General features: G+C 51.1%; 54 protein-coding genes and 1 tRNA gene (2 of these 55 only partly in view). 34 read left to right on the top strand and 21 right to left on the bottom strand.

What is annotated here, in order from left to right; all coding sequences use genetic code 11:
* The 7 genes in view from L379_RS19820 to L379_RS19850 are tightly spaced (at most 6 nt apart) and all read left to right on the top strand, a layout consistent with a single transcriptional unit that may run on beyond the window.
* Window positions 1–563, top strand: the 3' portion of a protein-coding gene (locus L379_RS19820; RefSeq protein ID WP_032652425.1) for a hypothetical protein. It extends 46 nt beyond the left edge of the window; the window shows 563 of its 609 coding nt (coding positions 47–609); the start codon falls outside the window, past its left edge; its stop codon occupies window positions 561–563.
* Between the two features lie 6 nt (window positions 564–569).
* Window positions 570–1,220, top strand: a complete 651-nt coding sequence (locus L379_RS19825; protein WP_032652424.1) for a TIGR03759 family integrating conjugative element protein — start codon at window positions 570–572, stop codon at window positions 1,218–1,220.
* On the top strand, window positions 1,196–1,729 hold the full coding sequence (locus tag L379_RS19830) for a lysozyme family protein (protein WP_032652422.1): 534 nt from the start codon (window positions 1,196–1,198) through the stop codon (window positions 1,727–1,729). The genes L379_RS19825 and L379_RS19830 overlap by 25 nt, the downstream gene beginning before the upstream one ends.
* Window positions 1,726–2,133: an integrating conjugative element protein gene (locus L379_RS19835; protein ID WP_050597026.1), complete on the top strand. Its 408-nt coding sequence runs from the start codon at window positions 1,726–1,728 to the stop codon at window positions 2,131–2,133. The genes L379_RS19830 and L379_RS19835 overlap by 4 nt, the downstream gene beginning before the upstream one ends.
* Window positions 2,130–4,163 (top strand): type IV conjugative transfer system coupling protein TraD, encoded by a 2,034-nt coding sequence (gene traD / locus L379_RS19840; protein WP_032652421.1) that lies wholly within the window; start codon window positions 2,130–2,132, stop codon window positions 4,161–4,163. The genes L379_RS19835 and traD overlap by 4 nt, the downstream gene beginning before the upstream one ends.
* Window positions 4,126–4,392 (top strand): hypothetical protein, encoded by a 267-nt coding sequence (locus tag L379_RS19845; RefSeq protein ID WP_032652420.1) that lies wholly within the window; start codon window positions 4,126–4,128, stop codon window positions 4,390–4,392. The genes traD and L379_RS19845 overlap by 38 nt, the downstream gene beginning before the upstream one ends.
* A complete protein-coding gene (locus tag L379_RS19850; RefSeq protein WP_032652419.1) occupies window positions 4,392–5,072 on the top strand; it encodes a TIGR03747 family integrating conjugative element membrane protein in 681 nt (226 codons plus the stop codon). The genes L379_RS19845 and L379_RS19850 overlap by 1 nt, the downstream gene beginning before the upstream one ends.
* 95 nt (window positions 5,073–5,167) lie before the next feature.
* Here the strand turns inward: L379_RS19850 and L379_RS19855 are convergent, their stop codons facing one another.
* The gene (locus L379_RS19855; RefSeq protein WP_369797641.1) at window positions 5,168–7,048 is read right to left on the bottom strand and encodes an NACHT domain-containing protein; all 1,881 of its coding nucleotides are present in this window, start codon (window positions 7,046–7,048) and stop codon (window positions 5,168–5,170) included.
* A 1,170-nt stretch (window positions 7,049–8,218) separates the two neighbouring features.
* On the opposite strand from L379_RS19855, the gene L379_RS19860 reads away from it, so the two are divergent.
* The 10 genes from L379_RS19860 to L379_RS19905 all read left to right on the top strand — a co-directional run bounded on the left by L379_RS19860 (window position 8,219) and on the right by L379_RS19905 (window position 16,952).
* A complete protein-coding gene (locus L379_RS19860) occupies window positions 8,219–8,530 on the top strand; it encodes an integrative conjugative element protein, RAQPRD family (protein WP_080473520.1) in 312 nt (103 codons plus the stop codon).
* Window positions 8,527–8,760 (top strand): TIGR03758 family integrating conjugative element protein, encoded by a 234-nt coding sequence (locus L379_RS19865; protein ID WP_000187177.1) that lies wholly within the window; start codon window positions 8,527–8,529, stop codon window positions 8,758–8,760. The genes L379_RS19860 and L379_RS19865 overlap by 4 nt, the downstream gene beginning before the upstream one ends.
* Before the next feature lie 18 nt (window positions 8,761–8,778).
* Entirely contained in the window at window positions 8,779–9,105 is a 327-nt protein-coding gene (locus L379_RS25550) for a TIGR03745 family integrating conjugative element membrane protein (protein ID WP_032652414.1), read from the top strand.
* A gap of 3 nt (window positions 9,106–9,108) precedes the next feature.
* Complete coding sequence (locus tag L379_RS25545; protein ID WP_032652413.1) at window positions 9,109–9,462, top strand: TIGR03750 family conjugal transfer protein; 354 nt, start codon at window positions 9,109–9,111, stop codon at window positions 9,460–9,462.
* Entirely contained in the window at window positions 9,459–10,085 is a 627-nt protein-coding gene (locus tag L379_RS19880) for a PFL_4703 family integrating conjugative element protein (protein ID WP_032652411.1), read from the top strand. The genes L379_RS25545 and L379_RS19880 overlap by 4 nt, the downstream gene beginning before the upstream one ends.
* Entirely contained in the window at window positions 10,082–10,870 is a 789-nt protein-coding gene (locus L379_RS19885) for a TIGR03749 family integrating conjugative element protein (RefSeq protein ID WP_032652410.1), read from the top strand. The genes L379_RS19880 and L379_RS19885 overlap by 4 nt, the downstream gene beginning before the upstream one ends.
* Window positions 10,867–12,204 (top strand): TIGR03752 family integrating conjugative element protein, encoded by a 1,338-nt coding sequence (locus tag L379_RS19890; protein WP_032652407.1) that lies wholly within the window; start codon window positions 10,867–10,869, stop codon window positions 12,202–12,204. The genes L379_RS19885 and L379_RS19890 overlap by 4 nt, the downstream gene beginning before the upstream one ends.
* Complete coding sequence (locus tag L379_RS19895) at window positions 12,204–12,593, top strand: TIGR03751 family conjugal transfer lipoprotein (protein WP_032652399.1); 390 nt, start codon at window positions 12,204–12,206, stop codon at window positions 12,591–12,593. The genes L379_RS19890 and L379_RS19895 overlap by 1 nt, the downstream gene beginning before the upstream one ends.
* The gene (locus tag L379_RS19900; protein WP_032652398.1) at window positions 12,593–15,247 is read left to right on the top strand and encodes a conjugative transfer ATPase; all 2,655 of its coding nucleotides are present in this window, start codon (window positions 12,593–12,595) and stop codon (window positions 15,245–15,247) included. The genes L379_RS19895 and L379_RS19900 overlap by 1 nt, the downstream gene beginning before the upstream one ends.
* A 178-nt stretch (window positions 15,248–15,425) precedes the next feature.
* On the top strand, window positions 15,426–16,952 hold the full coding sequence (locus L379_RS19905; protein WP_032652396.1) for a hypothetical protein: 1,527 nt from the start codon (window positions 15,426–15,428) through the stop codon (window positions 16,950–16,952).
* A 285-nt stretch (window positions 16,953–17,237) separates the two neighbouring features.
* Here the strand turns inward: L379_RS19905 and L379_RS19910 are convergent, their stop codons facing one another.
* From L379_RS19910 to L379_RS0123815, 4 genes are all read right to left on the bottom strand, one after another.
* On the bottom strand, window positions 17,238–18,215 hold the full coding sequence (locus L379_RS19910) for an HNH endonuclease (RefSeq protein WP_032652394.1): 978 nt from the start codon (window positions 18,213–18,215) through the stop codon (window positions 17,238–17,240).
* A gap of 184 nt (window positions 18,216–18,399) precedes the next feature.
* Window positions 18,400–19,695 carry a DUF4670 domain-containing protein gene (locus L379_RS19915; protein WP_032652392.1) on the bottom strand — a complete coding sequence of 432 codons (1,296 nt, stop codon included), beginning with the start codon at window positions 19,693–19,695 and terminating at the stop codon, window positions 18,400–18,402.
* A gap of 120 nt (window positions 19,696–19,815) precedes the next feature.
* Window positions 19,816–20,142, bottom strand: coding sequence for a helix-turn-helix domain-containing protein (locus tag L379_RS0123820; RefSeq protein ID WP_032652391.1), 327 nt, complete (start codon window positions 20,140–20,142; stop codon window positions 19,816–19,818).
* A 76-nt stretch (window positions 20,143–20,218) separates the two neighbouring features.
* Window positions 20,219–20,563 carry a helix-turn-helix domain-containing protein gene (locus L379_RS0123815; RefSeq protein ID WP_032652390.1) on the bottom strand — a complete coding sequence of 115 codons (345 nt, stop codon included), beginning with the start codon at window positions 20,561–20,563 and terminating at the stop codon, window positions 20,219–20,221.
* A 76-nt stretch (window positions 20,564–20,639) separates the two neighbouring features.
* Between L379_RS0123815 and L379_RS19920 the strand changes: the two genes are divergently transcribed.
* The 3 genes from L379_RS19920 (at window position 20,640) to L379_RS19930 (ending at window position 23,162) form a co-directional block, all read left to right on the top strand.
* Window positions 20,640–20,900, top strand: a complete 261-nt coding sequence (locus L379_RS19920; RefSeq protein WP_032652389.1) for a helix-turn-helix domain-containing protein — start codon at window positions 20,640–20,642, stop codon at window positions 20,898–20,900.
* A complete protein-coding gene (locus L379_RS19925; RefSeq protein WP_032652387.1) occupies window positions 20,897–21,634 on the top strand; it encodes a Crp/Fnr family transcriptional regulator in 738 nt (245 codons plus the stop codon). The genes L379_RS19920 and L379_RS19925 overlap by 4 nt, the downstream gene beginning before the upstream one ends.
* A gap of 103 nt (window positions 21,635–21,737) precedes the next feature.
* Window positions 21,738–23,162 carry a DNA cytosine methyltransferase gene (locus tag L379_RS19930; RefSeq protein ID WP_032652384.1) on the top strand — a complete coding sequence of 475 codons (1,425 nt, stop codon included), beginning with the start codon at window positions 21,738–21,740 and terminating at the stop codon, window positions 23,160–23,162.
* 50 nt (window positions 23,163–23,212) lie between these two features.
* Here the strand turns inward: L379_RS19930 and L379_RS19935 are convergent, their stop codons facing one another.
* From L379_RS19935 to L379_RS19955, 5 genes are all read right to left on the bottom strand, one after another.
* A complete protein-coding gene (locus L379_RS19935) occupies window positions 23,213–24,412 on the bottom strand; it encodes a type II restriction endonuclease (protein ID WP_032652383.1) in 1,200 nt (399 codons plus the stop codon).
* 100 nt (window positions 24,413–24,512) lie between these two features.
* Window positions 24,513–25,664 carry an anaerobic sulfatase maturase gene (locus tag L379_RS19940; protein ID WP_032652382.1) on the bottom strand — a complete coding sequence of 384 codons (1,152 nt, stop codon included), beginning with the start codon at window positions 25,662–25,664 and terminating at the stop codon, window positions 24,513–24,515.
* Window positions 25,661–26,461, bottom strand: a complete 801-nt coding sequence (locus L379_RS19945; RefSeq protein ID WP_032652381.1) for a sulfite exporter TauE/SafE family protein — start codon at window positions 26,459–26,461, stop codon at window positions 25,661–25,663. The genes L379_RS19940 and L379_RS19945 overlap by 4 nt, the downstream gene beginning before the upstream one ends.
* Window positions 26,462–26,464: 3 nt before the next feature.
* A complete protein-coding gene (locus L379_RS19950; protein ID WP_032652380.1) occupies window positions 26,465–27,757 on the bottom strand; it encodes a sulfatase-like hydrolase/transferase in 1,293 nt (430 codons plus the stop codon).
* Window positions 27,758–27,770: 13 nt separating this feature from the next.
* Entirely contained in the window at window positions 27,771–29,015 is a 1,245-nt protein-coding gene (locus L379_RS19955) for an oligosaccharide MFS transporter (protein WP_032652379.1), read from the bottom strand.
* 314 nt (window positions 29,016–29,329) lie between these two features.
* Here L379_RS19955 and L379_RS19960 point away from each other — a divergent pair, with 314 nt between their 5' ends.
* From L379_RS19960 to L379_RS19980, 6 genes are all read left to right on the top strand, one after another.
* Entirely contained in the window at window positions 29,330–30,937 is a 1,608-nt protein-coding gene (locus L379_RS19960; protein WP_032655525.1) for a hypothetical protein, read from the top strand.
* A gap of 99 nt (window positions 30,938–31,036) precedes the next feature.
* A complete protein-coding gene (locus tag L379_RS0123810) occupies window positions 31,037–31,969 on the top strand; it encodes a TIGR03756 family integrating conjugative element protein (protein ID WP_071992871.1) in 933 nt (310 codons plus the stop codon).
* Between the two features lie 2 nt (window positions 31,970–31,971).
* Complete coding sequence (locus L379_RS19965; RefSeq protein ID WP_032652378.1) at window positions 31,972–33,339, top strand: integrating conjugative element protein; 1,368 nt, start codon at window positions 31,972–31,974, stop codon at window positions 33,337–33,339.
* Window positions 33,336–33,593: a hypothetical protein gene (locus tag L379_RS19970; RefSeq protein WP_023180024.1), complete on the top strand. Its 258-nt coding sequence runs from the start codon at window positions 33,336–33,338 to the stop codon at window positions 33,591–33,593. Before L379_RS19965 ends, L379_RS19970 begins: the two co-directional genes overlap by 4 nt.
* Entirely contained in the window at window positions 33,590–35,068 is a 1,479-nt protein-coding gene (locus L379_RS19975; RefSeq protein ID WP_032652375.1) for a conjugal transfer protein TraG N-terminal domain-containing protein, read from the top strand. The genes L379_RS19970 and L379_RS19975 overlap by 4 nt, the downstream gene beginning before the upstream one ends.
* Window positions 35,069–35,159: 91 nt before the next feature.
* Entirely contained in the window at window positions 35,160–36,950 is a 1,791-nt protein-coding gene (locus L379_RS19980) for a DUF4209 domain-containing protein (protein ID WP_050597025.1), read from the top strand.
* 67 nt (window positions 36,951–37,017) lie between these two features.
* On the opposite strand, the gene L379_RS19985 is transcribed toward L379_RS19980, so the two are convergent.
* Genes L379_RS19985 through L379_RS20000 form a run of 4 tightly spaced genes read right to left on the bottom strand, consistent with a single transcriptional unit; the run spans window position 37,018 to window position 42,056 of the window.
* Window positions 37,018–38,115 (bottom strand): hypothetical protein, encoded by a 1,098-nt coding sequence (locus L379_RS19985; protein WP_032652373.1) that lies wholly within the window; start codon window positions 38,113–38,115, stop codon window positions 37,018–37,020.
* Window positions 38,116–38,124: 9 nt separating this feature from the next.
* A complete protein-coding gene (locus L379_RS19990) occupies window positions 38,125–38,721 on the bottom strand; it encodes a hypothetical protein (RefSeq protein WP_032652371.1) in 597 nt (198 codons plus the stop codon).
* Window positions 38,722–38,724: 3 nt separating this feature from the next.
* Window positions 38,725–40,707: an AAA family ATPase gene (locus tag L379_RS19995; RefSeq protein ID WP_032652368.1), complete on the bottom strand. Its 1,983-nt coding sequence runs from the start codon at window positions 40,705–40,707 to the stop codon at window positions 38,725–38,727.
* 11 nt (window positions 40,708–40,718) lie between these two features.
* Window positions 40,719–42,056, bottom strand: a complete 1,338-nt coding sequence (locus L379_RS20000) for a DNA methyltransferase (protein ID WP_050597024.1) — start codon at window positions 42,054–42,056, stop codon at window positions 40,719–40,721.
* A 731-nt stretch (window positions 42,057–42,787) separates the two neighbouring features.
* Here L379_RS20000 and L379_RS20005 point away from each other — a divergent pair.
* The 5 genes from L379_RS20005 to L379_RS20025 all read left to right on the top strand — a co-directional run bounded on the left by L379_RS20005 (window position 42,788) and on the right by L379_RS20025 (window position 48,033).
* Entirely contained in the window at window positions 42,788–43,660 is an 873-nt protein-coding gene (locus L379_RS20005) for a phosphorothioated DNA-binding restriction endonuclease (protein ID WP_032652367.1), read from the top strand.
* A 367-nt stretch (window positions 43,661–44,027) separates the two neighbouring features.
* Window positions 44,028–44,321: a hypothetical protein gene (locus tag L379_RS20010; protein WP_032652366.1), complete on the top strand. Its 294-nt coding sequence runs from the start codon at window positions 44,028–44,030 to the stop codon at window positions 44,319–44,321.
* Window positions 44,322–44,406: 85 nt separating this feature from the next.
* The gene (locus L379_RS20015; RefSeq protein ID WP_032652365.1) at window positions 44,407–45,318 is read left to right on the top strand and encodes an ArdC family protein; all 912 of its coding nucleotides are present in this window, start codon (window positions 44,407–44,409) and stop codon (window positions 45,316–45,318) included.
* A gap of 179 nt (window positions 45,319–45,497) precedes the next feature.
* Window positions 45,498–47,117 (top strand): MobH family relaxase, encoded by a 1,620-nt coding sequence (gene mobH, locus L379_RS20020; protein ID WP_032652358.1) that lies wholly within the window; start codon window positions 45,498–45,500, stop codon window positions 47,115–47,117.
* Window positions 47,107–48,033, top strand: coding sequence for a tyrosine-type recombinase/integrase (locus tag L379_RS20025; protein WP_032652356.1), 927 nt, complete (start codon window positions 47,107–47,109; stop codon window positions 48,031–48,033). Before mobH ends, L379_RS20025 begins: the two co-directional genes overlap by 11 nt.
* Before the next feature lie 149 nt (window positions 48,034–48,182).
* On the opposite strand, the gene L379_RS20030 is transcribed toward L379_RS20025, so the two are convergent.
* The 4 genes from L379_RS20030 to rraB form a co-directional block, all read right to left on the bottom strand.
* Window positions 48,183–48,267, bottom strand: a tRNA-Leu gene (locus tag L379_RS20030).
* A 106-nt stretch (window positions 48,268–48,373) separates the two neighbouring features.
* Window positions 48,374–49,096 carry a hypothetical protein gene (locus L379_RS20035; protein ID WP_032652355.1) on the bottom strand — a complete coding sequence of 241 codons (723 nt, stop codon included), beginning with the start codon at window positions 49,094–49,096 and terminating at the stop codon, window positions 48,374–48,376.
* A gap of 30 nt (window positions 49,097–49,126) precedes the next feature.
* Window positions 49,127–49,885 carry a tRNA isopentenyl-2-thiomethyl-A-37 hydroxylase MiaE gene (gene miaE, locus L379_RS20040; protein ID WP_032652352.1) on the bottom strand — a complete coding sequence of 253 codons (759 nt, stop codon included), beginning with the start codon at window positions 49,883–49,885 and terminating at the stop codon, window positions 49,127–49,129.
* A 46-nt stretch (window positions 49,886–49,931) separates the two neighbouring features.
* On the bottom strand, window positions 49,932–50,357 hold the full coding sequence (rraB, locus tag L379_RS20045; RefSeq protein WP_003862940.1) for a ribonuclease E inhibitor RraB: 426 nt from the start codon (window positions 50,355–50,357) through the stop codon (window positions 49,932–49,934).
* 99 nt (window positions 50,358–50,456) lie between these two features.
* On the opposite strand from rraB, the gene L379_RS26185 reads away from it, so the two are divergent.
* From L379_RS26185 to xynR, 3 genes are all read left to right on the top strand, one after another.
* A complete protein-coding gene (locus L379_RS26185; protein ID WP_213014347.1) occupies window positions 50,457–50,552 on the top strand; it encodes a putative translational regulatory protein ArgL in 96 nt (31 codons plus the stop codon).
* Window positions 50,522–51,526, top strand: a complete 1,005-nt coding sequence (gene argF / locus L379_RS20050; RefSeq protein WP_032652350.1) for an ornithine carbamoyltransferase — start codon at window positions 50,522–50,524, stop codon at window positions 51,524–51,526. Before L379_RS26185 ends, argF begins: the two co-directional genes overlap by 31 nt.
* A gap of 213 nt (window positions 51,527–51,739) precedes the next feature.
* On the top strand, window positions 51,740–52,498 hold the full coding sequence (xynR, locus tag L379_RS20055) for a DNA-binding transcriptional repressor XynR (protein WP_032652348.1): 759 nt from the start codon (window positions 51,740–51,742) through the stop codon (window positions 52,496–52,498).
* Between the two features lie 4 nt (window positions 52,499–52,502).
* Here the strand turns inward: xynR and L379_RS20060 are convergent, their stop codons facing one another.
* The 3 genes from L379_RS20060 to yagF form a co-directional block, all read right to left on the bottom strand.
* Window positions 52,503–54,113: a glycoside hydrolase family 43 protein gene (locus L379_RS20060; protein WP_032652347.1), complete on the bottom strand. Its 1,611-nt coding sequence runs from the start codon at window positions 54,111–54,113 to the stop codon at window positions 52,503–52,505.
* An 11-nt stretch (window positions 54,114–54,124) separates the two neighbouring features.
* Window positions 54,125–55,507, bottom strand: a complete 1,383-nt coding sequence (locus L379_RS20065; protein WP_032652345.1) for an MFS transporter — start codon at window positions 55,505–55,507, stop codon at window positions 54,125–54,127.
* A 227-nt stretch (window positions 55,508–55,734) separates the two neighbouring features.
* Window positions 55,735–57,671, bottom strand: partial view of a xylonate dehydratase YagF gene (gene yagF, locus L379_RS20070; RefSeq protein WP_032652343.1) — the 3' portion only. 31 nt of this gene lie beyond the right edge of the window; the window shows 1,937 of its 1,968 coding nt (coding positions 32–1,968); the start codon falls outside the window, past its right edge — the gene reads right to left on this strand; the stop codon is at window positions 55,735–55,737.

Below are 57,671 nucleotides of genomic sequence, written 5' to 3'. Positions count from 1 at the left end.
TACTGGCAGCGGCGGTGTTCTGGTGCGTCAACCGTCTGAACACCCTGACGCTGGCGCAACAACAGACACAACGCCAGATGGCGCAATGGCACGACCAGCCACAGCCAGACAGCAATTATCGCGAGCTGGAGGTTGCCGTAAAAAACATTACCGGACGCACAGAAACCCTTGCTAAACAGCTTAACGATGCCGCCAGCGATCAGGCCGAACGACTTCACCCCATTAACGAACAGATCAATGCGCTGGAGAGACAGGTCCAGACCCTGAGCGCCAGTTATCAACACCTGCAACAACAGACCGCCACGCGCAGCCGCGCCACGGCAAAACGTCCCGTCCCCTCTCCGCTTTGGGCCGCAAAGGCCCCTTTTTCTCTTATCAGCAGCGAGTTCCGCGCCGGGCGGCAGTTCGCCGTCATCGCGCCATCCGGCTATCACTCGCTCTCACAGCTTCAGCTTGTGGCCCCCGGCGACAGCGTGCAGGGCTGGCAACTGCTGCAACTGGACGGCAGTCACGCCACTTTCCGTAAAGGCGGGCAGCGGTTGACGCTGAACGCCGGAGGATAAACCGCAATGCGCAGATACCTGTTGCTGTGCCTTCTGCTACTGCCGCTGTTTGCCAGCCCGCAGCAAACCCGTATTGAAGAACAGGCCATCACCCACACGCAGGCGCAGCAGTGGGGGCTGACAGACAGCGAATGGCAGCGCTACCAGCAACTGCGTCAGGGCGAGCGCGGCATCTGGTCGCCGGGGCTCGATCCCCTTACCACCCTCGGCGTGGAAGCTAACAGCGATACCGAACGCCAGCGCTTCGCCGAGCTGCTGGCCCGTAAAGAGCATCAGCGGGTGGAGAAAGAACTGGCATTCCAGCGTGCCTACGACCAGGCATGGAAGCGGATTTACCCGACGCTGACGCCCATCCGTAGCGTCGTCCAGCCACGTCTGGCGCTGTTCGTTAGCGAAAAATGCCCGGCCTGCGAGACGCTGGCGCAGAGGCTTATCAACGATGACCGCCCGCTGGATATCTGGCTGGTCAACAGCCGTAACAACGATGCCAGCCTGCAACGCTGGGCGCAGCGCCAGCATATTGATATGCGCAAAGTCGAACGCGGGCAGATAACGCTTAATCACGATAACGGACGCTGGCAACGTCTCGGCGGCGGAAAACTGCCGTTATTGCTGGAACAACAGGGGGAGCAATGGCGTCCCGTCTCTGCTCCCTGATAGTCGGCCTGCTTATCAGCGCCCACGCCTGCGCCGTACCACCGCTGTATGCGCAAATCGCCCGCCAGCAGCAGGTTCCGGCAGAACTACTCTACGCGGTGGCCCGCGCGGAAAGCGGCTCCCGACTCGCGCAGGGGCTGCATCCGTGGCCGTGGACGCTGAATATTGCCGGAACCGGCTACCGTTACCCCAGCCGTTCTTCAGCCTGCCGGGCGTTGCTGGACTTCGCCCGTACCCGCAGCCTGAAACGCATCGACGCCGGGCTGGGGCAGATTAATCTCGGCTGGAACGGCCAGCGGTTCCCCTCACTGTGCGCCAGTTTTGATCCGACGGACAATCTCACCGTCACCGCCCTGCTGCTGCGTCAGCACTACAACGCATCCCCCGGAAGCTGGCTGGACGCCGCCGCCCGCTACCACCATCCCGCCGGAGGCAAGCCTGCCGCCGTCTACCGCCAGAAGATCAGCCAGCAAATACGGCTGATCTCCGCATCAGGGACGTCGCCATGAAACACCTTATTCCAGCCATGCTGTTGTTTACTGCCGCCGCGATTGCCGGGCCTGCCGTTCCCATGCAGGCGCTGGACGAAGCCCGGTTACTGCCAGTCGTCACCCACAATCTGCATCCCGGTCAGCAACCCCGTCTGGCGCTGAGCCTGCCGGGAATGACGCCGCTGTTTTTAATCGGCGACGATCCGCTGTCCACAGAATGGCTGCGCCAGCACCGGGACGCATTAAAAACCCTGCACGCCACCGGGCTGGTCGTGAACGTCGCCACGCTGGCGCGGTTGAATGCCCTGCGGGCCATCGCTCCAGCGTTAACGCTGCTGCCCGTCAGCGCCGACGATATGGCAAAACACCTGCCCATCAGCGCCTATCCGGTGCTGATTACCGACAAGGGGCTGGCACAGTGAGGCTCGATTTTATTCTGCGCCCAGCGGTGGAGCTTTACAGCGCCAGTGCGGCCCTGCTGGCGGCATTATGGTGCCTAGTGGCTCCACAGACGCTGCTGCTGACGCCTTATTACGGCTGGTTGCTGGCGCTGGCATTCCTTGCACTTTCTACCCTGCGGCTAAAGCAGGGGCTCCGCATCCTGCGCTTTCGCCGTCGCGTGCGTCATCTTCCATTCTGGACGCTCTCTGCCTGCCGTATCCCGCTGTTACCCGACGCCCTTTTTCTCGGGCGCGGCTTTCGCTGGCTACCCACGCATACCCAACGGCTGTATCTGTGTCGCCTGCCGCAATGTGAGCACTGGCTGCGCACGGATCGTCCTTCTACCAGCGGCGGTGATCCGTTGCTGCACGGCGTGGAGTTGCACGAAGGCCGCGTTACGCTGCCGCTGCGCGATCGACCGGGGCATACGCTGGTCCTCGGCACTACCCGCGTCGGTAAAACCCGACTGGCGGAACTGCTGATTGCCCAGGATATTCGCCGTGGTGAAACGGTGATTATTTTCGACCCCAAGGGTGACGCCGACCTGCTGCGGCGCATATGGGCAGAGGCGCACCGTGCCGGACGGGAAAGTGTCTTCTGGCTGTTCCATCTCGGCTGGCCGGAAATTTCCGCCCGCTACAACGCCGTCGGACGCTTTGGCCGCATCTCGGAGGTTGCCAGCCGCATCGCCGGACAGCTTTCCACTGAAGGCAACTCCGCCGCCTTCCGCGAGTTCGCGTGGCGCTTCGTCAACATCATCACCCGCGCCCTGGTAGCGCTGGGCCAGCGCCCGGATTATGCCCGCATCACCCGCCACGTTATCAACATCGACGAACTGTTTATCGACTACGCCCGCGTCTTCCTGCCCGGTCACGACCGTCAGGCATGGGACGACGTAGTACGGATTGCCGGAGGCATCACCGAGAAAAACACGCCGCGAAATCTTCAGGGACGGGACAGCTACGTCGTCGCGCTGGAGCAGTACCTTTCCACCACCCGACTGCATGACCCGATCCTCGATGGCCTGCGTTCTGCCGTGCGCTACGACAAAACCTATTTCGATAAGATCGTCGCCTCGCTGCTGCCGCTGCTGGAAAAACTGACCACCGGGAAAATTGCCCAACTGCTGGCCCCGGACTACGGCGATCTCAACGACCCGCGCCCGGTGTTCGACTGGCAGCAGGCCATTCGCCAGCGGGCGATTGTCTACATCGGGCTGGATGCATTGTCCGATGCCGAGATTGCCGCCGCTGTCGGCAACTCGATGTTCGCCGATCTGGTCAGCGTCGCCGGGCATATCTACAAACACGGCGTGATGGATGGCCTGCCGCAGGCGGAAGAAAAAGCGGCCATCAACCTGCACTGCGATGAGTTCAGCGAACTGATGGGCGATGAATTTATTCCATTGATCAACAAAGGCGGCGGCGCGGGCGTACAGGTCACGGCCTATACCCAGACGCTCTCTGATATCGAGGCCCGAATCGGCGATCGCGCCAAAGCGGGCCAGGTGGTCGGCAACTTCAACAGCCTGATCATGATGCGGGTACGGGAAACCGCCACCGCCGAACTGCTGACCAGACAACTGCCGCAGGTAGACGTGCTCAGCAACAGCGTCAGTTCCGGCGTCACCGACAGCGCCGACGCGCAGGGCAATATCGGATTTTCCAGCAACACCCAGGATCGAGTGAGCAGCGTTCAGGTGCCGCTACTGGAACCCGCCTCACTGGTCCAGCTCCCCAAAGGTCAGGCGTTCGCCCTGCTGGAAGGCGGCCAGCTCTGGAAATTACGTATCCCGTTACCGGATACCGCGCACGATCCGCTGATGCCGGAGAGCATCGCGCAAATAGCCCGTGATATGGAAAAACAATACGACAGCGCTCCCGTATGGTGGAACCGCCCGGAGGCAGTTGTAACGGCGAAAAACGACCCTATTTTATGGCTGAACGACAGCGAAACCACGGAGAAACTGACCGATGACACCCTGGACACACCGCCAGCTCGTCAGCGTTGAAGTGATGTGGCCTGCGCAAACGCTGCCCCTTCCCCTACAACAGGCGGTGGAAGCGCTGACGCAGGGAGAAACACCCGACCAGATTATCGCCCGGATGAATTTGCAGGGCTTTCAGGCATGGCGCGAAGCTACGTCGCCACAGGGCGAACACGACATTTTTCAGATACGACTTGATGACACGCACGAGGCTCGGTTCCTCTGCCGCTACATTACGCTACCGCTGCACTGATGCCCGACCATGCGCCACACCCTGTGCGACACCCCGGATTGCTCGGCTGGCTCGCATTATTACCCGGCGTACTGGTTGGCTTTTGTCTCGGCACATGGATGCTGGCGATAGCGCTGGAGTGGCTGGGTGATGTGTTTTTCTGGCGGAACGCCTGCGCCAGCCATAGTGAACAGGTATTGAAGTCAACATGGCAGTGGTGGCGGAGTTCCGCTGGCGCACCGGTGTGGTTAGTAGAAAATCTGGCGATTGTCAGTGGTGTGTTGCAGCAAGGACTCGCGGCGCTGATTGCTTCTCTCAACGGGCAAAGCGGGTTGTTCTGGACAGAGACGGTCACTACAGTGATCCGCTGCGCGTTACTGTCTGCGGGTAACGTCACCCTCACCTTTTTACTGCGGCTGGCGATTTTGTTACAGGCTCTGCCGCTGTTTGCACTCACCATTACCATTGGCCTTATCGACGGGCTGGTAAGACGCGACTTACGGCGGTTCGGCGCAGGCCATGAGTCCGGTTTTGTTTATCACCATGCTAGGCGAATGATCGGCCCCAACCTAGCGGCAACGGGAGTGGTGTGGCTGGCGATGCCGGTTTTTATCTTACCGAAATATACATTAGTACCCGGAATAATTATTACTTCAATATCTGTATCTATAGCTATTTGGCTGTTTAGAAAAATTTTATAACAAAATTAACCTACAAAAATTCTGATGGAAATATTTCAAGGAAAAATCGCCATCCTTGAGAATGGCGATAAGAAATAAAAAATCAGTTCTTAAAATTAAGAATCCAGTTTTTCAATCAAATTAGAAACCGAAGCACTGATTATTCTCTGAGTCACAAAATCCTTTACTTCCTGTATGCGTCCAACATTTACTTTATAACCAAATAATGATGAAGCCCTTGCTTCTTCCTTCACTAAAAAACCAGCACCTTCAATCTGATCTAATAAATGCATCAAACTATACTTTGTCTTAAGAGAGGAGCATTGTTGTTTATACACATCAATAGACTTCCAAATAAATGAACCATTTCTAAAACCTACTTTAAAAATCTTTATCAAATCATCTTCGATCAAGCCTTGTTTTTTAACATCAGCTTCAACTGCAATATCCATTGCTATTTTAATTCCATCACACAAATCGCAATCAGAATTAAAATTCTCTGGATAAACACTACCTTTTCTAATATCTTTTTTATTAAAATTCACGAACTTACATTTATTAAATATCGTTTTTCCTCGCGGAATTAAGGACTTCCCAAGGCTAGAGAAGTTATCGAAATATCCATCATCAACAGTAATATTTGTAAAATCCAATGGATAAAAATCACCGAAGATCGAGAGTTTAGATAACTTTTCAGAATTAAACAACGAGATCAAATGTTCAGAATTAGCAACCCTATCATCTTTCTTTGTTGAGAAATATAAGTATAACAATGCGGAAATTAATTTCCTATTACTGGGACTTTCTTCTGCTAAATTTATCAAGTAAGTTAATCTTTCTTTTTCAAAGGTAGTGTCATTTTTCTTAAATTTAGAAATCTCTTCAATTAAAACACCACCTTTAAAGCAATCTTGTATCAATGCAGAATTAATCGTTGTATCATTTTTGTGATTATCTTCAGAATTAATAACATGAGTCAAATATCTCACCTTTATCAAAAACTCAATCGAGTCATATTTTATATAAATATCTTCTCCATCTCTACTTAGCAATGAAGAAACTAAGTAGCTATCATAAAATTCTTTCGTGAAATTATAAACTTTATTTGCTTTTCCAGTTTGGAGAATGTATTGAACTTGATCACAGAACTCAGACTCATTAATTCTCCCCTGATGTTCAAATATAATAGACTGCAAAAGCATAAAATACTGACTTCCGTCCATATCTAAGACTTGCTTTTGAATTTCACGACCGATTAATAATAAAACAACCTTATCCATAGCTTGTTCTTTATCAAGGTATGGACATTCGATAAATTTATTTATTCCAGACCCATCTTCATTAGTCAAGTCAGACACAAGACGAATAATTAGTGGGGTTATCTCTCCGGAGGCACTAATACTCTTGATATTTTTATATGCTTTATCAAGCAGGTTATTATCAGACTTAAATCTTTTAGAAAGATACTTAATAATCAGACTATCATCAAATCCTTTAAGATGAAGAATGTTAGAGTTCTGATGATCTAATTTATCTAATGAAATCTCACGTGACGTAATTATTATAGTGCAATTACTATAGGTATCATTTAAATTATGGATAGACTCGAAAAAACCATCTACATTGAATTTATCTTTAAGTTTTGATATTAGTTCATCTAACCCGTCTATAATGATAATCAAGTTTCCACAGCTAATATTTAGCCCTAAACTGTTTTTTTCAATTTTTGTATCCTCATCACTATTAAATACTAAAGAGTATAAATCTTCAATAGTACTTATTTCTGACATTGTAGATAAGTTATCATCATTTATATCAATAGATGAAATGAATATCGCTTTCTTCTTAAGCCCATCGTTCATTTTAGAATTTATTCTTTGAACAGCTTGCTCACAAAAAGTAGTTTTTCCTACTCCACCTTGCCCGAAGATAACATGCAAAGGTTTTTTATCTAGTCGATAGTCATAAATAAGAGAGTCAACGTAGTCTAAGCTCATGTGTACTTCATCTTTATTGAACAAATTTTGATCAATAAAGTCGCTACGCAACGCAATGTCACTGTTAGATTTTATATGCGCTGGCAGGCATTTATCCCAAATATAGTCCTCATAAAAATAATAACTAACTTTAATATTTTTATCCTTTGGTAAAAAAGTATTTGATTTTTTCTGAATATACTCCTTTCTATTTTTAACTGGAGTCCCTGTTGCTTTGCTAATTTCCAGAGGGAATAAAAAAGTCAAACTATCGGTTTTACCTAGGTTTTCAGATGATAATGATTTAGTAAATACATCTGTAAAACTCACATTGCGACTAATACCAAGAAAAGCAATGTGCCGACCATCAGCATCTTCCACGACATGAAACTCAAAATCTTTATCTTTTATATTCTTAATGACATTTCTATTTGGATATATTGTAGATATTATTTGTTGGCAGCGCCAGTTCTCATTTCCATTACTAGATTCATTTAATAAGCCATAAATAAAATCAGGAATTTTATAATCTAAACTATAGTCATCTTTACTATCGAATAAATAACCTAATAAACCTATAATTGCTCGCTGTATCCTTACAAGATCATTTGTGTTAAGAGCTTCTTCGCTATCATGAGAGTCAGCATTACCATATGATTGTAACACTCTCAATTCAGCCTGAATTTTACTAAGGAAAAATTTAGGTAAATTTGTATTTTTGGTGTTTAATAATGAAATCAACTGATCATATTTAACATTTGTGTCAATGGCAGAGTTTGTGTCACCAAGAATAATCTTGCAGATAGCTTCACCAGCTTTCCTAGCACTATTTATATTTTTATTGTTCATGAAATCATTGATATGACCATCAAGCCTATTTATAACTAACGCCAGACTCATGTAAACTCCTTAACATTAAAATGGTTACATTAAATTCAGAATAATCTTAACACACTTAGAAAATAAAATCATAAAATTGTCAACATCTATATTACGATAACAATCCAGATTAAATATATGGCGGGAAAAATAAAATTAAAGTTGCTCTGTATTTAAAAATTAAATATGTGTTAGAGATTTCAAGATTTTTGGCAACCAAAACTTTTTGATCAGATATTCATTTTCTTGATGAGAACACCAGCAAATTAGGAAGAGGATATTAAATAACCCTAGACAATGAAGATCATTTCAGTGCGTATAATAACGACATTAATCATCAGCCTGTTTATTACCAGTTCCGCTCTCGCCGCCCCCCTCACCGAGCGCGAAGAGCTAACCCTGTCCCTCAACCAGCTTAGCCAAATCGAAGCCTCGCTCCACCGCGCCCAGCAAAGCGCCAGAACCGGCATCAACGAGCGCTACTACTTTGACTATCCACGCATCCACGGCGATATCACCACTCTGCGTAGCGGGATTGAACATTACCTCACCCCTGCCCGCGCCCAGCCGCGAGATACGGCGACGCGGCTTGGGCAGTACCGTGAAGAGAAAACCACACCATGACCCCCGAGCAAATCAGCGCCTTCCAGGCAGCCAGCCTGGTGAAACCCGATGCTGTCAGTCTGGTGATGCTCGGCCTGTTCAGCGCCTTTCTGTTGCTGTGGGTGGTCTGGGTGCTGAATGACGCTTACCGGGGCGTGGCGACCGCGCGGGTAAGCTGGCGGGCGTTGGGCAGTATCGGCGGACGAACCATCTTACTGTTGCTGGTCAGCTTCTGGCTGGTACTGAGCTAGCGGATTTCAGGAGGCAAAATGAAAAAACGCATCTTCAGATGGCTGTTATGGTTCCTGGCGCTGCCTGCATATGGCGATCTGCCAGAGATGGAAGATCCCTCACGCGGTCAGGGCGACGGCATCATGGAGACGTTGCAGAACTACGGCTATGACATCGTGATCCTGATGACGCTGGGCATCTGCGCTGTGGGCTTTCTGGTGGTCGCCAACAACTGTATCGCCACCTACTCCGAAATTCAGGGCGGGCGCAAACAGTGGAAAGATTTAGGCGCAATGGCGGGCGTCGGTGCGGTGCTGCTGGTGATCACCATCTGGTTGCTCAACCAGGCCTCGGACATCCTGTGAGCCATGAGCACCATTCCCTTTCTCCCGGAACGGCTGAACCGCGAGCCTGCGATGTTTCGCGGCCTGACGGTCAGCGAGCTGCTGATAGCGCTACTTGTCGGGCTGGCTATCGGCGCAATTGCAGGAGCCATTCCAGCGATACTGTGGCGCAACTGGAGCCTTATCCCCGGCAGTGCTCTGCCCGGCGGGGCGCTGGCGATCTTCTGCGGCGGTCGTTGGCTGGCGCGGCTGAAGCGCGGACGCCCGGAGAGCTGGCTATACCGGGCGCTGGAGCTAAAGCTGGCCCGCTTCGGCATCGGCACTCAGCGTTTTGTCCTGCACGATGGCGTCTGGGCCATTCGCCGGAGCCGACGATGAGCGCCTTTAAACATGCGCTGGCCGCACGGGATGCGCATATCCGTACCCTGCATATTGCGCTGGTTGCGTTATTCCTGCTGGCATCAGGCATGGGCTTCGGCTGGTACAGCGCCCCACGCCAGCTCACGGTGTACCTGTCACCGGATCTTCGCGCCGCCAGTCAGCGTCCGTGGTGGGAAGTGCCGCCCGCCACGGTGTACGCCTTCGCGTTTTCAGTGTTTCAGCAGATCAACCGCTGGCCGACCAACGGCGAGGCCGATTATCCCCGCAACCTCAGTGCGCTACGGGCTTACCTTACCCCCGGCTGCTACAGCCAGATTGACCACGAATTTCGCCAGCGTCTGCAAAACGGCGAGCTGCGCGACCGGGTACGTGGCGTGTATGAAATCCCCGGTCGGGGATTCAGCGATAAGCAGGTGCAGATCCTCGACCGCGACAACTGGATTGTGACGCTGGATCTGACCGTCGATGAGTATTTCCACTCCGAACCCGTTAAGCGGGCGATGGTCCGTTACCCCATTAAGGTGCTGCGCTATAACATCGATCAGCAAAAAAATCCGTGGGGGCTGGCGCTGGACTGCTTCTCATCGCCGCCGCAGAAGCTGGAGGCGGCTAAACCATGAATGTCCGCCCACTGCTAATCCTGCTGGTTGCCCTGCCCCTGCACGCCGTCGAGCTGGTGAAGTGGGAACGTATCCCGCTGCCGGTGGCTTTGAACATAGGGCAAGAGCAGATCGTCTTTGTCGATCGCAATGTTCGGGTGGGCTACCCCGCCGCGCTGGAAGGTAAACTGCGCATCCAGAGCAGCAACGGTACGCTGTATTTACTCGCCAGCCAGCCGTTTGCCGCCACCAGGCTACAGCTTCAGGACACAGAGAACGGTGAGCTGATTTTGCTGGACGTCTCCGCCAGCAAGGGCGAGCACATCCGGGAGCCAATGCGCATTGTCCGCGAAGAGAAAAAAACGACTGACGCGAAGCCTGATGCAGTTCCAGCCCCCTTACCCTCCACACCGCTTCCGGTCGCGCTCACCCGCTATGCCGCGCAGACGTTATATGCCCCGCTACGCACCGTGGAGCCTTTACCGGGCGTTCAGCCCGAAGGCGTGCGGCTGGCAAAAACCATCACCACTCTGCTGCCTGCATTACCCATCAACGCCATACCGATCGGCGGCTGGCGGCTCGATCCTTACCACCTGGCGGCGATCCGGCTGCAGAATAAAAGCGCCACCCGGCTTGAACTCGATCCGCGCCAGCTTCAGGGGCAGTTTTACGCCGCATCCTTTCAGCATCGCTGGCTGGGGCCAGCGGGCAGCGCCGAAGACACCACCGTGCTCTATCTCATTACCCGCAATCATCGTCCTGAACAGGCAATTCTGCCGGAGCCTGCGCCGGAGAAGAAAAAATGAAGCTCCAGGCGAATATCCTGCTGCGGGTTCTGACGCCACTCATTCTGCTGGCGGGCAGCGTCATGCTGTTTCATGCCTGTCAGGACCGCAAAACCACACCGTCAAAATCCTCGGTGCCTGCAACGCCCCTCAGCCACGACGAGCTGAAAGCGCTGGGGATTGAAGGCGACACGCCCGCCGATACTGTCGCCACGCTGGTCGGCCAGATGAAACTCTGGCGCAAGGAGCTGGAAACGGTGAAAGCCAGCAACGCCGCACTGGAGCAGGAAAACCAGCGCCTGCATGAACGCGAGCAAAATACCGACAACCGTATCAACGAGGCCATTAACCGCCAGCAAACCAACACCTCAGAGCAGCAAAACGAATTGCTCAGCTCGCTACAGACGCAGATCCAGCAGTTAAAGGGCAACAGAGCAACGGATGACTCGCTGGCCGGGCTGGGGATTGATGAACCGGAAGCGGCCTCCAGAGAACCACTGCGCTGGATAGCCCCCGCCGACGCCCTGCCAACGGATAAAAACGGTCGCCCGCTGCAACCTGCACTGGCCTTTCCTTCCACGATGCAGAACACTGCGCCACAACCAGAAGTACCGCCTCCCGCCGTCGTCAAACCGGTCTACACCCTGCCGCAGAACAGCACGTTAATCGGCTCGGTGGCGATGACTGCGCTGCTGGGGCGCATTCCGCTTAACGGCAGCGTCACCGATCCTTACCCGTTCAAGGTGCTGATTGGCCGCGATAACCTCACCGCCAACGGCATCGAGTTGCCCGATATTGAAGGCGCGGTGATCTCCGGCAGCGCCACCGGCGACTGGACGCTCTCCTGCGTGCGCGGCAATTTAACGTCAATCACCTTTGTCTTTCGCGACGGCACGGTGCGCACACTCCCCGCCGAAGGCGATAAAACCGGAAGCGGCACGGAAGGCAACATCGGCTGGCTGTCCGATCCTCACGGCCTGCCCTGCATCCCCGGCGAACGTAAATCCAACGCCGCCGAATATATCGGCTCGCAGTTCCTGCTGGCCGGATCGTCCGCCGCCGCGCAGGCGCTGGCAAACAATCAGACCACCTCCACCGTGGAGGATGGCTCCATCACCACCGCGCTGACGGGCGACAGCGGGCAGTACGTACTCGGCCAGGCGCTGGGCGGCGGTCTGAAAGAGAGCGCCGACTGGTTTAAGCAGCGCTACGGCCAGATGTTCGATGCCATTTATGTACCACCCGGCCAGGCCGTTGCCATCCATATCACCCGCCAACTCGCCATCGACTACGAGCCCAACGGACGGCGGGTGAACTACCGCACGTCGGGCGATCGCACTGGAGATCTGGACTGATGCGTATGCTGATTTTGCTGTTATCGCTGCTGCTGACCGCCTGTAGCACCGACCAGAAAACCCTGTTGCCGGTGGATGAAAACACCACCATGCTGAACATCTGGGGCCGACAGAATAACGATGCGCAGGCGCTGTACGATGCACGCTCAGTCCTGCGTCGCCCACTGGATGACGCCACGCTGACCGCGCAACAGCAGCAGACCACACGCAGCGACGGCAATGCCGCTCAGACGCTGTTCCGGCGACTGCCGAATCCGGATCTGGAGATGTATATCTTCCCTCATCTGGCAGGCAGTGAAGGCGTCCCGGTACCGGGCTATACCACCGTCTTCCCCTTCTATAACCGGGTACAATACGCCATGCCCGGCGAGCGGACCGATCCGCTGTGATGATGCGCAGCGGCACCCTGACCGAACGAACGGTGGACAGCCTGTACCAGAAAGGCGCGTCGTTCGTCGATTTTCTGCCGTGGGTGGAGTACCAGCCGGAAAGCAAAACGTTGCTGCTGGATGACGGGCGCTCGGTCGGCGCGGTGTATGACATCACGCCGTTCGGCACCGAAGGCCGCTCTCCGGCACGGCTGGAAGAATTACGCGATATCCTGAAGGACGCGCTTCAGGACAGCTTCACGGAATACGACCGCCATCCGTGGGTGGTGCAGTTTTATTGTCAGGATGAGGACGACACCGCAAACTGGCTGGCTGCACTGCATGGTTACGCAGTACCGGAAGCAAGAGACTCTGACTTTACACGAGCCTGGCTGAACGAGATGGAACGCCACTTGCAGGCGGTCTCCCGCCCGGAAGGCTATTTTCTGGACGATGCCGTCAGCCATACCCGCTGGCGTGCGCAGCAGCGCCACACGCGAATGGTGGTCTACCGCTGGCTACCCAATAAATCCCGCGATTCGCTGGAAGACTCCCCGGAAGAGGCGCTGAACACCGTTTGCGAACGGATGGTCTCCGCGCTGGCGGGCGCAGGCATTCACGCCCACAGACTGGAATGTGAGGCTATTCGCCACTGGCTGCTGCGCTGGTTCAACCCCGCCCCAGAGATAGCCGACTCGCCCCGGCAGTTCTGGCAACAAATGGCGCAGCAGGATGACACGCCGGAGCTGCACGACTTTGCCGAGAGCCTGCTGTGTAGTGAACCCCGCTCGCAGGCTACGCAGGGAACATGGCTGTTCGACCAGCGTCCGCATAAAGTCATCGTGCTGGACCGGCTGCGCAAACCGCCCACCGTCGGCCATATGACCGGAGAATCCGCACGCGGTGACGGCATTAACGCGCTGTTCGACCTGCTGCCGGAAGGGGTGATTATGGCGCTGGCAATCGTCGTCTGGCCACAGGATCGGCTGGAGGAACATTTAAGCCACCTCAGCGATCGCGCCATCGGCGAGAACGTAGAATCGGAGTACACAAAAAAAGACTGTCAGGAGGTGCGTCACTGGCTGAAAGACGGCCACAAACTCTACCGCAGCGCGCTGGCGTTTTATCTTTCCGCCCCGGATAACGGCGAACTGACCCGGCGTGTGCGCAGCCTGAACAGCCTGCTGCTGAATGCGGGTATGGTTCCGGTACAGGAGAATGACGAACTCGCCCCGCTCAGTTCGTGGCTGCGCTGGCTGCCGATGTGCTTCGACCCGGCTCGGGACAAGCGCCAGCTCTACACCCGCTTCAGCTTCGTACAGCATCTCGCCAACCTGCTGCCGCTGTTTGGCCGCGAGAGCGGAACCGGGCATCCGGGCGTCAGCTACTTTAACCGGGGAGGCGGGATGCTGTGCTGGGATCCGCTCAACCGCGAGGACCGCGCCCAGAACGGCCACCTGCTGCTGCTCGGCCCGACCGGCGCAGGCAAATCCGCCACCCTGAACGCCAAAATCGCGCAACTGATGGCGCTGCATCGTCCACGTCTGTTTATCGTCGAGGCGGGCAACTCGTTCGGACTGATGGCCGATTACGCCCGCGAGCATGGCCTGACGGTGAATAAAATCAGCCTGAAACCCGGCTCCGGCATCACGCTGCCGCTGTTTGCCGATGCGTGGAAACTGGCGGAAAGCGATGTACCTTCAGCAGAACCGAATGATGACGATCCCGAAGATACCGACAACGAACAGCGCGATCTGCTGGGCGAGATGGAGATCACGGCCCGCCTGATGATCACCGGCGGTGAACTAAAAGAGGATGCCCGGCTCACCCGTTCTGACCGGGCATTAATTCGCGAAGCGATTCTGCACGCCGCCCGGTTCACCGCCCGAGAAAAAAGACAAACGCTGACACAGGATATCCGCGACGCACTATTCACACTGGCGCAGGATGCAGCGCTACCGGAGTCCCGCCGTAATCGGCTGTGGGAGATGGGCGAAGCAATGAATATGTTCTGCTCCGGGTTTGAAGGGGAGCTGTTTAACCGCGAGGGCGAGGCGTGGCCGGAGGTAGATATCACCCTGGTGGATCTGGCGATGTTTGCTCGCGAAGGGTACGAAGCACAGCTGGCGATCGCCTACATCTCACTGATTAACCATATCAACAACCTTGGCGAACGTGACCAGCATCTGGCCCGGCCCATCGTCAATATTACCGATGAGGCGCATATCATCACCGTCAATCCGCTACTGGCGCGGTTTCTGACCAAAGGCTCGAAGATGTGGCGCAAGCTGGGGATCTGGCTTTGGCTGGCAACGCAGAACCTGAGCGACTTCCCGGATGATGCAAAAAAGCTGCTCAATATGATCGAGTGGTGGGAACTGCTGGTGATGCCGCCGGAAGAAGTCGAGCAGGTCAGCCGCTTTAAATCCCTGACGCCAGAACAGCGCCAACTCCTGCTCAGCGCCACCAAGGCACCGGGGAAATATACCGAAGGCGTAGTACTTTCGCCGCATGTGGAAGCGCTGTTCCGGGTGGTATCCCCTGCCCTGTGGCTGGCGCTGGGGATGACGGAGAAACACGAGAAGGCGGAGCGGATGCAGATTATGCGGGAGTTTGGATGTAATGAACTGGAGGCGGCAATGAGGGTGGCGGAAAGGTGTTGTTTCAATGATTGAGTGGGCAGCTCGAATCGGGTATTGTTTTATCCAAATGGCAATTAGATCAGATGGGAAGCTCTGCTCCAAAAGAGGGGCATGACTCAATGTATTAATCATTGAGAAAGAGGACTTCCCTTGAGTGCTATAAGCAGATATTGCTAACATTAGCCTGTATTAATCAACGGTGAAAAATTCAATGGTTGAGATTTACTTAAATGATATAGATGTCGATGATATAAAACATATCCGACAGTCAGATGATATTGAGGTATTTATTCCTTTAGAGAGTGTTGGTTTCTCAAGCTCATATTTTGACTTATGCGATGACTATCTTGAGGCTATATGGGCAGGAGAACGATTGGCAAGCACTTGTCAACACGCCCGGGCAGTCTCATATTACAACAGGGAAAATCATAAATCGTTCATTAAATTATCTTTAACAAAGCCAAACGAAAAATTTCATGAAGCGCTAAGGGATTGTATAGTACTTTATAAACGATATGATGACAGTCTTTATAGTGAACCTCCCTTAGAATACAGTAAAATCATAGATGCAGTACTCTCTATAGAAAATGATCTAGATAATTTTAATATAAAGGTACCTGCCTTGCATGATTTTTATTATGCAAATTTAATAGGAGGTAAATATTTTGAGATGATGTCTGATGTTCCAGATGAATATCGAAGTGAAATAAATAAGTATCCTGAGAGAGCTTTGGGTTTCTGGAAGAGCGCTTACAGTAGCAAGATTGGTGATAGATGTTATACATCACCAGATGCTTGGATTTTACCAAATACTGTTGATATAAATAACTTTTTTAAAGTTACCGAGCAAAACTACAATTTTGAAAGCTTTATACCCTCTAGCATTGTAGTGTTAAAAGGGGTCTCTTACACTACCTCTGATGTCATCATTTCTTATTTCCCAATGAATCATTACTTTAAATCTAAAGTTTGTAGTAGTATTGAGTTGTCAAGAGATGAATATAGGTGGCCACCAGATCCATTTGATTGGTCTAACTCTACATTTACTTATTCGCCCTATAATAATTTTTTGAGGGAGCTGATAGACCATGATAGTAGCTTACTCTCCCAAAAACCGACTCATGAGCAATGTTATGTTGATCCAAACGGAACTTTAGTAATAGTTGATGACGGTAATTTTTACCATCTCCTTTACGATACCGCTGAGTTGAAATTATCTCAGATAAAAAACTTTAACGAAACATTAGGTGAAGTCCTTTTATCTACCGGCATTAATATAGGTTTTTCCGCTGGGTTAACATATAATTGGTCCGAAATTGATGACGAGCAATTTGAACAGCTTTGCTATGATATAATCTATAGCCATCCACGTTTTAATAATGAAACGATCAGGAAATTAGGTAAGTCTCGTTCACGTGATGGAGGTAGAGATATACAAGTATATGATATTCCTACCGAACGATTAATGGAGCCCAAAAAATGGATTTTCCAGTGTAAATTGGTCACCGGAGCAGGATCACTTTCTGCAACGAAACTTACAGATGTTGGTGATATGCTAGATTCTTACGATGTCGAAGGGTTTGGTGTTTTTACTAACACTATAATCGACGCAACTCTTTATGACAAACTTGATAAAGTATGTTCAAAAAGGAATGTAGAACAACTCAATTTCTCCGCCCTTGAAATTGAGAAAGAATTAATAAGGAAGCCATATATAAGGATGAAGTATTTCAAATAGCTTAACTCTTCCTATATATCCAGAGCAGTTAGCTAGGCCGCACTGCCCACGCGACCTATAGATACACAAGAGAATAAATAATACCGTAAGTGGCATTGAAGAAAGTGAAAACGATGATATTTTATATCCCGTCGCAAGATGAATCTCTATGTGTTCAACAGGCAGTGGACAAAATCCTCTGATGCTCTCGTCTGAGCTAGTGTACCCATCTCTCAATCGTGATAGAACCGTCATTCATCGATTCACGGTGTCTAAGTAACTCTTCTCAACAATCAGCTGTGCACTTTAAACATGCATGGTAAGATTTAGCGAATTGACTACAGTCAAAGCATATTTTTCAGTAAACCTTTTCCACCTTTCGACAAGAGCTCCGTGATTAATCTTGTACGTTACATGTAGCTTTTTTCCATGATACTTTACATACTCTTTATCTTGGATCTGTGGAGCAAAGTAAATAACGAACGAATCCGGATCGATTGCAAATAAATCCAGATCGTAAAGAGTATGCATATCACAACGCAATAATAGTCCATTACTTATATGGTTATGTGTATCATTTTTGTATGCGGTGATATGTGCGGCTTCGAGGATATCAATGATTTCACAACCACTTATTGCACATTTTGCTGCTTGGGATAACAGAGTGTCGCGAAAAGTTTTTTGCCCACGCCTTTGCTTAATTTGCCGTAGAATAACCTTTCGCTGATCATCTACATCGAGAGGAATATCATCAATGTCCGCTTCAGTAGAATCCAACTGAATGACACTACAAAATAGACTTTTTGCCCATTCAAAATCAAGTTCTTGAATTGAACTTTGAACGTTGTAGCGCGGTGTATGAGATATTAAATCTATTATGGAGATAGAATTAATGGGCATGTAGTTTTGCTTATATTCAGCTTTAAATTCAAATGCAGGAACGTCTTCTACTTTAGGCTGTTCAAATTCATGTCCATTGCTGCAGCGCCACTTTGGTTTTTTAGATTTCCGAAGGATTAACTTTGCTGGCGTGCAATTTTCATATGGGCATCGGTTACGAGCTTTTATGTATGGGGCTGAAGATAAATTGGTTATAACTGATATACCCTGAACATTTTTTCTATCAGTTACTATGACAATATCTCCTTTTTTGACTTGCTTATGGTTTGGCACAAAGTTGTCATATCGATAAAAACTAGTTGAGTCATCTTGATAACCGTTATTCCCGAAGTACCGGAGATCATCCTGACCTACTGCTTTAAAAGACCATGCTTTCTGACTCATCTGCTTGATTCCATCATCAAAGTAACAGTTGAATCATAAAGCAATAATAGCGTGCTGGGAACATAGTACAACGTTTAGGCTTCAGTAGCACAACGAAATCTCAGCGTCCTCCTCTCGTTCAAAGCAGACTGTCAAGCCGGATGGTGACTATAAGAAATACAGATTCCAAAACAGGGACAATCGTCTACGCTTTATCTAACCGTTCCTGCGGAATCCTCCATTTCATCAAACGCTCAGCCGCCTTATCTACCGACAAGAACTGCCGAGCCAGTTGTAAGCGCTCCATAATCTTTAACCTTTGTTGCTCATCAAAATCCACCGCATCCAACTCTGCTTCACGAAAAAACTGCTCTATACGCTTATCTTCTGCCCACTGCACCATAATAGCTTCCAGTTCGGCTAAGCTGGCGTTGTATGCCTCTTTTTCCCTTCTGACCCGCTCCTTTTCCCGATATCCCTTTTCATCCAGTTCCCACTGGATTCGCCGTTCTTCTGCTTTAATTCTGGCTTCTTCCTGCTGCTTCTTTATCAACGGAACAGCATCACGCATCGCGGAAATGATTTTCGGGATCTGGCTTATAAGCCCGCACTGTTTTGTCTGGCGAAACTCAGCCTGCCAGTTAGTTGACGAGTATGGCGAGTAGAGCTGTAGCAGAAATCGCCCCGTAGGTAACGTATGCCTGATAACGTAGCGAAATGGCTTTTCATAAGTTCCTCGCATCCAGCGGATCATTGTTTCATCACGAATGTATCGACCATTAACCTCCTTTGCCGGGACATATTCCGTCATTTCAGCCAAGCTAAAGCCGAACAGCATATCTTCAATGCAAATAATACTGGCTGAACAAGGGCGCCATAAACTGTCGTAGCGCAAACCTCCCTCTTTTGGATCTTCTTTGATATCGATGCCCTGACAATGAAGCCCCTCACCGCTTTCAGCTAATCGTACCCAATACCCTTGCTTTCCCAGTGCGGCAAAGAACCGACTCAGAAAATCGATAGCACTGTTGAATCCCGTTTCTGAAACATTCAGATCGAGTAGCTTCTTTTTCGTTGGTTTGTAGTAGCTGTCTTTTGTGACGGAAGAGACGGGAAGGTAAGTTTTGAGATCATCGATCAGTGCATAGCCACTACCTGCTGTCCTTGCTCGCTTTCGCGGTGCTGGCGCTGCTACTTTCGATGATATTTTTGTGGGAAGAGTAATGTCCTGGCTGGTTTTTCTGGGGGATTTTACTACCTTGCCACTCTTCAAATCAGGCAAAGCAGGCACCGCCGGTGCAGTTCCTTTCGCCAGCGCCTTCCAGTATCCGGCGAGCGGCCTCGGTATCCGTAATTCAGCGCATCGCTTTGCCAGTTGCTCTGTGCTGATGTTATAGAAAGAAGTAATACGCTCCTCAGGCTCGCGCCAGACAAGGTGATACAGCCCCTCCCTATCGTCAGGTAACGTTTGAGTTGTATTAGATTGCAGGCTCTCAGACATGGCATCCTCCCTTGCGGGAAAGATTATCAGAGAATCTGAATGACAGGTGATTGAATCAAATCACCTTTTTTGATGAAAAGATTGTAAGAATATAGTACCAATTCAGTGCTGGAAACCTACTTAGCTAACTATGCGGTGCCTCGCATAATCCATAAGCTCCTCCCGTTGTTTACTTGAAAATGACCAAAATATCAGCATTAAATCAGCTAAATCATCATCTTCGGCATAGAAATAAGCCAACGGAACACGTAAAACCTCTGATAACTTCTGCACAATCTCAGTATTGGGTTCATGTACTCCCTTTTCATACCGGTTGATGCGTGTACTCGCAACAAACTCATCTATACCTGCCGCAATCCCCAAACGTTTTTGAGAAAGCCCACTGGCTAACCGAGCCTGTTTCAAGCGTCGGCAAAAAATATCGTTGTAATAATTAGTCGTTTTCATAACTACGAGAATCGTAGTTTTTGCTTGCTGCAGATACTACGATTAACGTAGTATTGTTATATGACTAGAAAGAGGTTCAGGCATCTTCATCGGATGAAGTGCTTAGCATTTGCCGAGACATATCCAGTAATCGTAACTGCAAGTCTGATGAAAGCGTGGCGAAGTTGAGAATCAGTTCAGCAAGATTCTCATCCGAAGTGAACAGCCATGGTAGGGGGACATTCAACACATCAGCTATCCGTGCAGCGGTTTCCATATCGGGCTCATGAACACCTTTCTCGTAGCGATTGAAACGGGTACTTGCAACAGAAGGATCTACAGCCGCAGCAATCCCCACAGCAGTCTGAGAAATGTCTAAGCGCTGTCGGGCTTCTTTTAATCGACGGATGAAAACATCCCGTTGTCTGAGTTGTTTTTGCATAACTACGAGATTCGTAGTTTTTTAACGACTTAGATACTACGAAAAACGTAGCATCAGGATTAGAGAGGTAAACGGAATGATTAAAAAAGACTGGCACCCTGCCGACATCATCGCCGCCCTGCACAAACGCGGCACCAGTATGGCAGCGGTCTCGCGGGAAGCGGGGCTGGCCTCCTCAACGCTGGCGAATGCACTTTCACGTCCCTGGCCGAAAGGCGAGTGGCTGGTTGCCCGCGCACTCAACGTTCACCCTTCGGAAATCTGGCCCAGCCGTTACGAGGAAGAAGGCGAACAGCGGCAACCCAAAAATCCGCTCCCCGTCAGGTGCAGGTTATGACTGTTGCCGACACCAGCCTGAACAGCATTCCCCCGCCGGTTCAGATTCAGCAGGCGGCCATACCACCGCCAGCAGAAATGCCGTTTCTTTCTGCCCCGGTTCATAACCACACCGCTTTTCACTACACCCGATTTACCCGCCACGCCCTGCTGCGCCCTATCGCCCGTGAAACGGGAAGTCGAATCTACCTTCAGGAACAACCCACCTGTGGTTTCTGGTATCTGAACCATGGCGTCATTGGCCTGCACCACACATTAAAAAATGGCAAAGAACTGCTGGTCCGCGCCTGCCAGCAAGGTGAATGGTTTGGTTATCTGGGGTTGTTTGGTACGGAGTTCTATCACTGCCATGCCTGCGTTTTGCAGACCGCATCGCTGTGCCACGTCATTCCACATTCCAACAGCGAGTTCCTGCATCATTACCCGCAGTTTGCTCATTTCCTGCTAAACCAGGTGGTGGCGAATCTGTCCGATGCGGAGCATCGCATGACCTGGATCGCCCGTTACCGCACCCGTCACCGGGTTCTAAGCAGCCTCTGGTATCTGACGCGGTATTTTCCCGGCTATGACTGGACGTGGCGTGAAGTGGCAGAGTTTGCCGGGTGTGAGACAGAAACCGCGTTACGGTTCAGTAAGGAATTAAGACAGGCCGGAATACTGGATGATTCACAGCGCCGCCTGCATGTTCCTCATCCAGAAAAACTGGCAACGTTATTGGCTAATACCCATAGTTAGTACATCTTGTTGGATCCATATACTGATCAAATATCCAGAACAAATCATTTCATCTGGGTCAAATGAGTGATATATTTTCACCCATAAACCCCGAGGAGGCGTTATGTCTGAATTCGATTTATTTGCGCAGGAGCTGCTCGAAAAAGCAGAAGCTGAAGAAAAACAACAACAAGAGCGCGACAGGAAGCTGATTGATCGGGTACTTGAAATTTACGACCAGAAGTATGTCGCAGAACTGCTAAGAAAAATAGGTAAAAATGAGTGGAGCCGCGAAACCCTTAACCGCTGGATAAATGGCAAGTGTGAGCCAAAATCGCTTACCATGGCTGAAGAAGCGCTGTTACGGAAAATGCTGCCGGAGCAACCCGCTCATCATCCTGACTATGATTTCCGCTTTATTGACCTGTTTGCCGGTATTGGTGGTATCCGTAAAGGATTCGAGGCCATCGGCGGGCAATGCGTTTTTACCAGCGAATGGAATAAAGAAGCGGTACGTACCTACAAAGCAAACTGGTACAACGATGAAGAAGCGCACACATTCAATCTGGATATCCGGGAAGTTACACTGAGTGGAGAAGAAGGCATTTCTGAAGAGAAGGCCTACGCTCATATCGATCAACACATCCCGGATCATGACGTCCTGCTGGCCGGTTTTCCCTGCCAGCCATTCAGTCTGGCAGGTGTAAGTAAGAAAAACTCGCTCGGACGCGCACATGGATTTGAATGTGAAGCGCAAGGGACTCTGTTTTTCGATGTCGCCCGTATAATCAAGGCGAAGCAACCAGCCATTTTTGTGCTGGAGAACGTGAAAAACCTTAAGAGCCATGACAAAGGCAAAACGTTTAAAGTCATTATGGATACCCTTGATGAATTAGGCTATGAAGTCGCTGATGCCAATATCACAGGGAAAGATGATCCTAAAATTATTGATGGTAAAAATTTCCTGCCACAACATCGTGAGCGTATTGTTCTAGTCGGATTCCGCCGTGACCTTAATATCCATCAGGGATTCACATTAAAGAATATTCATAAATTCTACCCTGAGAAAAGACCAACATTTGGTCAGCTTCTGGACCCTGCGGTTGACAGCAAATATATCCTGAGCCCTAAGTTATGGGAATATCTCTATAACTATGCTAAAAAGCATGCTGCCAAAGGTAATGGGTTCGGTTTTGGTCTGGTTGATCCGAATAATGAAAACAGCGTCGCGAGAACATTATCCGCTCGTTACCATAAAGATGGCTCTGAAATTCTCATCGACAGAGGATGGGATAAAGAACTCGGCGAAATCGATTTCTCTAATCCAAAGAATCAGGAACAAAGGCCAAGAAGACTGACGCCTCATGAATGCGCCAGACTGATGGGTTTTGAGCAACCCGGTGGCAAGCCATTCCGGATCCCCGTTTCCGACACCCAGGCCTATCGCCAGTTCGGGAACTCAGTGGTCGTTCCCGTTTTTGAAGCCGTGGCAAAACTGCTTCAGCCTTATATTATGAAAGTCGCTGCAAGCAAGGCGACCAAAAAATAATATAAATAGCTCCCCCGGAATTTATCCGGGGGATAACAGAATCAAATTATTTAATCGACATACAATGCTTTAGTTTCATCGATAAATGTTTCTAACGAAATAAGGTATTCCCGGACAGTTTTCGGGTACTTATCATGAAGGCTACTGGGCACAACCAACCTGACATTTTCCTGCTGCATCTCCTGAAATTGGGCAACAGAAACACCTTCCTGAAGGGTAAAGAGGTAAATGTCCTGAATTCTGTCTGCCTCATTTAATATCTGCCGCCAGCGATCTTTACAGGTTGTTTTTACCGCTAACATACGCAACTTCTGCTCTGGAAAAGCTTCATCGTGATAAGCTTGCGCAGAGGGGAATAAAAAATCTGGTTTCTTATTTCCTTCCGTGACGGCCTGAGTCTCAAAAGTTGTCAGTCCGTGCTCATTGAAAAGCTGTTCAAGATGCAGTTCCAGTGATTTCCCGGCTCGTGATTTTCGTCTGTTGCTTACGGAATTCGCCAGTGCAATAAATTCATTTACTGAATCAAACCCAGACTGAACCATACCCAGAACATGCATTTCCTCCACCAGCAGGAAAATTTCATACTCAACACGACGACGTTCAATCAGTTGCTTATCCGGGCCAACAACATTTGGAGAATAGTGAGCTGCTGCATACTCGATAATCTCCTTGCCAGAAGGAAAATGCGTTCTCCACTCTTCCGGAAGACGATACTCACTGGAGACAGGTTCTTTTAAAGCCAGGCCGCCCAGAATCTCATTTGCAGGGCCATAGACTAGCGAACCGGGAACAATCTCTCCGAGTGATGACTCAACAATATCTTCTTCTTCAGCGTCATAACACACCCAGATATCGACAAATTGACTATCTGCCCCCTGCCGATGGTCAAACGCCAGTAACGCTAGTGCCCCCGTGTTCTCAGGGTTTTGCAGAGGATTTTTTCCTCCGCCCCATCGGGTGATACGCTTTTCATTTCGGGTCTTACCAAAGAAACGACCATTGTAATAAACGGCCCTGGCCTCGGTGTCCGGGCAACTGTGCGAGGAGGTATGCGCATTCAGCGTCACAGACGGGTTAAGATCCCTTGTATGATTAATGGAAGGGAAAAGATGCTCAACAATGCCAGAAGGTATGTAAATGCCAACCTGATGCCCACCCGTCGCACCAGTATCGTTGGCTGACAGGCGCTTGATGAACATATAGGTGTCACTGGTTGACTTATCTAAAAGCCATGAATGTAGCCCCGACATCATCACTTCCTCGCTGTAAAAATATCGCTGATTTATACAGGGTTATCCTGCCACAGCTGCGCCTCTCTGAATATGCAGTTTTATGTTAAAAAATAAGATATTACTTCTTCAGACTATCTATCTCCGTCATCACTCTGGCCGGAGACTGCTGCACACGAATCTGCTGCACCATATAGGTCATGTATGGATCCATATGGCTGAAGATCATGCGATATCCGGCACAAAGATGATTTAATCGATCGTTTACCCGGTGCTTCGGACAACCGCCCTGGCAGGCAAAACGCCACGGACAACGATGGCAATTATCCGGTAGCTGCGCTTTCTGCTGGCCGAACCGCCGTTGTGCTTTACTCACAACCAGCTTTTCCAGCGGCTGCTGTAGCAGATTACCGAGTCGGTGTTCCGCATCCACATAGTGATCGCAACTGTAAACATCGCCGTTCTGCTCAACCACCAGCCCTCGTCCGCAGGTAGGCTGCATCACACACAACGCCGGGCGTTCGCCCAGCCACGCCGCCAGTGAGTTATCAAAAAGCTGAACGAATACCCGCCCGACATCATGACGTACCCATTCATCGAAGATGGCGATCATAAATCGCCCGTAATCTTCCCCCGTCACTGACCAGGGCAACAACCCGCATTGGGCGTCATACTCCACCACCGGAATAAACTGGAGAAATTCAGCCCCCACTTCACGCGTCAGAAAACGGTAAATTTCCAGTGGAGCTTGTGCCGTCACGTTGTTCACTACGGTCAGGATATTGACGTCCACACCGTGACGCTTCAGACAGTCCAGCGCCGCCATCACCTGCTCAAATACGGGCTTACCACTGCCTGTCTTGCGATAATGATTGTGCAGATGCGCCGGGCCATCCAGCGATATGCCCACCAGAAACTGATGCTGAGCCAGAAATACCGCCCATTCGTCGTCAATCAGTACGCCATTGGTCTGAAGGCTGTTGGTAATACGCTTATTCCCGGCATAGCGCTGCTGGAGCGCCACGGCCCGGCGATAAAAATCAAGCCCGGCCAGCGTGGGCTCGCCGCCCTGCCAGGTAAAGTTCACCTCCGTGCCGGGTGATGCCGCGATGTACTGGCGAATATACGTTTCCAGTACCTTATCGGACATATGCCGCTGTCCGCAGGTATCCCGCAGCACACCCTGCCCTTTTGCCAGGTAAAAACAGTAATCACAGGCCAGATTACAGCGCCAGCCCGCAGGCTTCGCCATCAGATGAAAAGCGAGTTTCATAGCGTCACCAGAATCAGCGTGGCAATCATCAGCAACACTCCGGAGAAAACGCGCTGTAGCCAGCATTCAGGTAGCAGAGTGCGCAACCTCATGCTGATCGGCTGGAACGCCAGTGTGCAGAGAAAAATCACGGCTACAATAGCCATATTGACGTAACCAAACTGCATCGCCGGTGGTAATGCACCAGTATCAGGCGCAGTATGATACAGATAGCTGACGACCGTTCCGGCGCTGCCGAACAGCATCATCCAGTTGCAGTACACAGCGATATGCTGGCGCGGGATCCCGGAGAGCTGCGACATCAGCGGTGCGAGCACGGAACCACCACCCAGCCCGGTTAATCCGGCCACGGCGCCACCGGCGGTACACAGTAACATCCCAGCGCTGCGCGTCCGGTTATCTGGCTGTACGTTTTCGCTGGTTGTCTGGTGCGAAAATCCACAGCGTAATGCCAGCCCCACGAGAACCAACGCAAACAACATCAGCAGCACCTTATCCGACAGCAAAAAGCTGGCATACACGCCCGCCTGCATTCCCGTTGCCATCCCCAGCGACCAGAGCACCAGCAGCCGCGGATTTAAACGGATCCCTTGTCGCCAGAAGGCGCAGACGTTAATCAACGCGCTCAGCATCACCACCGTCAGGGACGTCGCGGCCAGCACCTGCACAGCACATTGCGGAAATAACAGATGCAGCACTGGCACGAGCAGAATGCTGCCCCCAACGCCAAACAGCGCCGAGAGCAGACTGGTTGCCAGACCACAGCCGCAGAGTGCGGCAATCATCCATGCAGTCATCACTTACTCCACCGGAACAATGACGGGCAGGTCTTCACCAATCGCCGTCATTTTACGGCCAATATCCTGACGTAATTTATCGCGGATACGCGCATGTTCCGGGCTGGCAATCAGATTCTGGCGCTCCCACGGGTCGTTCAGCAGGTCATAAAGCTGGCTCTCCACGTAAATCATCGCGGCAGACTCATTCCACGGATCGCTACCGGGCGCGACAATTTCATATTTCCAGCGCGGTGTGCGCAGCGCCCGACCGACTTCCGACTCACTAATCTGGATCAGCACTTCTTCATCCCAGTGACCTGCATCAAGGGCGGTTTGCAGATCACGCCCCACCATGGCATCAGGAACCGTAATACCTGCCACACTCAGCATCGTGACCGGAATATCCAGCAGCGTCACCAGATGTTCCACCGTTCTGCCACCGCTGAACGGCCCGCCCCGCGCCACGCAGGGAATACGAATGCTGGACTCATGGCACGAGCGTTTGTATTCATCATTACGGGTGCGGAAGTGACAGCCGTGATCGCTGAAGAACAGGATAATGGTGTTGTCGTATTCGCCGCTGGCCTTCAGGTAATCGACAATACGCCCGAGATTTTCATCCAGGTTCTGGCACATGCCGTAATAATCAGGGAGGTTCTGCGGCCAGTCGCCGGGGCGGTTAATCAGATCCGGCGGCACCGATGCCGTCTGGAAGCGTTCGGCGTAGCCATCCGGGGCGACAAAACGCGCCATATCGTTCTGGAAGTGCGGCTCCAGGTAAGAAAGGAATAGCAGGAACGGATTATCCCGCTGGCGATTTTTCAGGTAATCGAGCGCGAACGTAGTCTGGTCATCCACCCGGTAGCCATCGAAATGCACCGGCTGGTTATCGTTATCAAAAAAGTGACCGCCATAAGGATGCGATGTATGTTCCAGCGCATCTGCCGCCAGCCAGTATTGCCATCCGCCGCGCAGTTCTTCCGGCACCGGTTTTTCATCCAGATCCGCCAAGTGCCACTTTCCGATATAGGCAGTATCATATCCCGCCTGATTGAACAGTTTCGCCAGCGTCACCTCATCCTGTCGCATGGCGATATTATTGCGATAACAGCCGTTCTGCGTCGGGTAACGCCCGGTTTGCAGGCAGGAACGCGCCGGGCCGCAGACCGGCTGGACGGTAAAAGCGTTTTCGAACTTCACACCCTCGCGGGCAAGCTGGTCCAGCACAGGGGTAGTACTGACGGCAGAATTGTAGCAGCCCACCGTGTCCCAGCGCTGTTGATCGGTGAAAAAGACCAGAATATTCGGTTGCATAATGTTCTCTCCATTAGAGTGTGGCGGGCGTGCGGACGTCTGCCGTTTTCTGGCGTGGGGTTGAAGTCAGCAGGAAAGCGGACAACAGAGTAAACGCGGCAGTGATACTGCCGAGGATCAGATAGGCGCTATGGAATCCGATGGTGTCGTAGAGATGACCCGCGACGGTCGATAAAATAATAGCGGCGGACTGCTTGATAAACATTACGCCCACCAGGTAGATCGTCCCGGACAGACGAGTATCAAAAACGTCAGCAATATATTTGAAAATACCAATCAGCAGAAAAGGCACTTCAAAATTATGCAGCATCCGTAAGAAGAGCACTTCAATCGGCCCAGTGGCAAAGGAGGAACCGATGATCCGAATCGTCATAATGGTACCGGTAATTAATAGTGCATTCTTGCTACCTATATATTTATTAATCAGCAGTGGAATAAAAAACATCACCGCAGCATCGCCAAGATTCCCTGCTGTAGTGATATAACCGAATGCTCTTGCCGCCTGTTCCTGATGGTTAAAGAAGCGGGTAAAGAAATTAATAAACTGCTGGTCGAAAACATCGTAAATACAGGCAACACCCAATACATATAATGTGAAATACCAGAACTGGCGAAGTTTGAATAGCTCCAGCACGCTCACCTTTTGCTGGCGGACCTGCTCCGCCTCAATACCCGGCAGCGGCTCAGAACGAGCAACCAGCAGGATCACCACCAGCAATAAAGCCAGCGCCGAACCAATCCAGTAAATCCATGTCGGATCGAAACCATAAAGAATACCGGAGATGGTGGCGCAGGCCGCCGATCCAAAGCAGCCAAACAGCCGTGGACGTCCGTACTCAAAGCCCCGATTACGGCTAACTTTCTCGACAAAAGCTTCCACTGCACCATAGCCTGCGTGGAAGATAAATCCCAGATACAGCCCGCCCACCACCAGCCCAATCGCAAAGTGGCTTTGCAGCAGCGGGGTATACACGTAAATAAAGAACGGCGCGAAGAGCACCATCAGGATAACGATCAGCCACAGCAGGTGTTTTTTCGGCCCCAGCTTATCCGTTACCCAACCCAGCAGCGGTTGCAGGCAGATAGCCGCCACGGCAAAGGAGGAAAACACCATACCAATATGCGTTTTATCCAGCCCCACCATCCGGGTTAGCCACATGGGTAAAAACAAGAAGCAGGAAGACCAGTTGTAGTAATAGAACAGGAAAAAGAATCCCCAGAGGATCACATTCCATCGGGTGTCATGTGTTTTAATCATTGCCGCCACCTTAATAAGCATCATCAAACAGAGGCACTGTTTTCCGACGACAACGACGCAGAACAGTGTGCGGGAATGGTAAAAAACAAAGGGCCAGAATGCTTATAACAACTGTCATATCAAAATTGATAATTTTGTGACTCTTACCACATTCGTGAGCAGAAACGTCGTTTCATACCCGGCATTTACCGTCTGTATCAAACCGTAAGCAAATGGCACCGTGTGGTCTGTCTGGCAATATCCCTTTCTTAATTTTGTTAATGATTAACAGCCAGTTTTATTACCCCGATTCATTCATAAATGAGGCTAATATCATGACAACTTATCTATCAAAGAATATCAGCCGGTATAAGGGGAGTAATCTGCGGTACAGGTTATTCTTTACGGCACTCACGCTGTTATTTTCTTTTTCCCTCCACGCACAGTCACTTTATATAGATTGCTCCGCTACCGTTGACGGTGATGGCACCGCCAGCAATCCTATTAATTCGATCAGTACGCTTAACAACCATGAGTTGCATCCGGGAGACAGCATACTGTTTCGCCGTGGCACCACCTGTAATGGCGAAGTGGTCGCCGCAACTTCCGGCTCAGAGAATGCCCCAGTGATCTATGATGCCTGGGGCGAAGGAACGGCGTTACCTCGCATAGAAGCAAACGGCAACGAAGCGGCTTTCCACATAACAGATGTCAGTTGGGTAACGGTACAGAATCTGGAACTTTCGGCCAGCGGCGATGGAAAATCCCCCCGCCGGGGATTATGGGTTAGCGCCACCGACAGTGGAGAACATCAGGGGATCCGCCTTCAGCACCTGAATATTCATGATGTCCGTGGAGAAATGCCAGCCACAAAAAATCCTTCGGACAGCAGCATCGGCAAATATGCCCATGCGTCCGGCGGCATTGTGGTGGAGGCGCTCGGTAACACCACACCCACCTGGTTTAGCAGGCTGGATATCAGCGATAATATTATTCACGCCGTCGATCGCGAGGGGATCTACACCTGGTCCAACTGGTGTCAGCGCCCGGAACTGGTCGAGTTCTGGTACAGCTTATGTACTGCGAAGTGGCAGCCATTCAACAATACCCATATCAGCCATAATATGCTTTCTGACATCGGTGGCGATGGCATCGCGCCCATGACCAGTACGGACAGTACGGTGGAATACAACGTACTGAACGGTTTTAATATGCGCTCCGGCTCGCCAAACGCCGGAATGTGGTCGGCCAACAGCGACAATATCGTTTACCAATACAATTTCGCTTCAGGAGGCCATACTACACAGGACGGTATGTCTTACGATGTCGATCACTCAACGAATGGCATTGTCTATCAGTACAATATTTCCTCGGGCAACGAAGGTGGCTTTTTCCTGCTTTGTCCCTATGGGTACGATGTACCCGGCAAATCGCGCAACTTCGTAATCCGCTATAACCTGTCCGTGGCGGACAGAACCCGCACCTTCCAGGTATGCAGCGGCGGCGTGATTAACGGCCAGATCTACAACAACACTATTTTGCTGCCGCCAGACACAACCAGCGCCCATCTCATTCTGACAGAAGGGGCAACCAACGATGGTGCAGTTGAGCTGAAGCTGACTAACAACATCCTGATGGGTGATGGCTCTGGCGTTACTCCAGTCTGGGACTACAACGACTCCGCTATTACTGGCGACCACAATCTCTACAACAATGTTCCGGTAATGCCCTCGGATAGCTATGCGTTAATCGACGATCCACGACTGGCTAACCCCAGCCCAGAGAATGTGCTCTGGCGGGACTATTTACCGCAACCCGGTTCACCGGCCATTAATGCGGGGATCGCTGTTACTGGCGCTCCTGCACACGATGCGTTAAATCAGACTATCGGAACACCGCCGACTATCGGCGCACTGGAACCGGAAAGTAGCTCCCGGCGATAACCACAGCAGTATATCTTTCCAGGCAGTATTGAATTTCTTACTGCGCTAAATGCTTCCTCCGCGTACACCATTTTGTATTCATCGTGTCGCGGAGGAAACATGCTCAGGCGTAGATTGTTCTTCATACCGCTACTGTGCCTGTCCAATCTCGCACAGGCCATCACCACGCCAGAAATCGCCGTTTCCGCGCTGTCGCCGGAATGCGTGCATTACCAGATTGTGGGCGTCTGCTACTGGCTGTTCTGCTCACCTTTTGGCTGCTCGGTACGCACGTCAGTGAAGGTACGGCATTTCCGCCCGGACCTGGTGGTATCAGCCTACAGCGTAACCGGACAAAATCCGTGGACCGAGATGTCGCCACTCAGCTCGCCGCTGCCCGGTATCGCTGAAGCCGGTGGTGATACCAATCCCCGTGCCGTCGGCCAGCACAGTAAAGTCCGCTTCAAGAACGCAGATGCAATAGGCTTTCCTGCCGGTGATGCGTTGGCAAATTTCTTCTCTCAGTTTGGCTATGTCTGCGCCCCGTCATCACAGCCTTTCCTCCCCTACTTTCTCAGCACGCTGGATGCGCTCGCCTGGCGCAGCGGCGTACCGGAGATGTTTTATCCGGAGGCATTAACGCCCGGACTGCGCGAAGTGAGTAAAGACGGCGATATGTGGGGCAATATCTACCCGCGAGCCGGAGCGCTCAGCCAGACGCATGACTACAAGACCGGGGCAGTCATCGCCCAACGCGCTGCCGATCTGGTAACGCGCAATGGTCAGCAGCATGTTTATATTCCGCTGACTGCCTCTTCACACGACGGTTACTGGCCGCCTGATCCAGTTACAGAGGGCGACATCAGTAATCATCAGTGGCAGATGCTGGTTCCAAAAAAATCCGCCTCCTGCGCCATCTTCCCAGATGGCTCCTCCACCGATTCTTACGCCGATAAACTGGCGGAAGATGGCGCATATGTCTGGACGTTGTGGCGGCCCTATAAATGCTGCCCGCGTCGTGGGCAGACCTTTCTTGGCAGCAGCGGAGGTTAACGATGCGCTCAGCCTGGTGTCTTCTGTTCGTCGCCTTTTTCGCCCCGGCGGCTGATAAATATCAGTATCAGCAACAGGGGGCGATCAGCGACTGGATGTATTACCGCATCGGCGGCGGTGCGGCCATTCCCCCTTCCGCAACCCGGCGTAACACCTTCCCACTAACGGCAGGTGTAAGCTGGAACAGCGATATGATGTGCGGCAATTTCGATATTGATACCACGGTGCGCAACCAGCTCAACGGTGTGACGGACGGCTTCCAGCAGCTGATGGGAGAGGTTATCGAAAGCGCAACCAGCGCGGTCGCCAGCCTGCCCGCTATGGTGATCCAGCGTGCCAATCCTCAGCTCTACGATCTGCTGACCAACGGCGTACTTCAGGGACGGCTCGACTTCGATAAATCACTGTTAAGTTGCCAGAAGATGGCGGGCAAGATGACCGATTATGCGCTCGGTCCAGCTTGGACGCAGAGCGCCCAAGCGGAGAACTATCAGGGCATTGCGGCCAGCGAAAAAGACGCCGTTCGCGCCGACCAGCGAGCAGCCGAAGAAGCGGCAGAGAAAGGCAAACGCTGGGTTGGTGGCGAACGTCGGGGCGGTAAAGGCCAGCCGCCCATTAAACTGGTTCGCGATACGACGGTCGCAGGCTACAACATCCTCAATAATCGCAGCGCGACCAGTACCAGTTCGGTATCCAGCAACGACTGTCAGGGTGAACTTTGCCAAGTATGGAGCAAACCCGACGACGCTGCGCAATGGCTGACTCGCGTAGTTGGCGAGCAAACCATTAACGTCGCCCCGGATAACGATCAATCCGGCGACACTGACCAGCAAAGTGGCGCACAATCGGGCGTCGGGCTGACGCCACTGATTCAGGAAGAGCAGGATAAGATCCAGCCGCTGATTATCGATATGGTGAACCACAGCCAGCCCGTTAACGATGACACGCTGGCGCAGGCCAGCGGTGGTGAACTGCATCTGACGCGAGGCGTGATTGAAGCGCTGCGCGACGATCCCGATGCAGCGGTGCTTATCCAGCGCCTCTCCGGCGAACTGGCGCTCTCCCGCGTGATGGAACAGGCGCTGATGGCCCGGCGCACGCTGCTGGCTGGGATGCGCGAACCTAATATCTCCGGTGAAAAGGAGGCGCAAACCGCACTGACCCAGACCACCACCCAGCTCGACCAGGAACTGTCACAGCTTAAACTGGAACTGGATATGCGCCAGTCGCTGGCAGATAACGCCGCACTGACCATCCTTGAACGCCAGACCATGCGGGCGAAGACTAAAGGTCAGGCTGTCGGCGTAGAGGACGATACCGACAAACGGATGGACGATCTCAGCAAACCTACTGGCGGGGATACGCAATGAAACGGCTGATACTGTCCGGCTCCCTGCTTCTGGTCTGCATGGCAGTGATGTTTTATCTGGCTGCTGACAATACACCGCAGATTAACCGCAGCGACCTGCTGCCCTGGCGCATAATGCTGTACGGTGTGATTTGTGGTGTGGGCTGGCATCTGTATGACCGCTTGCCGCCACATCGTCCGGCAATCCGCCGTATCGCGTTGATATTTATCGTACTGATTGTACTCAACGAAATCGTGCCGGAGGTGTTCCGGTGACAACCAACAGCTATCTGGAATACTTTCTGACGCTGCTCGGCTGGGTGGTCAATAACGGGCTGTGGAATGCGATTAGCGCCACCGGGTTATTCGCCCTGCCGCTGCTGATTAAGCTGCTGGCGCTGTGGCTACAGGCCAGAAACCAGGGAGCGGATGAGGGCAACAAAGCCGCGCTGTCCCTGGTATGGACCGAGCACCTGATGTACACCTCGCTGCTGGTGATTATGTTCACCTGCGTACCGATGTTGAACATCGACCTCGATACCATCAAATATGACACCACGCGCTCAAAGCTGTGCGGAATGTCGGTACCACAACCCGCCAATACCGGCTATCAGCCGATTATTAACTCACTGGGCGGCAAAACCGCCGCCGTCCCGGTCTGGTGGTACTTTATTCATGTGATCAGCAAAGGCATCACCAGCGCAACGGTTGCCACCCTGCCCTGCCAACCCGATCTACGTCAGATCCGTTTTGAGGTGCAGCACACCCGAATCAAGGATCCTGCGCTGGCTCAGGAACTGCGGGATTTTGTCGAGGAGTGTTATGCCCCTTCCCGCGCCCGTCTGAAATTCCGCGCCAGAGAGCTGGACGATGACACCAGTGACGATACGGCCTGGCTGGGATCATCGTACTTTCTCAACACGGCTGGTTACTACGATACCGATCATGCGCTTTCACCACATAGCGACTGGTCGTATAGCGCATCACGCGATGCCGGGTTGGTCGATACAGGTGCCGGTGGCTACCCTACCTGTAAACAGTGGTGGGCCGATGACACCGTTGGTCTGAAAGCCCGGCTACTGCAACTCCCGGCCCCGGATATCTGGACGGCGTTTAAAAAGCTCGGTCAGTCGCAGACAGTATATGAAGAGGCCGTGCTGCGTTCGTTGGTCAGCGAGCGCAATATGCAGGTATCGCAGGATGGACGTGTTTACCCCGGCTACGGCGGTAATGTCGATGGCACCGTCGCCAATGCCGCCACCCGACTGGCATCCAGCGCCGGAAATATCCTCAGCAGCATAGCCGCGTTCCCGGCATTCGACAGCGTGCGTCAGGCGCTACCGATGGTGCAGGCGCTGCTGCAAATGGCGTTGGTGATCTGTATTCCACTGATAACGCTCTGCTCGGCGTGGGATGTGAAGGTGGTGATGACGCTGACGTTTGTACAGTTTGCGCTGTTCTTCCTCACCTTTTGGTGGGAGCTGGCGCGGTGGCTCGATAGCTGGTTGCTGGATGTACTCTACAACAGCGATACCCACAGTAGCTGGAATCTGGCCGGGATCCAGAATACGCAGGATGACGTGATTATCAATCTGGTGATGGGGTCGATGTTTCTGGTGCTGCCGACGTTCTGGCTGGGGGCGATGACGTGGGCGGGAGCGAGGGTTGGCGTGGCAGTGAATGGGGCGCTGGCGGGTGGGATTAAGGTGGCTCAGGATAGCGGGGGGAAGGCTGGGGGACGGTTGTTGTAACAAAATAAATAATGCAACATTTCCCTAAAACAGCAGACATAAAGTGAGTTACAACTGATCCATCGCGAATTAATAAAGAAGACTTAATGACATGACTTTTACTTCGGATCTTTTCCTCGCTAGCAGATGGCAAGAGGCGGCCTCAAGCACCACACATGGTTATCATTCATTAAAATGTAACTTTCAGGAACTGGCGGAGGCTTATCATAGGGAAGCATCAGAAGTACTTTCGAATATGATGAATTTTTTCGCAAGTCTCTGCTCTATGGCACTGACACCAGAAAGCCCCAACGAACCTTACAGACCATTTATAACGTCTTCAAATAGTAGCAGTATGATTCCAGACGATCTTACCGAAGAAGATCTTATATTTATAGAGTCTATTTTGGTTCATATAGACTTTCCAATACTTAAAGCTCGTCTGGCAGATATATTGTGGTTATGTAAACGTCCGAGAAGAGTTGAACATGCCAGAATTGTTATATCATCATACTTAGCCCTTCCAATAACTAGTGAGGAATGGAAGAAAGGTGAACAGCTATGTTGGGAAAGGGCCATAGCACTTAGTTTTCAAGTAAAAGACTTCACAACAATTGATATAATAAAACAGCGCCTCGCAGAAGCATTGACATTGAGCTATGAAGATTTTCCACTAATGCGATACCGCATAGGTGAATCAATCAATAGAACGAATTTATTCGGGAATGATACAGATGCAATTGCCCAAACCCTTTTTGAAATAGGGGATGAGATCACCGTACCTGAAACCATGTCATTAGCCTTTCATATCAAGCGGTCATATTTTAAAGTATCAGAGAAGTTATTTAGAAAAGCAAAAGAGTTCAATCGAGCTATCACCTGCCAAGTAAGAATCGCCGAAACATTCGTCAAGGAAGCTGAGCAGCGACTTTCTGGTGAAAATCCAAATCCCGGTGTTGCGAACAGCTTTTATGAAGACGCTTTGCAAGCCTATCGTAAAGTTCCACAAGCCGATAGAGCTGAATATAATGTAGAGCGTAAATTAGAAGAAATCGAACAAGCCATTCTCAGAACAGGAGCCGAGGCGCTTGAGAATATGTATGAGATTCGAACAGATGGTATTGATTTATCAACCCAAGCTGAGCAAGCTATTGCTCATGTTACAAACAAACATCCACTGGAGATGGCGATTTTATATTTTACTGGTTTTATTACAGAAAGTTATACGACGTTAAGAGAACAGGCTAGTGCCAGTTTAGCCGAACCAAGTTTTCTAAATACTATTGGAAGAACAATAGTATCACAAGATGGACGTATGATTGCCAGAACTCCAAGTATATCAAATAATAATAGTGCATCAGATGATGAATTGATCATTTTTAGTAAAATCATGGAGATATTTAACTTCAATCTGAGTATTATTGTTAATGGGACTCTTATTCCGGCTCTCGATCAAATTATAATGGAACACCGTATAACTAAAGATGACATGGAAGCATTGTGCTTTTATTCGTCAATAATACCACGAAGCTATAATAAATCTGTTGCCAACGCATTATGGTATGGTTTTGAACGTGACTTTCGAACGGCTATATATCTATTATGTCCACAAATCGAGAATATTATACGCCAAAAATTAAAAAGTGCTGGAGTAAACACAACTAATACAGATGAAAACGGAATTACTCAAGAAGTTGGCATGGGAACATTACTTAACTTTGATTCTGCTACAGATTTATTTGGGGAGAATCTTTGTTTCGAGTTGAAGGCTATTTTCACTGACGCACTTGGTCCTAACCTGAGGAATAATATTGCTCACGGCTTACTGGATGATGATAGTTCAAACTCTGAGGCATGTGTTTATGCTTGGTGGCTAACACTAAAGACAATTATAGAACATTAATATATTCTCGGAAATAATAGAAGAATGATCAGACTTTTAAATAGTCTGATCATTCTAAGAATATAATTTACAAGCTAGAATATCTAGGCCTTAGATAAAACCTTAGAGGTTTATTAAAGTAAGGCAATAAATCATATTTAGAGTCATACGTAATTTCTTTGTCTTCATAGAAAAAAGCATCATCTATAGAGACCTTATCAGAGATATTTTTTAACGATTCTCGCCTAGCATCAAAAACAACAAGGTAAGCCTGAGGGATACTTTCAGTACAACTTCTTATTTCTCGGTCAATATAATCAATAAGCTGTTGCGCTCCATCATGAGCTCTCGAATCCCAATAAGTAGTAAATGGTTTTTTGACGTCTTTTGGATTTTCCTTAATAGAAGAACCTAACCATTTAATTTCGATCAAAGCCGTTGCCCGACTCCCATACCAAGACACCTTTATATCAACGGGTTTAGTCTCATCAGTATTATGCTCAGCCTTAACTTCCACCCCCTTGCCTAAAACAAGTGTTAAAGCCTGAGTGAGTGAATCCCTCATAATTGATTCAGGTTTATTACTAAGTATTAACCTAGGCCCTGTCACTCCACCATGCCAGATATTTTGAAGGATTTTGCATGTCGTTTCCTTTGCCATTTTTATATAATAAGTATCTAATGCTTCATCTAAAGAATGATATGTAGGAATACTAAAATTGCTAACCATAATAGGTGAAGGAGGGTGAACAAAATCCTCATTACTTTTTATTATAAATTTCTCAACGCCTTTATAGAAATTATATATAATATAATCATTGACTAGCTCATATGTTTCAAAACACACATCTGAGCTATATAGATAATAGTCTCCCCCCTCCATTAACTCAATTACAACATTGCTTTTTTTAATTTTCCCCAATTCAAATTGGATATCTTCAATATTGAAACCATGAATAGATTCAGGCCATTCTTCCAATAGAGAACTCGAAGAGTTCTGAGTCACTCTCATTACAATTGTGAAATTGAAAGAAATATTTTCTGCAGGGTAATGCTGATATATTATTTTAAGTTGATTTTGTAAAGATGTAAGACACTCTCTTCCTTCATTACCAAAAGCCTGATAGGCATGCAAATTAGGATTTCCCGCAATAATTTTCTGAAGTTTATCTATGTTTATTTTCATAGTTAATTGTCATCCTTCACTTCTCATAACTCGAGCTGAAAGCCAAATTACCGCTGGAGATAAAAGGTCTTTATTTTCCTTTCCAATTAATTCTGATATAACTTCATATTCTTTATATAATAAATCGATATCATCTTCTTCCAACAATAATGCTGCTTGAGATATTGTTTTATTTAAAATGAAACCTGGAGTATCTTTAATCGCATACCTAATTGCTCCTGGTGGTATACTAAGAGCACATTCTAAAGATGTTTTAATTAACTCACGCCGTTTAGGTATTTCGTCTACAAAATAAAAATTTTCAATTTCTTTAGTTACAAGCTCAGGGTTAGGGGAAAAAAGCCCATTTTCATCAACAAAAATGAAACCTTTTTTTTCTAACATATCGATCGAGTTTTGTAGATCTCTCGAAAATGGAAAGCCATTTTCAGTAACAGTATAGCTATACCCCCAATTACTAACTGCATTTCCCTGAAATAAGGCAAGAACACAGCCTAAGTAAGAAAAAAGATGATATTCAATGAAAGAAATTGGACGAAGAGATTCAGGTAATTCATCCATAATCAATAACGAGTCATAATAAGATTTTGGCGAAAAGCTATCCATAATTTACTCCATAGCCATTTCAATTTGTTTATAGGCATCGATGAACAAAACTTCCTCACTTTTCTGAACTTCCGTCAAATTCGTCCATTCTGTCATCTTAACAATTTGCATACCATCTAATTTCTGTTGTTTAGCCAAGCGAAGAACTAAATACGAACTTCGTAAATTAGCAGTCATTATTATAAAATTATTCATCTTTGCATATTTTGAGAACATTGAACCAGCACGTGCTTCATATGCTATATCTAAAGAACCTTCAGGCGTATCAATCAATAATGTTGCAGGGCCTTCACACATAAATTCAGTAATTGCCATACGCAATGCTATATCAATAAAGAAACGCTGACTTTCAGATAATTTATCTGAAGTTGGCCTCAGTTTATCATTCATTTTCAAAGTTAAACCAAAACCTGCGTTATTTTTACTTTTATGATGTTCAAGCTGAACATCCACAGACATACCTATAAACTCTTCTGCCAACTCTCTAAAACGAAAGACAAATGAGTCCGCATAATTATTATAATTTGACTTTAATGTTTTCTCATGAATACGGAGTTTTTCACGTAACTCATCTCTTTTTTCATAATTTTCCTTACTTATTCTATTCAACTTATCTCTTTGATTTTTAATATTATTTATTTCACTCCCGAGATAAGAAGCATCAGGTATATTCTCAAGATATTTTAAATCTGGATTAACATTTTCAAAACTATTCATTGTATCTAGCGCTGCTTGCTCATTATTTTCTGCAATATTTAGCTCTAATGTCACCCGTTCCAGTATTGTGAATGTGCTATCCAATTCATGTTTTATTTTATTTCTATCTATATCAATATCTTTTAATGTTTGCAGAGCCTGCTTATCTTCATTGTCTTTATTGCTAACATTAGACATACATAAAGGGCATTGTTCAGAAGATATTATAGCATTTATTCTTTGTGATACATCTGTACTATCAGAATTGCATAAGGCACATTTATTATCTTCAATACTAAGCTTTATTATTGGATGGTGGGTAAGATGGCTTATATTAGATAATCTTGATGAAAATGCTTTTCTATATTGCACTTCAAGAGCCGAATATTTTGAGCTCAGTTCAGCACATTTTATTTCAAGCTCTCTCTTTTGTAATTGCTTAATTTGCGTCCTCTTTTGAGACTCAACGTAATTATCTTTTAGCTTTTTATGTTCCTCCATTATTTCGCTATCAGTTAAGCTACTATTATCATGATTATTTTTTATTAGTTTAAGTAGTTCATCTATTTGTTGCGTTAACTGCCTTGCTGCAAACTTAGCATTTCGACCTCGAGAACTTTCCTTCTCCATTTCATTTTGTAATTTATCGGTCAAAGCAGCTATACTAGGATCTGTTCCAAATGCTATATATAAGGCATTCGTTAGAATATTATCATTCCATAACAGTAAATGTCTGGATTCATCAAAAACCATCAAGAAGTGAAAGAGAAAAACATATTGACTGAAATCTTGTAGTCCAGACCACTCACATATTTTTGTTTTATAAATATCATCTATTGTCGATGATAAAACTTCAGGTGCAGTATAATTACTAATTTTATTATTTTCTTTAATGGTTAAATTAGAGACTTTGCAATCACCGAAGATATATCTTTCTAGTTTAATTTTATTATTATTACATTCTAATTCGACTAAAACCCTTGCATCAGACCTTAGGGATTCACTAATTCTGCCATCATAATAATCATGTGTTCGCGATGGTTTTAGTGCATTTTTGTAATAATCCTGGGCCGAAAGGAAACTACGTTCTATAAGAGGAATAGCGCCAGTTATAGCATATGTAATTGTATTCAAAAATGTCGATTTCCCTAAGCCATTAGCGCCTATGAGACAATAAACCTCTTTGGATATCGTAGTATCTATATCAGGAGTATTGGTATACAAATCAAAATTAAAAAGTTGAACCCTTTTTATTATAGGTAACGATATTTTATTCCTTATATTTGCCATTTTAAATCCTCTTATATTTTTTCGAATACCAGGCAGTGTTCAGATAGTTCGAATTTACCACCATGTTGAGAACTGCTTCGCATTGAACGAATCTCACCTTTTTCAACCAAAATGAAGCCAAGAGGTTGAATTATTTCTTCTAGGATAGCCCCAACGTCTACATGAACACCAGCATATCGACTATCGCCAATCGCAACAATAGCATGATGCCCCCTTTTCAAGATCCTTTTAAAATTCATAAAAATAAAATATAGGTCCTCAAAATAATAAGAAATCATTTCAGGAATATTTTTATTCCAAAGAATCCCTCTTTGATTCTGTAGCGTTGTAATCGTATCCATTAGCAAATTGGATTTTAATTCTATATCTGGGTTAGCAGTCCATTTCGCCTGGACATGCGATCTTAGGGTTCTATTACGCAGTGAACGATTATCATCACTACTTTTAAGATAATCTAACATCCACAACTCAATATTATAAACATCTGTATAATCGAAAGAATTAGGATATGGCGGCGAAAAAATAACCACATCCGCGTGGTTAATAGTAGGAAGAAGTGCTCGCGTATCACCTCTTAATATAGAGTGAGAACTGTTATTGTAATAGCTAAAGCTAGCAATGTCTTTGATAGTTTCATCAACAGCTTGATTTAAAGACTTAATAACATCCAAACCAGTTCGAATACGTGTATTCCAATTATTCCTATACCGTCTTCCTTTACCATTAACTATCGTATTACTATTCTCTACTAATACAGAACCCAATAAAACCTTAAGCAATCTATGGTGTTCTTTCGACAACGCGTGTGAACATCTTAAAATAGCCCTTATAGTCGAATAAGCGCTATTAGAAAACACATAACGTTCCTTTATTCCTGGCTCATTAAATGATAAAGGCATTCCTGGTGTTAACTGATAATCACATTCCATGATAGTCAACTTTTTTATAAGATGGCTATAACTATCATAAAATGCATCAGTATCAACGGTGGTCAATTTTGCCTCAACCAAGTCTGCCAAAAAAGGATTAACCTCTGTACCTATTGAATTAATACCCAACATCTTACATGTAACCGATGTAGTACCGCTCCCGAGGAAAGGATCAAGACAAGTGCCAACTTTGTAAGGTAGATAATTTAAGGTATCAGTAACAAATTTAGGTGAGAAGGCTTCTTTGAATCTAAACCACCGCTGAAATGCCAAATTGGATGTACCCTGATTAGAAGATGTGGGTGCATCTTCTTGATATCCTTCAAACCAATTAGCTACCACGTTAAAGTTAACATCACTGCCAATTAATTTTTTTGATTGGACAATTGTTTCACTAAGTGGTTTTTGCCAAAATGACATATTGACAATTCCTTAAAATTTAGATCTGTTCATTTTACCACAGAAAGAAAAACCTTCCAAGGAATATTTAAGAGTACGTATTATATAATTTAATGCCGATTTCATTAGTGAAATGAACCAACTTATTTCTTAACTAACTATAATTTTTTATAAAAGCAAAACTTATCGCCTTGTAGTTACAATAACTACAGCATTCAAATGACCACAGCTAAAGTTAAGCTTTATCCTCCGTTTCGGATCCTAACGCTGAGAATGATTAGCACTCGTTACATCTTTTACCTCACCTTACAAAGATATCTATTTTGTTGAGCGTATTCTGACCACGAGCACTAGATTCGAATTATTTAACATGAGTTATGGTACTAACAATCCTCCCCTTAAATAGCTGGGCTGTAACAAGCCATGTGACTAATGAGGCCAGAGATTGCGGATGTTTATCTGGGCTGACGAAGCCGGATATATGTGTTTAGTTACCTTGTTTGAAAAAGATCTGCCCATGCTTGCATCGGGGAGGCATCCATATAACTATTTAGAGCAGGTAACAAATCCCCCCTAATCTGTATTAGCTCAGGCCTGATCTGACAGTTACCGGTTATTTATATAGGTATATTTCAGAGTTATAGACTTAAAGCATCGATTTCTCTCTAATCAATGTGACGAGCTACAATTGAATTTCACCGCTTTTGCGAGCATGATCGCAATAACATCAGCCAGTTACCCGGTTCATTCCCATGATATCTCTCGAAGCACTGCAATCAGCCATTTCCAACGTTTCTGTATGGCGTCAGGGTGATGTGTGCGCGCCACATAAGCCGTTGCTGCTGTTGTATGTGTTGTCGCAGTACAAAGCAGGCCACCCGCGCCTGTTTAACTACGGCCTGGAGATCCACGAACCGCTTACTCGTCTGCTGAAAGAGTTTGGTCCCAAGCGACGCACCGACTATCCCAATATGCCTTTCTGGCGGCTCAGAACTGACGGCTTCTGGGAAATAACCAACGCAGAAGGTTGTAAACCCCGTAAAGGCAACACCCAGCCGACAAAAAAAGAGCTGATTGATAACCAGGTAGCAGGCGGCTTTGATGAAGCGGCTTACCAGCAATTGCTGACTCACCCTGAAATGATTGACCAACTGGTCCAGCAAATCCTGATGGATCGCTTCCCCGAAAGTATTCAGCGGATCCTCGCCAACCAACTGGGTCTGGATTTTATCGACCGTTCAAAGAACCGCGATCCGCGCTTCAGAGATATCGTGCTCCGGGCTTACCACTCCCGATGTGCTTTCTGCGGTTACGATCTACGGCTGGATGGTGCGTTGGTTGGTATTGAAGCAGCCCATATCCACTGGAAAACCTATGGCGGGCCGTGTGTGGTGAACAACGGTCTGGCGCTATGTTCGCTGCACCACGATGCTTTTGATATGGGCGCGTTCGGGCTAGATGAAAACCTTACCATCCGCATCTCCGGAGGCGTCAGCCGTAGCCCGGTAGTGGATAACCTGTTCTGGCAACGGAACGGCCAGCCGTTGCATCTTCCTCACGACACATCGCTGTGGCCCACTGAACAATACGTTGGCTGGCACCGTAAGCAGATCTTCAAAGCCTGAGACAGTGAGCTTCACAGGTATCATTGATTGCCCAATATGCTCTATCCCCTCCAGAGGATAAATTGCCTTTAACCCCTATAGCGGATAAATCCTGCGCACCAGACTGGCTTCCAGGATAACGAGCCCCGAACTCTCTCACAGAACAGCCTGACGCTTGATTATTATTTATACCGTATTAATCTGTACGAAGTTTGACCCGCAACCAGAGCCTTCAGGTTGCCACCTTCCCGGTGAGGCTCGCCTTTTCGTCCGCTCCGTATCATCCTCGCGGACAGCGCTTAGCGCCTGATACATCCTCTACCCCACCATGCAGGGAATCCCTCCCTGCCGGGCGGTGTTTCTCTGCTTTCATCCCTGGAGAAATACTATGCCTACTTCATCTTGCCCTGAAGCAAAATCCTTATCGTTGTCTGTCTCAACTGAGGCCTGGGAAAAGGTAGTCAGTTTTCCACCCGATCCCTCTCAGGAGGATGACCGTCTCGAAAACCTGATTGTCGCCACTATGCTGACATTCAAAAGCGCAGGCCCGGACCGTAAGAGCATCAATTTCGGTCTGTACTGTTTGCCCTCTGACGGCAGCAGCAATGTACCGCTGATGACGCCGCTACGCTTAACGCTTGAAGATAACCACCTGTTGGTTACTGCCCTTCACTCCTGCTGATTACCTCAGCATCCTTCACTCCCCGTGCCGGGCGACTCCCGACCGGGAGCGTTGTACCCGGCTTCTTTATCATGAGGTTACGCTTATGAACAGAAGCAACGATCTTTACCAGAAAGTCACCGATGAAATTATCGCCGCGCTGGAGAAAGGCGTGATCCCCTGGGTTCGCCCGTGGCGGGAAGGGGAACCGGTGGTGCCGATGAATGCCTTATCCGGGCGGTTGTATCACGGTATCAATATTCCTCTGCTCTGGAACAGCGCTGAGCGACAGGGATATGAAAGCGATCGCTGGCTGACCTTCACTCAGATTCGCAATGCGGGCGGTAACATCCGCAAAGGCGAAAAATCTACACTGGCCGTGTTCTATCTGCCCCAACAACGCGAGGTAGTAGACCGCAATGGGAACACGGTTCTTGATGCTGACGGCAACCCTAAATTGACGTCCTACGCCGTAGTACGCGAGTTCCGGCTGTTCAATATTCAGCAATGTGAAGGACTGCCGGAGGTGTTTTCACAGCCTGTCGTGATGGTCGATGATCCTATCGCCGCCGCTGAGCAGGTTGCCCGGCAAAGTGCGGTGGTGATCACTCACCGACGCCAGAACCGGGCGTATTACTCGCCGGTGCGCGACTGCATCATCATGCCGCATCCTGAGCAGTTCGCTTCACGTGAGGATTATTACGGCACGCTTCTGCATGAACTGACGCACGCTACCGGACATGCTTCACGGCTGAACCGGGACGGCATCACTGCCGGAAAGCATACCTTCGGCGATCCGACGTACAGTTTTGAAGAGCTGGTCGCCGAAATGGGTGCGGCTTTCCTGTGTGCTCATGTCGGTATCCAGTCGAAGTTACAGCATGACAGTTACATCGCATCGTGGCTGAAGGTGTTGCAGCAGGACAAAAAAGCGATTTTCCGCGCCAGTGGATTAGCGCGTCATGCCTGTGAATATCTGCTTGAACGGGCGCAGCAGCCGTTAGCGCTGAGCGCATGACCTTCATATCAACGACGGAGCATCCCTGCTCTGCCGTTTTTCTCCACTCCAATAAATTTGCGCAACCCAATAAACAGTTTCGCCCTAAATCTGACGGCACCAAAAGGCAAAATCCAAAGGGTTAAGGGGAAGAGAGTGAAGGGGTAACGGGCTTACCCGAAAAAGGGGAAAGGGCCATTATGCGGATATGGCTGACGCGCAAAAAGCAAAACACCACACCATCCACTGGCGAACCAGACGTCACGGAGGGATGGCTGCATCCTGAATCCGCGCAAACGCTACTAGCTGAAACTACCCGCCAACAGCTGATCCAGTTTATTCGCCAGAGCACCGCCCTTCCCGCCTCACTCTTTGAACGCTTCTGGCTGATACCAATCCACCGCTTCGCAGAACTGGCGCAGTCGTTTCCGGCCTCGGAAAATCACCACCATGCCCACGCAGGTGGCCTGCTCGATCACAGTCTCGAAGCCGCCTGCTATGCCGCACGGCTGCGGCAGAGTTATCTTTTTCCACCTGATGCAGCGCCGGAAGATCAGGCCGCGCAGTCCGAGCGATGGACAACGGTCATCATCTACGCCGCGCTGCTGCACGATCTGGGCAAACTCATCACCGACATCGAAGTGGAAGATATTAGCGGTCAACGCTGGTTTCCATGGCATGGCCCTCTGACCCAGTCTTATAGGTTTCGCTATCTGCCGCAACGTGATTACCTGCGCCATCCGGCTGCGGCAGCTCTTCTGCTCACCCAACTACTCCCCCCGGAAAGCCTCGACTGGCTCGCCGCCGATGCCGCTGCGCTATCCACTCTGCTGCACTGCTTGAACGGACAGTATCAGTATGCCGGGCTGGCGGGTGAACTGGTGCAGAAAGCCGACCGGGCGTCGGTGGCGTTTAATCTCGGCGGCGATCCAGTCAAGGCTATCCATCGTCCGCAAACCTCGCTACCGCAGCAAATCATCGCCGCCCTGCGCGACTTGCTGGCGCATGAGTTCCGACTCAACAACCCGAATGGCGGTTCTGACGGCTGGCTGACGGAAGAGGCGCTGTGGCTGGTCAGTAAGAACGCTGCCGATGCCGTGCGCGGCTGGCTGCTGCACCAGGGGATTGACGCCGTACCGCAACATAACGTGCGGCTATTTGATGAGATGCAGGCACACCAGTTGCTCATTCCCTGTGAGGATAAAGCCATCTGGCATTGCCGGATTGAGGCCAGCGGCGGCTGGAGCAGTGAACTCACGCTGTTACGCTTTTCCCCTTCTCTAATTTGGGAAGATCCACAACAGCGGCCCGCAACCTTTAGTGGAACCGTCACACCGATAGCGGAGGTCCAGAATGCGACAGAAACAGTGATTGCACCGGACTGCGTAGTAGAACAACCATCCCCCCTACCCGAACAGGACGATATCCCACTTTCAGGCGAAGCCTTCTGGCAGTGGCTGATTCGTAATGTTCAGGCTCAACATCTGGAAGTCAATGAACCTAATGCCCGAATTCATACCGTCGCCGGGTCGGTGTTTCTGGTGACGCCCGGTATTTTCAAACTCTGGCTTAGCACCTGTGGTCAGGATGTCCCTGAAGAATACTGGCGGGAGGTACAGAAGAAGTTCCAGAACCTGAATCTTCACCGAAAACAAAAAAACGGCCTCAACATCTGGCACTGCGCCGTTGTCGGCCCACGCCGTTGTTCACGTCTGAAGGGATATCTGCTTGACGATCCCACGCCGCTTTTTGGAGATGACGTTCCCTTTAATAACCCTCATCTCTTGCTCAATGAAGGAAGTCACTCAAATGACCTTTGAACAGATCCTGGAAGAGTATTTTTTTGCCCGCTTATTGCGACCTGACACCCAGAGCTGTTATCGCACGGCAGTAAACCAATTCACTCACTGGCGCAACGTGTTACCCGCCGAAGTGACATCGCATATGGTGCTGGAGTGGCGTCATTACCTGCTAAATGTGCGCTGTATCAAGCCGGTGAGCTGGAACCACTATATGCGCCATATGCGAGCCTTGTATAACTTCGCCATTGAACAGGGGCTACTGGAGCAGTTCATCAATCCATTCCAGAAAACATCGCTGCGGGAATCTCGTAAGAAAAAGAAAACCCTGACCCGCGAGCAAATCCTTGCATCCCGCAAAGTGCTGAACCAATTTATCGAACGGGAGAAAATGCAGCGCGGCTATCGTTCGCCTTTATATCCGGCATGGTTTTGGCTGACCGTGGTTGAAACCTTCAACTACACCGCTATCCGGCTGAATCAGCTTATTCACCTACGGGTCAGGGATATCGATTTGGTCCATGACACGCTGTTTATTCAGAGCGAAGGCAGCAAAAGCCATGATGAACACGTTGTTCCTATCGCCTCCCGGTTACGGCCCTATCTGGAGCAGATGCTTGAAGAAGCGAAAACAAAGGGAATGCGGGCTGACGATCAGTTGTTCAACATCAATCGTTTCAGTCGGAGGACGCTGCGCCAGGGTAAACCGATGACAGAAAATCAGGTGAGTTATTTCTTTGCCAAACTCAGCGATGCCTGCCACAGCCGCTTTTCATCACATCGCTACCGTCATACCGTTGCCACAGAATTAATGCAGAAACCGGAGCAAAATTTGTATGTCACGCAGAAACTACTCGGCCATCGCGATATTAAGGTGACGCTCAGCTATATTGAACACAATGTCGAGATGCTCAGAAGTTGCGTGGAGAGAGATTGACAAAACAGGGAGTGAGTGAAAAGATCCGGCCCGAGGCTTTATAAACAAAAAAAGCCGGAGATGCGGTCATTTTGTAGTTGCCGTCAACGTCCAGCTTCATTGTACAACGTACTGATTGTTGTAGATTTTCCGATTATCACAATCGCTTTTGGTGCCGAAGGCCGGACTCGAACCGGCACGTATTTCTACGGTTGATTTTGAATCAACTGCGTCTACCGATTTCGCCACTTCGGCACTGAAGGGGATGCGGAAACGTTGTGGATTATACCTGTCGCGCGCCGCCATGCAAGCGACGACGCGCTAAACCCGCGCTAAGTGCCCAAAAAACCAGCGCCCTTCGTCAGTCCAGCTCAGACACCGCCAGCCGAATCACCCCCGCCGCCTTCTGCTCCGGCAGCGCCAGCACCTTCGCCCACATCTCCTGCACCATGTCGCAGGAGAGCTTCTCCTTGCCCACCGCCTTCTCCGGCATCTGCAACAGCTGGATGTCCTCGCCGTACTTATCGGCAAGCGCCTTCATAACCGGCCGGACATCCTCGACAGCCGCCTCACGTTCGGCCTGCGTCACGGTGTGGCGGTTTTTGCCGTAGGCCGCGCGCATCATGTCGGCGTCGGCCTGCATTCGCCGCGTCATCAGGTCTTTATCCAGCATGCGCATCGGGTTGACGCCGCCCTTCACCATCGGGTAGAGGAAGCGGAAGCAGGCGTCGTCGCTCACCTTCTGGATGGCGGCGGTCTGCTCCATGTTGATGGTCATGTAGTTCACCACGTTGGCGTCCGGTGCGTTTTGCAGGCGCGTCATCTGCAAATGCAGGATCTGCGGCTGGATGGTGTCGATAATGTGCTGCTCCGGCTCGCCGGCCTTTTGCAGGGCGGCCATCTGGTCGAGGATGCGCTGATGCAGCGCGGGCTCCTGCTCCTTAATCACCTGCCAGGCAGGCATCGCGTTGAGGGTGGTATCAATCTGCGCTTCCGGAGCGCGTTGCCTGTCAAAGAACACCCAGAACGCCACGGCGGCGGCCACCACAACAACCATCACGGTACGGGTCCACGTTTTTTTCATCTCGCATCCTTATCCTTGAGTTGTGCCGGTTTACACCGGCACGCCGCTGTGGAAGCGAAACTCGTGGTCCGGTGTCGAGATAAGTGTGGCTTCAGTTTCGCCAAAAAGCTGTATGCGCGGTGAGATATCGTCGTCGCTCACCTGCTGGGCCAGCGTCAGGTAGTCCTGATAATGGCGCGCTTCCGAGCGCAGCAGCGAGAGATAGAACTTCTGTAAGTCATCGTCGAGGAACGGGGCCAGCGCGGCGAAGCGTTCGCAGGAGCGGGCTTCGATGTAGGCGCCGCAGATGAGCTTGTCGATTAGCGTCAGCGGTTCGTGGGTGCGCACTTCCTTCAGCATCCCTTTGGCGTAGCGGCTGGCGGTGATTTTGACGTACGGAATGTCGCGGGCCAGCATCGCCTCTCGCACCTGCCAGAAGTGGTGCAACTCCTCTTTGATCAGCAGCACCATGCTGTCGATGAGCGCCTGGCCCCACGGGTCGTCGGTTTTGGGCATCACGCTTTTGCCAATCTGCCTGTGCAGGGCAATAAAGTCCGGCTCTGGGCCGTCGCGGAAGGTGAACTGTTCATAGGGTTTGAGCCAGTCGAGCAGCGCGTCGGCACCGCTTTCGTCGGCGACGTATTTACGCACCAGCAGCAGCGCGGTCTGGGCGGCCTTGAGCTCGCACACCATGTGGTCGGTGAGCAGCAGCGGCAGGTTCGCCGGGTCGCGGGCTTTATCAATCCATGCTTGCGGGGTCGGGCACTGGAGGAAGTTAAGTACGGGGGCGAGTATCTGCGGGTAATCCATGGTTCTGCCTTGAAAAAGCGGTGGCACGCGCCACCGCCTGAAACGCTTAGTGACGCACGCCGTCGTCGTCTTCGTCGACGTAATCTTCGTCGTCGCCTTCTTCGCCGTCTTCACCGTTCGGATCTTCGAAGTAGGTTCCCCAGCCGTCGTATTCCACTTCAAACTTCTCGGCCAGGTTCATCAGCTGTTCTACCTGCGCGTCGATCAGCTCCGCCTTCAGCGCGCCTTCGCTCAGGATGTCGCAGCAGATGACGGTGTCGCCCTCTTCCACTTCCAGCTCTTCCGGCTCGGTCACTTCGTAACCCAGCTTGAAGGCTTCCACGGCCATTTTTTCCAGCGCGTCGAAATCATCCGCAGAGAAATGGTGCTCGATGGTGTACAGCGCGTCCGGATCGCTACCGTCTTCCAGCAGTTCTTCAATAATCAGACGCGTCTCTTCGCGTTGCTCTTCCAGTAATTCCGGGTTTGCCATGGCTCAATCCTCTTTAAAGTGCGGCAGATACTTCTATTTTCACACACGGACGGGTTTGCCTCCACCTTTGTTGGAAAGATTTGTGAAACGGGGTTGCAAATGAATAATTACACATATAAAGTGAATTTTAATTCAATAAGTGGCGTTCGCCATGTGAGGATAAAATGTCTGATCTGTACAAGAAACACTTTCTGAAATTGCTCGACTTTACCCCTGCACAGTTCACTTCTCTGCTGACCCTTGCCGCACAGCTCAAGGCCGATAAAAAAAAGGGCAAGGAAGTACAGAAACTTACCGGTAAAAACATCGCGCTCATCTTCGAAAAAGACTCGACCCGTACACGATGCTCTTTCGAAGTTGCCGCATTTGACCAGGGCGCACGCGTCACTTATTTAGGGCCGAGCGGCAGCCAGATTGGGCATAAAGAGTCAATTAAGGACACCGCGCGGGTTCTCGGGCGGATGTACGACGGCATTCAGTACCGCGGCCACGGCCAGGAAGTCGTCGAAACGCTGGCGCAGTATGCGGGCGTGCCGGTGTGGAACGGGCTGACCAACGAGTTCCACCCGACGCAGCTGCTGGCGGACCTGCTGACCGTGCAGGAGCACCTGCCGGGCAAGGCGTTTAACGAGATGACGCTGGTCTACGCGGGCGACGCGCGCAACAACATGGGCAACTCGATGCTGGAAGCGGCGGCGCTGACCGGGCTGGATCTACGCCTGGTGGCCCCGAAGGCCTGCTGGCCGGAAGAGAGCCTGGTGGCAGAGTGCAGCGCGCTGGCGGAAAAGCACGGCGGGAAAATCACCCTGACGGAAGACGTGGCGGCGGGCGTGAAGGGCGCGGACTTTATCTATACCGACGTGTGGGTGTCGATGGGCGAAGCCAAAGAGAAGTGGGCGGAGCGGATTGCGCTGCTGCGCGGGTATCAGGTGAACGCGCAGATGATGGCGCTCACCGGCAACCCGGACGTGAAGTTCCTGCACTGTCTGCCGGCGTTCCATGACGACCAGACCACGCTCGGCAAGCAGATGGCGAAAGAGTTCGATCTGCACGGCGGGATGGAAGTAACGGACGAGGTGTTTGAGTCGCCGGCGAGCATCGTGTTTGACCAGGCGGAAAACCGGATGCATACGATTAAGGCGGTGATGGTGGCGACGCTTGGGGGTTGAGTCCTCTGCGCGTTGGTGCCCTCACCCCGGCCCTCTCCCACAGGGAGAGGGAGAAAACCCAGCCCGTAGGCCCGTGCAAGCGCAGCGCCGCCGGGCAAATCAGGCGACGATGCGGCTGATGCCCTTTCTCCCACAACCCGCTCTACTCAATTGATTTTTCACCCCGAAAAAGGTACGTTTTCGCCTTAATTCCAGCGTGGACATACCAGCATTATGCCGATTATTCAGTCTGTTGAACGTGCGTTGCAGATCCTCGACCTGTTCAACGAGCAGGCCACCGAGCTTAAGATCACCGACATCAGCAAACTGATGGGGCTGAGCAAGAGTACCCTCCACTCGCTGCTGAAAACCCTCCAGCTTCACGGCTATATCGATCAGAACCCGGAGAACGGTAAGTATCGCCTCGGCATGAAGCTGGTCGAGCGCGGTCATTTTGTCGTGGGCTCGATGGATATTCGGCAGAAGGCGAAAGGCTGGCTGACGGAGCTGTCCCGGCGAACCGGGCAGACTACCCATCTGGGGATCCTGGACGGGCGTGAAGGGGTCTATATCGAGAAGATTGAAGGCAAGCTGGCCGCCATCGCCTATTCGCGCATCGGCCGCCGCCTGCCGGTTCACGCCACCGCCATCGGCAAAGTGTTGATTGCCTGGCTGGGCGAGGCCGAGCTGAACGCCCTGCTGGAGGGCTATCAGTACACCACCTATACCCCTTCTACCCTTGCCTCTCGCGAAGCCTTAATGAGCGCCCTGGCGCAGACCCGCGAGCAGGGTTACGCCCTGGATAGCGAAGAGAACGAGCAGGGCGTGCGCTGCGTGGCGGTGCCGGTGTGGAACCACGAGTCCCGCGTGATTGCAGCCCTGAGCCTGTCGACGCTGACCTCGCGCGTGGACGACGCTGAGCTGGCTAACTTCCGCGAGCAGCTTCAGCAGGCTGGGCTCCAGCTCTCACGCGCGCTGGGCTACCCGGCCTGAGCCGTTAGGCCGGCTCGTAGGTGAAGTAGTCGAAGTCCGCGTGGCAGCCGTCGCCGCTGATGTCCTCGCAGTGCAGCCCCACAAACGCGCCGGTGAAGAAGCCGCGCCCGCCGATATAGTCATCCGACAGCTTCCACGCCTCATACGTCACCGGCACGGTGTGCCACGTCTCGCCGTCGAACGAGTAGCTGTAGCGGTAGGCCAGCGCATCCACATCCACCCTTAGCCAGACGCTCTTCGCACTCTCCGGCACGGGAATGGGCTGCTCGTGCAGCGGCCACGACGGCACGTTGTGGTCGAGCTGAATAACCTTAATCGTTCTGCCCTGCCCCTCCTCGTAGTCCACAAAGCAGTAGCTCCAGTTTTTGCTGTTGTAGTAGCAGGTCAGCCCCGCGCTCTGCTGGAAGTGAACCGGCGAGAACTGCATCCGCGTCTCCGCCCGGAAGGTGAAGTGCTGCCAGCGGCGCGCCACGGTCGACTGGGTAAAGGTCGAGTTGAGCGAGTCGTTGCCGTATAACCGTAAATAGCCGGGGCGCGCGGTGAGCGAGCCGAGGGTGTCGTCGAACGGAATGCGCAGAGTCTGCAATTCAGGGTCAAGCGTGCTGCTGTCGAAATCATCCCGCCAGCTACCCTGCACGGCGGCGGGCTGCTCCGCCACCTGCGGGCCTTTCACGGTCAGCTGCGCGTGCTTACCGCCCTCCACGTACGGCCAGCCATCGCGCCATTCAATGCGGGCGATGCCGGTCTCGCGCCCCAGCGGACAGTAACCGCGTCCGCCTGAGGCCAGCAGCGGCACGCCGGGCAGGCGCAGCGGGCGGCTGGTAAGGTAGGCCATATACCACTCCCCGGTGTGGGTTTGCAGCAGCGAGCCGTGGCCGCTCTTTTGCAGCGGGTTCTCCGGCAGGTGCCAGCTGGTCATCATCGTCACATCCGGGTGAAGCTCGTACGGCCCGTCGATGGTTTTTGCACGCAGCACCACGACGGCGTGCTCGTAGCTGGTGCCGCCTTCGGCAACCATCAGGTAGTACCATCCCGCGTGGCGATAAAGATGCGCCCCTTCGGTGTAGCAGAGCGGCGTGCCGGTAAACAGCGTTTTGCGCTCCGGCGAGAGGGTGCCGGTCTGCGGGTCAAACTCCTGCATCACGATGGTGTTGTGCGGGTTGCTGTGATGGCGCGGCCCCCACGGGCGGTAGAGGTAGTATTTGCGGCCATCGTCGTCGTGGAACAGGGACGGATCGAACCCGCCGTTGCCCATCGGGATCGGCTCGCTCCATGGCCCCTCAATGGACGGCGCGGTGACGAGGAAGTTGCGGCCATTTTTCCACGGCGAATCGACAATCTTCACGTCGGTATAGAGCAGCCAGAATTTGCCGTCGGCGTAGCTCAGGCACGGCGCCCAGATACCGCCGGAGTCCGGGTTGCCCTTCATATCCAGCATCGACACGCGGTCCAGCGGCGTGCTGACCAGCGTCCAGTTTTTCAGGTCGCGGGAGTGATAGATGCGCACGCCCGGGAACCACTCGAAGGTCGAGGTGGCGATGTAGTAGTCCTCGCCCTGGCGGCACAGGGACGGGTCCGGGTTGAAGCCGGTGAGTATCGGGTTAGTGATTTCCATGTTGCCTCCGGTTAATGGGATGCGGCTGTCGCGGCGTCGGGAATGGCCTCGCCCTGCGCCGCGCGGTGCTTGATCAGCTGCTGGCTGATGGCCTCCACGCGGGCGTCGGTGAGCTTATAAAACGACAGCATGATGAACATGCCCGCATAGAGCACCACGGGCACCACGCAGAACAGAATTTTGATGGTGGTGAGCACCTCGACCGGCTGCACGCTGCTGCTGGCGGAGTAGTTCACGTACGCCAGGATCCAGCCCACCACCGCCCCGCCAATCGCCAGGCCAATCTTCAGGCTGAACAGGTAGGTGGAGAACACCAGCCCGTCGAGGCGGCGCCCGCTGCGGCTTTCTTCGTAATCCACCACGTCAGAGGCCATCAGCCACTGTAGCGGCGTGGTGGTGTTAAAGACGAACAGGAACAGGATGTTGAGGGCGAAAATCAGGGCAATATGCTCCGCCGGCGTGAAGAAGATCAGCAGGCTAATCAGAGAGTAAGCGACAATGATCCACTTAAAGGCGGTAACGCGGTCGAAGCGGCCCAGCAGACGAGACGAGCAGAGCGAGCCGAACATGGTGGCGAGGCTGCCGTAAAGTAAAAACTGGGTCGCCATCTCCGGGTGATCCATCACGTATTTCACGAAGTAGAGCGTCGCCCCGCCGCGCACCACGTTGGAGCAGGTCGCCATCATCTTGAAGGCGCACATGATCCGCCACTGGCCGTTGCCCAGCAGCAGCTTAAGATCTTTCGCCACCGACGAACCCGGCTGCACCTCAAAGGTGTAGCGCTCTTTGGTGGTGAAGAAGCAGACATAAAGCAGGACTACGCCGCTCAGACCCAGCACGCACATGGCGCCGAAATAGCCCACCTGCTCGTTCCCTTTGCCGATGATGCTGACCAGCGGCAGCGCGATGCCGCTGATGGCGAGCGACCCCGCGGCGGCGAGGAAGAAACGCCAGGACTGAAGGGCATGACGCTCTTTCGGGTCGGCGGTGATCACCCCCGGCATGGCGCAGTAAGGGACGTTAACGAAGGTGTAGACCAGAGTCAGCAGAATATAGGTCACGCAGGCATAGATGATTTTGCCCTGCGCGGAGAAGTCCGGCGTGTAGAAGGTCAGCATGCAGACGATGCCGAACGGGATGGCGCCCCACAGCAGGAACGGGCGGAACTGGCCGTGCCGCGTGCGGGTGCGGTCTACCAGCAGCCCCATCAGCGGATCGGTCACGGCGTCGAGCACGCGGGAAACTAAAAACAGCGTCCCCATTATGCCCGCGGAGAGACCGAACACGTCGGTGTAGAAATAGGCCAGCAGGAACATCGTGGCCTGCCAGACGAAGCCGCAGGCGGTATCACCCAGCCCGTAGCCAATTTTGTCTTTCATGGTTAATTGCGTCATCAGAATTACACCCTTATGTAGTGTGCTGAATTACAACATTGTGTTACTGGAGTGTAATGAGCTGCTCAATTAACCAGCAATGGTCATATCTTATTTCTGAATTACGTTATTTCGCTTTTGTGACGCCAACGATATATCATAAGTCATTGTTTAAATTAGCAAATTAAAGACAAGCAAAAACCGCCCGCAGAATATTTCCCGCAGACGGATTTCTCTCAAAAAAATAATTAAAGGCCGAGCGCTTTTTTACCGGCGTTAATTACCTCAATGATTTTATCGGTGTCATAAATACAGCCTTTCCAGGTGCCGCCGCTCACGGACTGTAATGCCGCCCACAGCCGGGTATCGTCAGGCAAAAAGTCGTGAGCGTGCAGGTCCGGGTGCGTCTGCCGCCGCGCCAGCTCGCGCGCGCCCTCTTCCGGCGTCAGCGGGTTGTCCGCGGTACCGATGAAGTTCACGCTACCGGTCAGAGTCAGGCGGTCCACGGCAATCTCAATGATGTCGTTATCGCGCAGCTTACCAATCGGCCCTCCCGCCAGCGCCTCCGGCGATACGTGGCCGAAGCAGGCGCCCGTCGACACGCCCGAGAAGCGCGCATCGGTGATGAGCGACACCGTCTTGCCCCACGAGATGTGTTTGAGCGCGGAGGTGAGCTGGTAGGTCTCTTCCATGCCAGTGCCGGACGGTCCACCGCCGATCACCACCATGATATCGCCCTGCTTAATCTCTTCCCGCTTGATGGCCTTAATCGCCTGCGCCTCCGAGACAAACACCCGCACCCGGCCGGTGTGGCGGTAAACGCCATCTTCACCCACCACCGACGGGTCGATCGCCGTGGCCTTGATCACCGATCCTTCCGGCGCGATGTTGCCCGTCGGGAAGCAGACCGTCGAGGTCAGCCCTTTCGCTTTTGCCTTCTCCGGCGGCAGGATCACGTCATCCGGCTCCACGCCGTCCTGCTCGCGCAGGCACTGGCGGAAGCGCTTACGGCGCTCGGACGTCTGCCACCAGTCGAGGTTGTCGCCTACCGTCTGGCCGGTGACGGTCATGGCGTCCAGATGCAGCAGGCCGAGATCGCGCAGGTGGAGCATCACCTCCGGCACGCCGCCCGCGAGGAAGGCGCGCACGGTCGGGTGATAGTCCGGGCCGTTGGGCAGCACGCTTACCAGGCGCGGCACCCTGCGGTTGACGCGCGTCCAGTGTTCAACGTCCGGGATCGTGCAGCCCGCCGCGTGAGCGATGGCCGGAATATGCAGCAGTAAATTGGTGGAGCCGCCGAACGCCGCGTGGATCACCATCGCGTTTTCGATGGCTTTGTCAGTCAGGATATCCCGCGTGGTGATGCCGCGGTTATCCAGCTCGCTGACCGCCCGCGCCGACTGGCGGGCGATCTCCAGCCACACCGCCTGTCCGGACGGCGCCAGCGCGGAGTGCGGCAACGCCAGACCCAGCGCTTCTGCGACCACCTGCGAGGTGCCCGCCGTGCCGAGGAACTGACACCCGCCGCCCGGCGAGGCGCAGGCGCGACAGCCCAGCTCGGCGGCCTCCTGCAAGGAGAGTTCGTGGTTGGCGAAGCGCGCGCCGATGGTCTGTACCTTGCCCGCGTCTTCCCCTACGGTGGGCGGCAGCGTCGCCCCGCCCGGCACCAGAATGGTCGGCAGATCGTGCATGGAAGCCAGCGCAATCATGGTGGCGGGCAGCCCTTTATCACAGGTTGCCACGCCGATCACCGCCCGCCGCGTCGGGAGAGAGCGGATCAGACGGCGAAACACGATCGCCGCGTCGTTGCGGTACGGCAGGGAGTCGAACATACCGTGCGTGCCCTGCGAGCGACCGTCGCACGGATCGCTGACGAAAGCGGCGAACGGGATCCCGCCGTTGCGGGTGATCTCCTTCGCCGCCGCCTGCATCTGCATGCCGATTTCCCAGTGCCCGGTGTGGTAGCCCAGCGCGACCGGACGCCCGTCTCCGGCGCGGATGCCGCCCTGGGTGCCGATGATCAGCACCTCTTTGCCGGTGAGTTTGTTGGCATCCCAGCCCATCCCGGCGTTCTGCGTCATACCGAACAGGTTGCCGCTGGGGGATTCCATCAGCATCTGCGGAGTCAGCGGCAGCGCGCCCTGCGGCCCCGCCGCGTGGGTGATCACCGCATAAAACGCATCGT

The organism is Enterobacter sp. MGH 33 (genome assembly GCF_000534535.1).
Classification (GTDB): domain Bacteria; phylum Pseudomonadota; class Gammaproteobacteria; order Enterobacterales; family Enterobacteriaceae; genus Enterobacter; species Enterobacter hormaechei_C.
The sequence above is the reverse complement of the archived record's forward strand: the minus strand, read 5'-3'. Positions and strand labels throughout refer to the sequence as shown.

Coding starts and splice junctions, on each gene's coding strand:
- L379_RS19825 (WP_032652424.1), top strand. CDS start 570: ATGCGCAGATACCTGTTGCTGTGCCTTCTGCTACTGCCGCTGTTTGCC.
- L379_RS19830 (WP_032652422.1), top strand. CDS start 1,196: ATGGCGTCCCGTCTCTGCTCCCTGATAGTCGGCCTGCTTATCAGCGCC.
- L379_RS19835 (WP_050597026.1), top strand. CDS start 1,726: ATGAAACACCTTATTCCAGCCATGCTGTTGTTTACTGCCGCCGCGATT.
- L379_RS19845 (WP_032652420.1), top strand. CDS start 4,126: ATGACACCCTGGACACACCGCCAGCTCGTCAGCGTTGAAGTGATGTGG.
- L379_RS19850 (WP_032652419.1), top strand. CDS start 4,392: ATGCCCGACCATGCGCCACACCCTGTGCGACACCCCGGATTGCTCGGC.
- L379_RS19855 (WP_369797641.1), bottom strand. CDS start 7,048: ATGAGCTTAGACTACGTTGACTCTCTTATTTATGACTATCGACTAGAT.
- L379_RS19865 (WP_000187177.1), top strand. CDS start 8,527: ATGACCCCCGAGCAAATCAGCGCCTTCCAGGCAGCCAGCCTGGTGAAA.
- L379_RS25550 (WP_032652414.1), top strand. CDS start 8,779: ATGAAAAAACGCATCTTCAGATGGCTGTTATGGTTCCTGGCGCTGCCT.
- L379_RS25545 (WP_032652413.1), top strand. CDS start 9,109: ATGAGCACCATTCCCTTTCTCCCGGAACGGCTGAACCGCGAGCCTGCG.
- L379_RS19880 (WP_032652411.1), top strand. CDS start 9,459: ATGAGCGCCTTTAAACATGCGCTGGCCGCACGGGATGCGCATATCCGT.
- L379_RS19885 (WP_032652410.1), top strand. CDS start 10,082: ATGAATGTCCGCCCACTGCTAATCCTGCTGGTTGCCCTGCCCCTGCAC.
- L379_RS19890 (WP_032652407.1), top strand. CDS start 10,867: ATGAAGCTCCAGGCGAATATCCTGCTGCGGGTTCTGACGCCACTCATT.
- L379_RS19895 (WP_032652399.1), top strand. CDS start 12,204: ATGCGTATGCTGATTTTGCTGTTATCGCTGCTGCTGACCGCCTGTAGC.
- L379_RS19900 (WP_032652398.1), top strand. CDS start 12,593: ATGATGCGCAGCGGCACCCTGACCGAACGAACGGTGGACAGCCTGTAC.
- L379_RS19905 (WP_032652396.1), top strand. CDS start 15,426: ATGGTTGAGATTTACTTAAATGATATAGATGTCGATGATATAAAACAT.
- L379_RS19910 (WP_032652394.1), bottom strand. CDS start 18,215: ATGAGTCAGAAAGCATGGTCTTTTAAAGCAGTAGGTCAGGATGATCTC.
- L379_RS19915 (WP_032652392.1), bottom strand. CDS start 19,695: ATGTCTGAGAGCCTGCAATCTAATACAACTCAAACGTTACCTGACGAT.
- L379_RS0123820 (WP_032652391.1), bottom strand. CDS start 20,142: ATGAAAACGACTAATTATTACAACGATATTTTTTGCCGACGCTTGAAA.
- L379_RS0123815 (WP_032652390.1), bottom strand. CDS start 20,563: ATGCAAAAACAACTCAGACAACGGGATGTTTTCATCCGTCGATTAAAA.
- L379_RS19920 (WP_032652389.1), top strand. CDS start 20,640: ATGATTAAAAAAGACTGGCACCCTGCCGACATCATCGCCGCCCTGCAC.
- L379_RS19925 (WP_032652387.1), top strand. CDS start 20,897: ATGACTGTTGCCGACACCAGCCTGAACAGCATTCCCCCGCCGGTTCAG.
- L379_RS19930 (WP_032652384.1), top strand. CDS start 21,738: ATGTCTGAATTCGATTTATTTGCGCAGGAGCTGCTCGAAAAAGCAGAA.
- L379_RS19935 (WP_032652383.1), bottom strand. CDS start 24,412: ATGTCGGGGCTACATTCATGGCTTTTAGATAAGTCAACCAGTGACACC.
- L379_RS19940 (WP_032652382.1), bottom strand. CDS start 25,664: ATGAAACTCGCTTTTCATCTGATGGCGAAGCCTGCGGGCTGGCGCTGT.
- L379_RS19945 (WP_032652381.1), bottom strand. CDS start 26,461: ATGACTGCATGGATGATTGCCGCACTCTGCGGCTGTGGTCTGGCAACC.
- L379_RS19950 (WP_032652380.1), bottom strand. CDS start 27,757: ATGCAACCGAATATTCTGGTCTTTTTCACCGATCAACAGCGCTGGGAC.
- L379_RS19955 (WP_032652379.1), bottom strand. CDS start 29,015: ATGATTAAAACACATGACACCCGATGGAATGTGATCCTCTGGGGATTC.
- L379_RS19960 (WP_032655525.1), top strand. CDS start 29,330: ATGACAACTTATCTATCAAAGAATATCAGCCGGTATAAGGGGAGTAAT.
- L379_RS0123810 (WP_071992871.1), top strand. CDS start 31,037: ATGCTCAGGCGTAGATTGTTCTTCATACCGCTACTGTGCCTGTCCAAT.
- L379_RS19965 (WP_032652378.1), top strand. CDS start 31,972: ATGCGCTCAGCCTGGTGTCTTCTGTTCGTCGCCTTTTTCGCCCCGGCG.
- L379_RS19970 (WP_023180024.1), top strand. CDS start 33,336: ATGAAACGGCTGATACTGTCCGGCTCCCTGCTTCTGGTCTGCATGGCA.
- L379_RS19980 (WP_050597025.1), top strand. CDS start 35,160: ATGACTTTTACTTCGGATCTTTTCCTCGCTAGCAGATGGCAAGAGGCG.
- L379_RS19985 (WP_032652373.1), bottom strand. CDS start 38,115: ATGAAAATAAACATAGATAAACTTCAGAAAATTATTGCGGGAAATCCT.
- L379_RS19990 (WP_032652371.1), bottom strand. CDS start 38,721: ATGGATAGCTTTTCGCCAAAATCTTATTATGACTCGTTATTGATTATG.
- L379_RS19995 (WP_032652368.1), bottom strand. CDS start 40,707: ATGGCAAATATAAGGAATAAAATATCGTTACCTATAATAAAAAGGGTT.
- L379_RS20000 (WP_050597024.1), bottom strand. CDS start 42,056: ATGTCATTTTGGCAAAAACCACTTAGTGAAACAATTGTCCAATCAAAA.
- L379_RS20005 (WP_032652367.1), top strand. CDS start 42,788: ATGATATCTCTCGAAGCACTGCAATCAGCCATTTCCAACGTTTCTGTA.
- L379_RS20010 (WP_032652366.1), top strand. CDS start 44,028: ATGCCTACTTCATCTTGCCCTGAAGCAAAATCCTTATCGTTGTCTGTC.
- L379_RS20015 (WP_032652365.1), top strand. CDS start 44,407: ATGAACAGAAGCAACGATCTTTACCAGAAAGTCACCGATGAAATTATC.
- mobH (WP_032652358.1), top strand. CDS start 45,498: ATGCGGATATGGCTGACGCGCAAAAAGCAAAACACCACACCATCCACT.
- L379_RS20025 (WP_032652356.1), top strand. CDS start 47,107: ATGACCTTTGAACAGATCCTGGAAGAGTATTTTTTTGCCCGCTTATTG.
- L379_RS20035 (WP_032652355.1), bottom strand. CDS start 49,096: ATGAAAAAAACGTGGACCCGTACCGTGATGGTTGTTGTGGTGGCCGCC.
- miaE (WP_032652352.1), bottom strand. CDS start 49,885: ATGGATTACCCGCAGATACTCGCCCCCGTACTTAACTTCCTCCAGTGC.
- rraB (WP_003862940.1), bottom strand. CDS start 50,357: ATGGCAAACCCGGAATTACTGGAAGAGCAACGCGAAGAGACGCGTCTG.
- L379_RS26185 (WP_213014347.1), top strand. CDS start 50,457: ATGAATAATTACACATATAAAGTGAATTTTAATTCAATAAGTGGCGTT.
- argF (WP_032652350.1), top strand. CDS start 50,522: ATGTCTGATCTGTACAAGAAACACTTTCTGAAATTGCTCGACTTTACC.
- xynR (WP_032652348.1), top strand. CDS start 51,740: ATGCCGATTATTCAGTCTGTTGAACGTGCGTTGCAGATCCTCGACCTG.
- L379_RS20060 (WP_032652347.1), bottom strand. CDS start 54,113: ATGGAAATCACTAACCCGATACTCACCGGCTTCAACCCGGACCCGTCC.
- L379_RS20065 (WP_032652345.1), bottom strand. CDS start 55,507: ATGACGCAATTAACCATGAAAGACAAAATTGGCTACGGGCTGGGTGAT.